A 41247-nucleotide genomic window follows, 5' to 3' on the forward strand; every position below is an offset into this window, starting at 1 on the left:
ACTCCATTGTGTTTTACGTTAGTTTTTCTACACAGCATTCAGTTTAGTATTTGACTTACTTTACCTTATGACAAAAACTCTAGCTATATGGTCAAACTTACTCATCCACTGCAGTCCGTCAAGTTGATAGCTATTCAATAACTAAGTGCCGGTTAATAGCTTTTTTACACTCAAGGGTAAAGCGCCCCCCCATGTCCCTATCTACTTCGAACCTTTTCTTTTCCGAATCGACAAACCTTACAGTTGTTTTTATGTTCTCACCTTCACCGCTCAGGATGAGGGTAAGAGTGTTCTCATCTACCTCTTTGTAACCGAGAGTTAGCTTCTTCTCTCCAGCTTGGTTGTATATGTCATATTTTGGATAGTTGTCATCAACCTCCACAGCGCCTATTTTATCGCTTTCGCCTAGTAGTGGTTCAAGAACAATATCTTGAATAACCTGACAAGCTAATAGGTATAAAGGAGAACCCTGCGCTTGTTTGATGATCGACCTTAGCTGGATGCTTCTATACAGGCCACCAAATGTAGCCCCTTCACTACTGGTCACTAAACTCTCCGCTATTTCATGGGCAGCAACAAACATGTTCAGTATATCCTCTTGTGAGTTGGATTTTTCAGTTGATGGGGTTTCAACCACTTGATTCACTATGGGGGATAACTCTCCACCTAAGAAGTTTGTTAGATGGAGTGTTTCGAAAAAAGCATCTCGGTAGGTATTTATATCTGAGCTATCCAAATTAATCACCCTCATCCCAATTTCATAATGCAGTGTTAGTGCACATTGATTTAAATACTGAATTAGCTGGATGATCAGACTTTCTTTGATGTGCCTGTTCGGCGTTTCTTTGGCTTCTTCGTTTTGCAATAGGTTTAGAGCTTCTTCTAGTAGCCTTTCGGTATTCCGAAAGTAGTAGTCAATGGCTCGTATCGCTTCATCACAGACACTTAGTTTACCACGTTTAATTAGACGGTCTTCCGCATACACCTTTGAGTGAATTGCTGGCAAGTCATCTGTTGAAATAAAAGTAAATGCACGGTCAGAGGATAATTTACCAAACTGCTTAATTAAAAGACGCTCACTAACATCATACTCATCTCTAAGGTGTCTATTTATTACTTGCTGCTCCTCTAATTCGGATGGCTTATTTGAGTTGTGAGCTATCAACCATTGAATTAATGTCGTAACACAAAAAACAACAGAAGCCAGCGGTATCCGATAGGTTTCTAATGTATGTTTTAGCCCCTCAGAGAAGCCAGAGACATTTTGAGCCATAGAGACCAATGTCAACACTACAATTAGAGTGAAAAATGGCAACACCCAAAACCAAATGGATTTGTATGGAGGTTGCCTTCTAGCTTTGCTCTTTATTGTGTCCATAAATATTTCTCAGTCAGTAGGTTATGTACTAGCTTACCCTATGAAACCCGTCATAACCAACAGAGTTTGCTTGCGTTGCACATCATCCACACTGCCAGAAAGTCCGCCGTGGCGAGCCGCTTATTCAATACATCACCTAATTCTAACTGAGTTAATTTAACAACCTATGTAACTCAAAATTGTCCAAGAACGAGCTTAAACGACCGTCCGCTTCTCGCTCTAGGTCGAACTTCATTACAGTCCCAAAACAGACGCTAATTGACAGTTTTTGGTTCGCTAGCTAATACATCCTTAATCCACTTACTATAATTGGAAATTCTCACTTGATATGCAGTTGTACCATATAACCCACCCTTAAAATCAGAAATATCGCCATGCGCTAATTGCCAACTTGAAAGCCCTACAAGAAAGGGTATACCACCCTGATAAATGACAGAGGCTCCACCACTATCACCTGAAGCGTGCATTCCCTCTAGAGGTAATCCATTAGGTGCCTTATCAAACCTGAATGTCAGCCAATTAGTTTCTGCATTTTCGATAATATTTTGGAAGTGATTCAGCTGTTTCAAAGATTTAGTCTCAGACTCTTCGCCAATAAGCCCATTACCTGTGGCACCTCTACCAAAAACTGTAACTGTTTTTCCTTGTTCTTTTGTGTTTGTGTAAAGAGTAATCGGTAATACATCGCTCACAGGCGAAGTTAATTTGATTAATGCAATATCACTTCTTGCTTTAAAAAAACTCATTAAAGGCGCTAAATTTCCTTTCAACAAACTTTCGCTAGGTTTTTCAAATTCAGGATGTATGTACACTTTTTCAATTTGATATGTATTTGATCCAATCCTTAAACTTTTACCAATATAATTATAAAAAATGGTATGCGCGACAGTTACAACCCACCTTGGGTTAATTAAAGCGCCATGCCCTTCATGAGGCATATCCACTAAGAAGTTAGGAGCTTCTTTCGACACATAATTCTCAGGGGGAATATCATGCCTTTTTACAACAGCGAGACAGCTAATAGAAAAGACAAATAGAAAAATGAAAAAGAAAGCTTTCATAGTGCGTCCATGTTTTTATGAATGCTTTACAGGCTACCTTGCAAGCTAGGAGAAGGCAACTAATTCGACCGTCTGCAATTCGCTCAAAGCAGCTTTTCAACAATTAAACCTCACCCCATAGTAGTTGTCAGTCGAAGTATTGCCGATGCTTTATGCAGCATTCTTTGAGACTATTTTATAAAAAGTTGACGTAAATTGTTCAAAACATTTCCCCTTTATTACGAATGTAGAATTTGAAATACGCCTCCTTCATTGACCAACGTTCGTTAAGCAACATCAATCCGAAAAAATTTTAATCTATAAGTAAAAATCTCATGTTATGCGTGGTGTGGGATTCTCACATCACTCATCGGAAGCTATAATATGGTCTTATTAGTGTGTAAGATTTTCATGCGATGTATATATGATCACCGGGGCCGGTAAAATGGTGCTAGCAGCAGAAGTTTCAGCTTATTTATTTGAGACGTGACTTTGTAATTTGCTTTTCCCCTTTAGTGAGATGACCAATGGTATTAGAAAGACCTTTGCTATCCGATTAAATTGTAATTTTGACGGTGTTATTTGCTCAGTAGGTTACTCGTATATTTATCAGGATATGCGCTTTTATAATTACAACTACAGGAAGCTATTAATAAAATCGCATGTTAATGGTGCTTAATGAAATTTCTTTTGTATTTTAAAAATAGCGCAAACGGTATTATTAAACTTGGAGATACAGTAAAGGACTTCAGATGAAAAATTTGGATTATACTTACTCGTAGTGATATTCACTTATAGTTTACAAAAGTTCTGTAAGCACGATTTTGTTCTAAAAAATGGTGTGATTACTTGATAAAAATCATTTAGTAATTTTATAACAATGTTGACGTAATCACACCCCTATTATTTTTGTAAAATCAGCAATCAACAAATCAACGAAGGTATAAATTCAAAAAGAATATTATTGGAACTCTAACATATTTAACATCAAGGTTTAGAATCATTGCTATTGCGCTTTAATATTTGTTTTAATTCTAGAATTTCTTTATGTAAATCCTCGATTGTCGGCTTATTTAGGGCTTCTTGTTTTTCTTGACGCATCTTAGCGTGCTCATCTTCCATAACATTAACTACGATACCAATAACCATGTTTAAAAATGCAAACGCTGTAAAAAATATAAATGATAAATAAAATACCCATGACATTGGGTAAACTTCCATAGTTTCATATTGAATGTCAGTCCAGTCCTCGAACGTCATTATTCGAAAAAGTGTCAGCATTGATATAGCGATATCTCCCCATAATACAGGATTGATTTCGTTAAATATAAAACTTCCAATAGCAGCATATATATAAAAAATAATAAACATTAATAAAATAACATAACCGAGTTGAGGCATTGCTTTAATTAGTGAGTTAATAAGCACCCGTAATTCAGGAACAACAGATACCATCCTTAAAACTCTAAATACACGAACTAATCTAGCCAAAAGTGCCATTTCACTGTCATCTATTGGGATCAAACTAATTGCTACCACGAGCGTATCGAAAATATTCCAACCTTTTTTGAAAAAGTTCTTTTTATCTTCGTCTGCAACAAAACGAACTGTAATTTCAAACAAAAAAAACAAAGTTATCAATATATCAAGTATATGTGTAGCTGAAATTGCGGTATCGGGAAGCGTAAAAGTTTTAGCGCCTATTTCCAAGGCTGAAATGATTATTACTGCTACAACCGTTAGCTCAAAAGCTTTATTGTTTTTAAGGTTGTTCAACTTAATTTTTAAATTTTCGTACATTTACATCTACTAAAAGGTTGGAGTAATTTAAATTACGTGGATTATATCCTAGTTATTTGTCAACAAAAATGCTTAATGTGGTGCTCTGAAGTTAGGGCTTAGATAATTTCTTTTGACTATATTTTTGAGTGTCAACGTTGACAATGGCAATTTGAAGAAAGATTTCTCATCTCCTTTTGTGATGCGTTGTAATATGGGGGTTTCACTCACTCACCCATTGATTGTCACAAAAGAATGGGTTCTTATAAAGTGGACATTATGTACGAAACCATGGCGGTGTACGAGCTAAGCTGGATTTACTACCTCACGTTTATCTTTTTAACTGCGTTTGTGTTTTTAAACATGATGGTAGGTGCCATTTTAGAAGTAATGAGCGAGGAGCATCGAAATGCCCGTGAGCTAAAAGCGGATAATAACTCACTTCCTGCAACGCAAGGACAAGTAGTTGAACTACAAGCGCAAATAGCTGAGCTAAAAACGTTATTAAGTAAAACCTCAGATAAAACCAACTCCAATAAATAGCTGATCTATTTTACTTGCTAAAACTTAAAAAGCCCTTTGTATTGAGTTAATACAAAGGGCTTTTAGTTACTCACCTTGTTGTTCTTGCGTGCTTTCAAACGAAATAACATTATCAACCTTCATTTTAAATGCTTCAAAAAACGCATTTTTTAATACCGAAACCACGGCTTCGAAAATAGATACATCAGCGTTATCTAACTGCCCGTCTATGGGCACCCGAGCAGCCACCAGCTTTGACTCGTCGTTTTCTAATAACGAGCTGAGTAAATCAATACTGCCTTCAAAAATAGCGGTAAATAGACCGTCATCATCTTTTTCTATATCTTCGCGCCACGAAAAAACACTTAAATCGTGCACACCCGCTTTTACATATCCATTTAAGTTATTATTGTTAGCGGCCAATTCCATTGCGCCATCTATTCCGCCGGCTTCAATGTCAAATGGGGTATAGACTTTAAAAACAGTTTCGAGATTTTTAACCGAAAAGCGCTGCACTTCAACATTAAAATCAAAATTAGCTTCATCACTAAAAGGGTCCAATTTACCATTTAAAGACAGCTTAGCTTCGCCCATTAGCTGCCCTTCTACTTTTAAACTCGTGACTAAGGTTTTAGAGAGGTTTTGTGCATTGGTAATATTGTTAATGTTAGCGTTTATATTTGATACGTAAGTAGGCTGCTCTCCTTCGCTGGTGGCGTTAACCAAGGTTACTTTACCATTGTCTATACGTAGCGTATCAATTGAAAAAGGCACGAGATCATTAGCAAGGCCTACCCAGGTGGTTTCATCTTTCACCTGTTGGTTTTGTTCAGCGGTAGTTGGGTCTTTATCGTAAATAACAATTTCTGGGCGGGTAAAAGCCATGTTGGTGACAAAATTACCGTTTAATAAAGCAGACCACGCAAGCGAAAAATCAAGTGTATCAATAGACAGTAACGGCTTAGGCACCTGCGTGGCATCTACCGCGTAAATTTCTACCTCATCAACAGCGTAAGCGCCTCGGTATAAGTACAAATCAACATCACCCACATGCCCTGTTATGCCTTGGGTTTGTTCAAGCTGCTGATTTACATAATATTGAACCGCATAAGGGGCTAAAGCTCTGAGTAAAATTAACCCCAAGGCTGTAACCACTAAAGCATAAAACCATTTTTTGCGTGTATTTTTAAAAGTAGAAGCCATTATCTATCCTTATGTGAAGGCTTAGCATCTCGGCATAAGTAAAAAATACCTGCATAAGTGAATTAAGTACCCACAAAGCAGCTAAAACCGAGCGAATAAAGCTGTAATAGATTATTACGAGCAAAAGCTATACCAAAAAATGCAATGAGCCGAGTTAAGCAAGCTTAGTGAGCCTTTCGTATACTCATTAATTTTATGACTGCTCCAACAGAGCATAGGGGATGGCAATATTAATATTTATTACGTTTTTCCTAGGTATTAATGAAGCACAAACTTATATGCTTTATATACAGCGCGATCATATAGTGCTTTTATATACAGCGCGTTGCAGCACCATAGATAAAGCGTTGTAAATAGCAAAAACGAAAGCAAAACACGAAGGAAAAAATAAAGTAGCGTATGTAGTGCCGCTTAACTAAAAAAGGGGTTAGCAATACGCTAACCCCTTTTTAATATACACTTTTAAATGCAGAAATTATTCACCGTCTACAATGATGCGAAGCATACGACGAAGTGGCTCTGCAGCGCCCCATAACAGCTGATCGCCCACGGTAAATGCGCTAATGTATTTAGGACCCATGGCTAATTTACGAATACGACCAACAGGAATACTTAAAGTACCTGTTACTTTAACTGGGGTTAAGTCAGTCGCACTAATTTCGCGCTCATTAGGGATAACTTTAACCCACTCGTTATGCGAAGCTAAAATTTCTTCAATTTTTTCTATGCTAATGTCTTCACGTAATTTAATGGTCATCGCTTGGCTATGACAACGCATTGCACCAATACGTACACATAAACCATCAATTGGCACAGGCTGTTTAGAAGAGCCTAAAATTTTGTTCGCTTCAACCTGAGCTTTCCACTCTTCTTTAGATTGGCCACTTGGCATTGGTACGTCAATCCAAGGAATTAAGCTACCGGCTAGCGGCACGCCAAATTGGTCTTGTGGTAAATCGCTTGAAGCCATTTTTTCGCTCACTATTTTATCAATTTCTAAAATAGCTGAACTTGGGTTATCTAGTTGCTCGGCAACGCTTGAATGAATAGCGCCCATTTGTGCTATAAGCTCTTTCATATTACGAGCGCCGGCACCAGAGGCCGCTTGGTAAGTCATTGGGCTTACCCACTCTATTAAGTCTTGCTCAAACAAACCACCTAAAGCAAGTAGCATTAACGATACGGTACAGTTACCGCCTACAAAAGTTTTTACGCCTTGCTCTAAACCTTGTTCAATGACATCTTTATTTACAGGGTCAAGTACAATAATGCTGTCATCAACCATACGAAGGGCAGAAGCTGCATCAATCCAGTAACCATCCCAACCCGATTCGCGTAATTTAGGGTAAACCGCTTTGGTATAATCACCACCTTGACAGGTAACAATAATATCCATTTTAGCAAGTTCATTTACATCACTTGCATCTAATAACGGTTTTGCGGCGCCAGCAATATCAGGGCCGAGTTGCCCAGCTTGTGAGGTGGTGAAAAAGGTGGTGTCGATATGTGCAAAATCACTTTGCTGTTGCATACGTTCTAATAACACAGAGCCAACCATGCCACGCCAACCGACCAATCCTACTTTTTTCATTGTTTTTTCCACTGTTTGATTCATAAAAGATGCCTTAATACATTAAAAATTAAAATTCATTGCGTGAGAATTAATTTTTATTAAAACCAATCATATTAAGTTATTAATCATTTATAGCGGCAAATTAATAGCGAGATAACAAGCCATAAATTTTTATATGTAGCTGTTCTGCATCAAAAATTTATTACGCCGTTCGCGCTTTATTTAGCACACTAGAATGACTAGTTATTTAAGTTGATTAGTATAAAGCTAACCTAACACCCCAAGCGCCCTAAAACTAGTGAATAAAGCGAAACTTAAATATTTTTCATAGTCATAAAAAAGCCCTGTATTAAATACAGGGCTAATCGGTAGTTAGGTTTTATTATATCCCCCTTCCTTGGGAAGAAAATTAAAACTCGTAGCTGTAACTTAAATCAAACGTTACACCTTGCTCTTTTGAGCGCACTATAATGTCTGATTGTGTTACCTCTTGATCTTCATCGAGTAAGTTTTTAACTTTAAACTTAATCTTAGAATTAAAATCAGGGTAATAAGTATAAACTAAATCAAGTGAGTGAAATGGTTGCTCATACGCGTCATCTCTATTAGCAACACCCGCTGCTAAAATTCGCTCACCAAATACGTTATAAACTAATGAACTGCTGTGCATGCCATCTAACGAATCGTAGTTTAATTGTAAATTAACTACATACTCAGAGTGGCCTGTCATACGTTTTTTAGGATTAGTTAATGTACCCGCCAGTGCTGGGTCAATAGACGCTTCAGAATCACTTAATGTGATATTACCGCTAGTAAATAGGCCTTCACTTACAAATGTTAAGTCTTGTAGCCATTCAGCTTCAATACCATAAACTTCTGCTGTTTCACCATTTATAAACGATGCTGAGTAATCTTCATCACCAATGTTTAAAACCGTTTCAATTGGCGCAGTAATATCTTTATAAAACGCCGCTACGCTAAATGAATTACCGGCTTGTCCGTAATATTCATAACGTAAGTCGTAGTTTTTAATTGGGCTACTTTTTATACCTGTACGACCAAACGTTCTAATGTCGGTCAAAGGGTCGTAATACGTAACAGGCACTACTTCACGAAAATCAGGACGAACTACTGTTTCACCATAACCTAAGCGCACTTGGTAATCATCGCCACCTACATAGGTAACAGACAGTGCCGGGTACCAATCATCGGTAATAACAGAGCCTGCTTGAATTTTATCTGGATCGTAAAAGGTATTTAAATCGTCTTCATCAAAAATAAGGCTCGATGTACCGATAGAAGATTGTTTAAATTCCTCATAACGAATACCACCGCTTATTCTTATCCATTGATCATAAAACACATCGAAAGACGCATAACCTGCATCCACCTTTTGCGCAGCAATGTAATCATCGGCATCAGGGGCTGTTGGCTCATTAAAGTCAACTAACACAGCGTTATTATCAATAAAGTCGTCAGTTAAAAAACCACTATTATTAAGCGCATCAGTGCTACCGTCGTTTATTGAAATACCTGAGCCGCCACTATTGTTTATAGCAAAGCTTGAGGTATTAAATATTCTGGCTCTGTCAGAAAAATCGTAACCCACTTTAAACTCAACTTCCATAGACTCAAAGCTAAGCGGCAGCGTTAAGTTACCACCGTACGATTTAACACGCTCTTCCATATTGGTGTATGACATAATTACACGGTTATCATCCCCTGTAATAGTTGAGCCGGCATAGCTGCCATCACTATTATAAGTGTCACGAAATTCAAAATCGGCACTGGTAGGTATATCAGTCGTTGCTTTAGCTTCGGTGTACTGCCAATCGGCACCAATACCAAAATAATCTAAAAAGGTATGTTGGCCCATAACTTGAGTAATGTTTAATTGGCGTTCTTCGTAATTAAATTCATGATTACGGTTTGCAATACCATCACCCGCAATACTAAACGTAGAACTACCCGCAGGGCTTTGCGAAATAGCAATTTCAGACTCATCTTCATTATCAATAATGTAAAGCTGTTGAGCAGAAATACTGTGCGTACCTAAACGGTATGACAAGCTTAATGAACCATTATAACTTTCGGTTTCAGTGGTCACTTGCGAATTTTTGACTGTGTTGTAACACGAGTTACTCACATCTTCACTGGTCGCTAACGACGTTGTACAATCAACATTGCCTTCTTCGTTTTCTAAATCTTGGGTGATAACTGAGCTAAAGCGTTCTTCAAAATTCCATTCGTTTTTGTAAGCACCTGCCAGTAAAAACCCAACCTTGCCGCCAAAATAGCTCTCTTCAAAGCTATCACCATAATGGGCTTTAATATTATAACGCGGGTCTAACGACTCTTCTTTTAACTCATAATCGCGAGGAAGCGACTTTAAAAGTGAGTTATTAACAGCGGTTGCTTGTTCTGCACGCGTTAAATCGCCATCTTCAAAGCCTTCACTACTAACAATATTACCAATACTAAAATCACCACGGTATGTTGAAATAGCCTGTGATAACTCACTTGGAATGCCATTTTCGTTACGATTGTAGGTAAAGCCATCACTTGATGCCGTATCGTAACCTGCACCCACTTCTATGCCTGCTGTAAATTCACTCGGTGCGGTTTTAGTTCTAATATCTATATTACCGCCACCAAACGCTGCTGGCATGTCTGGAGAGTAAGCTTTTTGAACAGCCATACTTTCAATTATACTTGCAGGGAAAATATCCAGCGGAATAACGTTACGGGTTAAATCTGGGCTTGGGATGTAAGCGCCATTTAAACGCGCACTAGAGTAACGCTCACCAAGGCCCCTAACGTAAATAAACTTACCATCAACAAGCGTTAGGCCTGTCACTCGACGAAGCGCAGATGCTGCGTCGCTGTCGCCCGTGCGTGATAATTGTTCAGAGCCTAAAATATCGGCAACAAAGGCTTGGTTTTTACGTTCTTCTACAACTGCCGCAGCGCTCCCTTGTAAACGCGTACCTACAGCAACAACTTCTTCTATTTCTTGTTCGTTTGTTAACTGTTCATCAGCTTGTGCAGCAATTAAGCTAGTCGAATGAGCGACTAAACCTAAACCAATTGCCCAGGTAATTTGATTGAGTCTATGCTTTTTAGACATGAGATAATCCTAATCAGGTTATACAAAAGAGGCGCCTGACGCTTAAATAACAAGCCACAAGGCGCCTTTAATCAGAGGTTATAATGGTGTGCTATTTAGTCAGCATTTGCTGCTGTAACAGCCGCTTCAACCCATTTATACCAGCTAGAGTCTGTATCCTGATCCGATACCGCACCAATGTAGTTTACGCTTTCAAAAAATGAATCGCTTGTGCTTAAATCTGTTGCAGTAACAGTTACTTCTGCAGCTGCTGTGTTCGTTGCAAAACCGTTATCTGCAAGTACTGCAACATCATCAGTTAAAATTTGGTTAGCACCGTCATTTTCAAACCACGCTGTTTTTGTTTGACCTTCTAATGGGCCGCTTGCAAACGTATCTGTATCAGTAAAGTTTGCAGAACACGCCATTACAGAGCTTGTGAATGAGATTTTATCTGCTTGTGCTTCACCGTCGCCTGAGAACTCAATACATTGCGTGTTAGTTGCGTTTTGCTTAACGATAACAGTGTTGTAAATGCTTGAATTAAATTGGTCATCAAACTTGTAAGCTTGTGAAGGGTCGTCATCACGTACCGAGTTACCATCTGTAGTTACAACCGTTACATTGGCAACCGTTGGGTTAGATGGAGACACTTGCTCGGTAGAAGAACCTTTAACACCATCAGACTCAAAGCCATTGTTACCCATGTTAACAACAGTGCCGTCATTTAGTGTCACAGTACCGTGTTGAATAAATAAGTACTGAGCTTTACCTTGCCAACCTGCGTCAAAGTCAAACGAATCATCTTGTGTATCTGTTACCGCTACGTGTTTAAGCGTTGTAGCACCACCAAAAATTTCAATACCGTCATCAAAACCTTGGTGAATGTGTAGGTAATCAAACTCAGAACCAGAGCCAACTGCATTTAGTGTTAGTGAATTCAAATCATCGCCTTCACCACCAACGCGAGGGCCTGAACCTGCGTACCAAATTTTAGCCCATTTAATATTACCGCTAGAGTCTGCATTATCGTTACCACCAAAGTAGCTTGTAATACCTTCAGAGGCTACGTTACACGTACCACCGTCACGCTCTGCATCAGTACATTGGTCAGTAATGCCGTTACCATTAATGATGATACCGCCCCAATCTGCGTAGCGTGCGCCTTCGCCTGCTGTATCAAAACGGTCAAACGCGTTTGCCGAAGTAAATACAACCGGCTTATCTTCAGTACCTACCGCTTGAATTTTTGCACCACGTGCAATACGTACAATTGCTTCACCTGAGCCAAATGCTAAAACGGCACCTGGTTCAACAGTCATTGTTGGACCATTTGCTGGTACTTCAAAGCCATCTACAGTGCTGCCGTCTTCGCCAATTTGTAATGCATCTTCAAAAACGTGAACACCGCCATCAGGTAGCTCAGCGAAAGTAATGTTGCTTGTGATAGAAATTGTTTTGCTTGCAAACGAGTCGTTGTATAAACAATCAATGCCACTTACTACGCCTGTTACCGTACCTGCATCTGATTCGTAGCTTGCACAAACAGCTTCTTCTTCAGTTGTTGAACCAGTTGTATTGTTTGAATTATTAACACTGTTATCTGTTGACGAGCTGTTATCGTTTACAGTAGGTGTAATTTCGATATCGCCGCCACAGCCAGCTAGTGTCATTGCAGTTGCTACTAGGCTGACCTTAAATAAATCAGATAATTTCATTGTTCACTCCGTTAAAGTATTTAATTATTTTGTTAGTGCATTAAGTAAAAACTTAAGTCACTTTAAGGCACGATACTCATGCATTAAGGTGACCTGAGTTATCGGATGCAAATAAGATACTGTAGAGATATGACAAAGCAGTTACAGTTTAGTAACCATAAGATGACAATAGTAATTAATTAAAATTCAACAACTTAAATTTTTTAGCAACGAAAAAAACCGCCCTAAGGCGGTTTTGGTGTTGCGATTATGAAATAGGTAAACGCTTTATTATTTGTAAAATAGCGTTAGGGTATAAAGTTAAAGTAACGCGGCTTTAAGTGTTTGCGCATGCACTTTTTCACGCTTAACATATTTAATCCACTGCTTTGCTAAACGTTGTGATTTATCATGCTTTTGGGCTTGTTCAAACGCTAAAATAGACGCATCAAAATTTTGCATATTGTACTGTGCCATACCTAGCGCAACGTAAGCGTTTGATTCAAAATCAAGACCGCCTTTGTCAAGCGCCTTACGCGCAGCATCAGCCGCTTCTTCGTATTGCTCAGTGTTAACAAACACTTCTGCTAGGCGTTGATCGTACTTACCATGCTCTGATAGGTCAGCCGCTTTTGCAAAGTAGCTAATCGATTTTTCATCTTCTTTAGCTTGAATCATGGCCTCTGCAATAAAGGCATAGTTTTTCGCTGATTTTTCTACAATGCCTTTTTCTATCGCATCACTCATTGTTTTAGCTGCTTTGTATGCCAGGCCGTTATAAAGGTAAGTTTGCGATAACTGTCGTAAATCAGACTTGGTTTTTAAAAAGCCTTGTTGATACGCCGCTTCGATTACTGCTAGTTGCTCTTTTTCTTTGCCGGTTTCTCCGTACATACCAGCTAGCTGAACCCAATACTCTGGTTTATTGTAAAGTTTAACCATGCGCTCAAGCACTGCCACTACTTTATCTGTTTGATTAAGTGAGTAATACATAGCGCGCTGAAGTACCAGCCAGTTTTCTTTAGGCGTTTTGCCTTCGCTGTCGCTAAGAGCAATAACTTGATTGATATACTCAAGCCCCTTTGGGTATTCTTTTAACTGGTAGTAAGTTTGCGCTCTAAGTAAGTAATACCCTTCTGTAATAGGTTTGGTATTTATTTCTTCCCACTTATCTAAAAACGCGATAACTTTTTTATACTCACCGTTTGCCATTGCAAGCTGCGCTAAGCTAAACGTGGTACTTAAACGTAATGACTCTGGAATAGCCTTTTCGGCTACCACTTTTTCAAACGAGGCAATGGCTTTTGGTAAATCATTTTCGTTGTAATAAATAAAGCCATAAAAGTTATGCATCATCGCAATTTCGTACGAGTTCATACTTGAAGCTCGCTCTTGAATGCTATCAAGTGCTTCAAGGCCGCCTTTTACATCGCCATCGTCAGCGAGCTTTTGCGCACGAGCAAGCTGGCTATAAACCTTTTCGCGCAGTGCAGGTACACGCTTTGTTTTTTGTTCTTGCTCTGCATGGGCAGTTGCTACGTTTAGCCCCGGCACAAGGCTTAGCGTACTTGGCACAACAATACTTGCACTGATCGCGGCAGTGCAAAATAATGCCAGTTTTAAATTTTTAGCTGTAGGTAGTAATTTCATAATCGCCTCGCTATTTCATCCAATTAAGATAAGTTAACCATTAATTTGGAAAGATATTTTGTTTTGAACACCCGCCACTTCAACGGCTTCACCATTTACTACGCGCGGTTTATATTTAAATTTAAGTGCGGCATCCATCGCTGCTCTATCAAACAGTGACTCAGGAACCGCTTTTACTACTTGCGGGTCACGAACAGTACCTTGCTTAGTTACTGTAAATTCAACAATTACATAGCCTTCAATACCACGCGACAAAGCACGACGCGGATAAACTGGAGCTACTTTTACAATAGGTAGGTATTCACCATCACTTGTTTCAAGCGCTAAGCCACCCGCTAGGTCAACGTCGCTGCCTACATCCGCGCCAAAATCAAAATTATTGCTGGCCGCGTTTGCATCATTATTTTGCATTTGCGGCGACTCCATCGGTGGTGGTGGCTCTTTTGGTGTAGGTGGCTTTTGCGGTTTACGCTCTTTCTTTTGTACCGTTTCTTCTTTTTTCAAACGTACAAAGTCTAAAACGTTTCCTTTTACTGGCTCCGACATGGCACCTTCACCACCGGTGATCAGTGCCTGCATGCCTAAAAACAGCATAAAGGTCACTACACCCGCTACTATTAATGCTACTAAATATCGCAACATGGCTAACCCTTAAGACGCATCTTGTGCAGCAATTGAAACATCAAACGCACCTGCAGCACGCGACGCATCCATTACTTTGATTAACATATCAGTGGTGGCTTTTTTATCAGCTTGAATAACCACGCTCCCTTGTGGGTTTTCTGCTTTTAAACGTTCGATATTGGCTTGCACTGCACGTACATCGATTTGACGTTTATTAATCCAAATCTCGCCTGTATCAGAAATAGCCACTAAAATATTAGCGCGTTCTTTTTTAACCGCTGTTGCGGCTTCTGGGCGGTTTACATCAATACCGGCTTCTTTAACAAACGAGGCGGTAACGATGAAGAAAATAAGCATGATAAATACAACGTCTAACATTGGGGTCATGTTAATTTCTTCAGCTTCGTCTTCTTGTAATAGGTTTCCTAACGGGGCTCTCATTTTTATTCTCCTAGGATGAGCGACTCTATAAGCCGCTTATCAAAATGTTACTTAATGGTCTAAAACCATGCTGTCTTCAAGTAGTTCAACTTCGCGCTTGGCTCTGCGCTGTAAAAACGTAGAGGCAAATACACCCGAAAGTGCACCAACCATACCTGCCATGGTGGGAATAGTTGCTTTAGAAACACCTGATGCCATAGAGCGCGCACTACCCGTACCGGTAATTGCCATTACATCAAATACTTCAATCATTCCCGTTACTGTGCCTAACAGGCCAAGTAGCGGACACAATGCAACCATTACATTTATCAGTGCTAAGTTGGTGTCTAAACGCATTGAAGCACGTGAAATCATCGCCTGACGTATTTGCTCAGCATTCCAGCTATTGCGCTCTGCACGGTTTTTCCACTGCGCTTTTACGTTTTGTTTGTAACTACGAAAACCTTTGAAAAAATAAATAAATCGCTCGAGTATCAATAACCACATCGCGAAGATTAACACCCCGATGACCAAGAGGACTTGGCCACCAGTGTCGAGAAAATCACGGATAGCATTGATTGAGTCAATCAATAGCACCATGGTTTATGCTCCCTTCTCGCTTCGCTGTGCGATAATACCTGCGCTTTGCTCTTGAATAGTAAGCAAAATATTTTTAGCGCGTGTATTAAGTAGGGTGTATAAAAATACCGTAGGAATTGCCACAACTAGGCCTAGCACCGTTGTTACCAATGCTTGCGAAATACCACCAGCCATTAGTTTAGGGTCACCTGTACCAAATAATGTGATTGCTTGGAAGGTGTTGATCATACCGGTTACTGTACCTAGTAAACCTAGCAGTGGCGCCACCACCGAGATGATTTTAATAAGCGTTAAATTACGCGTTACTTTTGGCATTTCACGTAAAATAGCTTCGCTTAATTTAAGCTCTAATGTGTCGTGGGCAACATCAGGGAATTGATCTTTAACTTTCATTACGCGGCCAAGTGGGTTGTCATCGCGTGCTACATCATCTTTAAGTTGACGACGAATTTTACCGCCCATAATCAGTAATGAGAAAAAACGTTCAAGTGAGATAAGTAAAGCAATAACACCTACACCTAAAATAACGTAACCGACTGTGCCACCTTGGTGTACGCGCTCTTCGGTATCTGGTGCTTGCACTAATAAACCTAAAATTGAGCCACCCGTTGGGTCAAGTGCAAACTGCACAATACCATTTTTTGCATTTTGTAACTCTTCTGCAGTTGCAGTAAAACGTGCTACAGGCTGGCGATTTAACTCGCTTAAGGTATTTGTTACTGGGTTAAATTCTAGGTATTTACCGTTAGAGATTAAGTTAAAAGCACCTACACGTACCACTTCTTGTTGTGCTTTTTCACCACCTTGTACAATTACATCGGTAGTAAAGCGGCTTACTTTACCTTGCTCTGTCATTTCGCGTTGTAGCTCAAACCATACTTTTTCAATATCTTCGATAGAGGCAAGCTTTGAAGTAGAGCCCATTTTTTGTGCTAGCTCATCCATAAATGTGCTACGACCCGCAATTTCAGCTGATACCACAGAGGTAGCGAACTTATTGCTAGAATCACCAGCAACTTGCTGAAGCACACCAAATAGCTCTTTTAAAGAACCCATTCGTTTAGACAGTGTATCTGTTAAGTTAGCAAGTTTAATTTCGTTTTCTTCAAACTGTGTTTCTAAGCGCTCAGACTCAGCAAGCATTTGATTACGTTTTGCTTGAGTGTTGTTAAGCATTTGCACTTGTTCGTTTTGGCGCGCCATAAATTCTTGTTCGCGTTGCTTGTTTTGCGCGCTTTGAGCCGATTTGCCTTCTTCAAGTGTTTTTAATAGTGAGTCTAAGTCCATAGGCTCAGCTGCCACACTTGCGCCTGCAAAGCTTAGGCTTGCAGCAAAAAGGGCCATTTTTGTCATTTGAGTAAACAGTTTCATCTTCAACCTCTTATTCTGCTGCGTGTACTGGCAGAGTTAACATATCTGGGGCAAGTTGCTTACGTGCGATACGTAAACCTTTATTGATTTGGCTAATTGTTGAGTCTGGTAAAGTAACAAACGATTTTGTTTCTTCATCCCAGCTACCAGCTTGCTTACCATCACGTGTTAAATAAATAAGCTCTAAGCGGCCAATGCGTAAAAAGTCTACTTCACGCTCTTTACCGTCTACCGTTAGCAGTGAGGTGTAGGCTTCAATAGTGCGTCCGTAATCAACTTCTACTTGGTATGCTTCTAATACGCGGCGGAATTTTTCGCTTGAGTTAATATCTGCACGGTCCATCATGGCATTTAAAGAGCTAATACGCTTAGTGCGCTCTTCTTGCAAAAATGGCACATCAAGTGCTACAAATTGCTCAAGCCCTTCAATCATGCGCAACATTAGTGGTGTGATCTGACGCTCAATAATAGAGACCTGATCCATTGAAAGGTTAAGTGACTCCATTTCTTCAATTTGGTTATTTAACTGTTTAGTTAATTGCGCGTTATAAACAGTTAAACCATCAATTTCTTTATTAAGGGTTTTAAACTGTTGAAGACGTCCTTGCATTGAATCAGCAATCTTGTCTATTTTTGTTTGTGATTGCGCAGCTGATTTATTTATTTCACTGCTTTTATCGATAACCTTTTCTAAATCATTGGCATGTACTGCAGCACTTGCTGCTACAATACCAGCTAAGATCAATGGTTTAACGCCTTTCATCGCATACACCTTTACTCGTTAATTAGCGGATTTGCTAGTTTGTTGTTTTAGCCTAAACTGACTTGTTTTAGGCTAAAGATTTTCAATGAGTGAAATTGTATAGATGAATAATGACAGGCATGTTGCGCAAAAAAGTCTATTTTGTTACAGCTGTAACATTTGCGTCTTATATCGGAGTGTTTACATGCAAAGCGTGTATTAAAGCAGCAAATACACGCATTTTGGCTAGTTGTTAAGCTAATAAAGCGTTAATTGTGTTTAGTGTTTGCTGGTGATCGGTGTAATTTATTTTAATTGCAATGGCTTTATTATCAGTTATTAATACTAACGAAGGAAAGCCTTGTATTGGCAAGCTTGCACTAAATGCTAACTCCTCATGTAATTTTTGATTCAAAGCCTCAGAGCAAAGTTCCTCGGTAAACTGTTGTTTATCTATGCCTATTTTTTCAGCTAAGGTAATTAGAGTACTTTCATCAGATGGGTTTTGAGCATGTAGATAATAAGCATGTTGAATTGCCTCTATCATTTGTGGCTCTTTATTATGCGCTCTGGCAATAATCGCCGCTCTGCAGGCTGGGTAAGTAGAGCGCCTTGGCTGACAAACCTGCCAAAAATCAAAATTAAACTGTGTGCCCAACATCGCACTAATTTTATGCCACGTGCTTTGGAGCATGGCGCGCATATTTTCTGGCATGGGCTCTTGGCTATCTGGAGCAAGCCCCCCTACTTTGTATTCTATAGTCAGCTGCGAAGCTAATGCGGCTTTTAGTTTTAACCACGTCGGTTTATATCCCCAGCACCAACTGCACATAGGGTCGTGTACATATATAAGTTTAGTTTGAGTCATAGTGTTCCTGTGTGATTTGATACAACTTTGTTACGCCCTTGCTCTTTAGCTAGGTACAGGTATTCGTCTGCTTGTTTAAGTGCACGGCTGTAATGATCCACATTATCAACCTGTGCCACACCAATACTACAGGTAATAAATACCCGTTTATTATCGCTGGTTAAAATAGCTTGTTTTGCGACACATTGTCTAAAATCATCGGCTAATTTTGTAGCCACTGGGGCTGTTTCTTTAGGTAAAATCACCACAAACTCTTCGCCTCCATAACGGGCTTTAACTGCGGAATTTGGAAATTGTGAATCTAGTAATTTGGTAAATTCTATCAACACTGTATCGCCAAAATCATGACCATAGGTGTCGTTTAGTCGTTTAAAATAATCTAAATCAAGTAATAAAATAGAAAACGGCAAGTAGTTTTCGGGCGTTTTAGCAGCTAATTTTAAAAAGTGAGCGGTGATGAAACGCCTGTTCGCGCCACCCGTTAACTGATCTGTATAGGCATCTTGCGTTTGCGCAAGGGTTATATCAGCAATTGCCAGGTGACTTTTATGCCTGAAATATTCACCTATAAACGAAAAAATAAACACCAGTGTAAAAGAGGCTAAAAACCGAGACTTTTCAATACCGCCATAGTTAACTTGCCCAAAATCAGGCCCGTATAAAATAACACTGCAGCACAGTAATAAGCCTAAGCCAAGCCTGCAGCCATGCTTTACACCTAAAGAGGCAAAACACACTACAGGGTAAAACATTAGCCAATAAAGCGCGGTATTTTCTTTTCCGCCGGTATACGTAAGGGCCACACACATAATAAACACTATACACATACTTATAAGTGCAACCATTTCCAGCTTGGCTGTTTTTATAAAATAAAAAGTGCCGCTAATAAGGGTAATATCAACCGCGATTAACGAAGCGGTAAGAATAGGCGAATACACCTTGTAGTTAAACACCACCAACATAGAGATAACAATAATAGCAATGGCTATCATGGTGAATAGTGAAAATGCTTGGCGCTGTTTATCCGAGCTATACACCTTATCTATGTTAATAAGGCTTAACCAACTTTGTCCTGTAATCGATTTTTTTGGCATATTTTAAACTCTAAACTTTTGAACCATTTGCTCTAAATCACTAAATTGTTGTTTAAGTTTAGTACATTCATTGAGGGTGTTTTTTAAATTTTCTTGGCTTTGTACCGATAACTCACTCATGCTTGTAATGTCTGCGTCGAGCACTTTAACAAGGTCGTTTTGCTCAACAGTGGCATTGGCAACACTATGATTAGCATTGCTAATTTGTTTTATTGACTCTATTATTTGACCCATTAACACGTTCACACCTTCAGCGTGCTCTACGCTTTTTTCACTGTCTTGAATGCTTGTTTTCATCAGCTCTACCGCTTGGTTTGAGCCTCTTTGTAGTTGCCCTACGGTATCTTCAATCTCTTGGGTTGATTGCTGAGTACGATGGGCTAATTGGCGTACCTCATCAGCCACAACGGCAAAACCGCGCCCAGCTTCGCCTGCTCTTGCAGCTTCAATTGCCGCATTTAATGCAAGTAAGTTGGTTTGCTCGCTCACACCTTTAATCACCTCAAGCACTTGCCCAATACTAATAGTATGCGCGTTAAGGCTATTAATAGTGTGTTGCGCTTGTTCCATATTGGCTGATAACTGATGAATACTATTAACGCTGTGCAATAAGGTTTGCTGGTTTTGTGTTGAATGCTCATCTGCATTTTTAGCAATTACAGAAGCGTCACTGGCGTTATTAGCAATAGCCATAGCCGATTGCGAAAAATTATTAACCGCCATGGCAACACTATCAGTACGTTTTGTTTGGTCATGGTGCATGGCTAGTGAAGAATGTGTCTGCGACACCACGCTGGCTATTACGCTATCGAGTTGTTCAGTCGTTAATTTAACGTGTTCTATAGAGTGCTGAATTTTTTCAATAAAAATGTTAAACGAGTGACTAATTTGGCCAAACTCATCATTGTTTTCAACCTTTAAACGTTTGGTTAAATCACCTTCGCCTTTTGCAATATCTTCTAGTGCATCATTCAGGCGCGCCATAGGTTGCATTAAGTAACGCAGTAAAAATTGCATAAACACAATAATGGCCACAATTCCCACTAACATGTAAATAAGCGCGTTAACACCAAAGCGAGACACCTCTGCATAGGCTTGGTTTTTATTAATAACGACACCTAAATACCAGTCAACATTGTCTATGCCACGTATTTTAGTAAACGATATCAACTGCGGCTCCCCCGCTATATCATATTGTGTAAATTCGCTATTAAGCTCAGTAGATTGGCCAAATAATTCGGCGGTGTTTTTTAAATTAAGTTCGCTATTAGGATGGCTTAGCACTTGGCCATTTTTATCTACTAAAAAAGCATACCCTAACCCTAAAAAATCAATATCGTTAATTATTTCAGTCACTGCGTGCATGTCTATATCTGCACCCGCTACGCCACTAAAGCGGCCATTGCTTTGAATGGGCACAACGGCAGATATAGTCAGCTCGTTGGTGGTTACATCAATATACGGGGTGGTAAATGCGGTATAGCTTTTATTTTCAACTAACTTATACCAAGGGCGCGAGGTGGCATCAAAATCAGAGGGCAATACAATGCTTTGATCGTTAAGTATAAATAAACCACTTGGTTTACCTATATACGTATTTTTAAAGCCACCAGCGTATTTAGCAGTATTAAGCTGGGCAAGGGTTAACTGTTTTGGATCACTATTTTTGTGAGTTTGCGCAATCGATTTTACTATGGTGAGTTTAGCGTTAAGCCAGCTTGCAATGTTTTGTGAGGTAGATTCTGAATTTTGCTTAAGGACTAAATCGAGCTGCTGTTGCGTTTGGTTTCGCATGGCGATGTAATTATTTATAGCAAATAAACCCAGAACAATAACCAGTACCATAGATGCTGCAATAGTCACTTTTGAGGTGAATTTAAGTGAGTTAAGCATGACTGCCCTTTTTTATTTTTTGTTATTAATTATATTTTTAGCAAAAATTTAAAGGTATGTCGTCGTTAATGAGGTAGATAAGCAGGTTATGTACTTAAAATAAGAATAAAGAACCACCTCTATTCACTATACAGTTGTAACACCACTGCTTTTTAAAAAACAAACCCGCATTTGGAACGTTCCTATAAAATAATGATAAAAAAGCGACTGAATACGTATTCAGTCGCTCTTTCATCGGGGAGTATTTACCACTTTTTAGCTAAACGAACCACGTTTAAGCCATACCAAGCAATAAATACATAACACACTAGCGGAACAAAAAAGCTTTGCTGAATATTAACAACATCAGCAATGTAACCTTGTAATAACGGCACCAAGGCACCCCCTACTATTGCCAAACACAACCAGCCAGAGCCTTTACTGGTTAATGAGCCTAAGCGCTCTATCGCTACAGAAAATATAGTCGGGAACATAATTGAGTTAAATAAACCAATGGCCAGTACCGCGTACAGGGCTACATTGCCCTGCGTAAATATAGTCACAAGTAACAAGGCAATTACCATGCAGGCATTAAATGCCAATGCTTTAGATGGCGCTATTTTTTGTAGTGCAGCAGAGCCAATAAAGCGGCCAATCATTGCTCCGCCCCAATAGTAACTGATCAGTGCAGCAGCAGCGTGCTCTTCAAGCCCAGCTATATGTGCTTCACCAAAAAAGTTAACTAAAAAACTACCTATAGCTACTTCACCACCGACATAACAAAATATAGCAAATACGCCCATTGTTAAATGAGGTGCCTGTGTTAATGAGCGAGTTTCATTAACCGGGTTATTTTCTTCTTTATGGCCCTCTATTTCAGGAAGCTTAATAAAGGCAAATACGATAGCAATAATAAGTAAGGCCGCTGCTAACATTAAATAAGGTACTTTTACAGATTCAGCAGTAGCAGCACTTGCTGCTAATGTACCTGCGGTACCAAAAAACAGGATACCTCCAACATACGGGCCTACGGTTGTCCCTAAGGCATTAAGTGCTTGCGCTAAATTTAGCCTAGATGAGGCAGTTTTTTCCGGCCCTAAAGCAGCTACATACGGGTTCGCAGAAACCTGCAAAACAGTTACACCAGCAGCCAGTACAAATAAAGCACCTAAAAACAACCAGTATTCATGCACCACTACCGCAGGGTAGAACAACATACAGCCAATTGAGGCAACTACTAGGCCGGTTAGTATGCCTTTTTTATAACCTAATTGTTTAACCAAAATTCCAGCGGGAATAGAGACAATAAAATAGGCGCCAAAAAAGCAAAACTGTACGAGCATTGCTTCAAAGTAAGTTAGGTCAAAAACGCCTTTCAGACGAGGGATTAGTACGTCGTTTAAAACGGTAATAAAACCCCATAAAAAAAACAGTGTGGTCATTGCAGTCAGCGGTAACAGGTAATTTTTATTTTGTTGCTCTTTGACCGCAAATGATTGATTGGTATTTATTTCACTCACGTCATTTTCACTCCATTAACAAGTTGAAAATGATTTTACACGTTTGCGACACATTATAAGTACAAAATAATTGGAACGTTACAATTAATCACATTCATTTAATAAGGACTGTTTCATCCTTTGGGTTTCGCCGCTATTTTTAAATTTGTATAAAGCAGTATTAATATCTTCTAATACAGTGAGCCAGTGTGGTGTTTTTTTACTTATCGCAAAATATAAAGGGTTATATTGAATTGCCTTGCTTTCTGGTTCAATAGCACTAAGTAGGGTCTGTTTTTCGCTATCGGGTAAAGCGGCATATTTTACCGAGTAAAGTAACACAGCGGGGTCGCCTATAATTAAATCTACACGCTTTGCCGCAAGTAACTTTACCAGCTGTAAATCATCAACGGCATTAATGATGATAAATTCGTTGTTATCCATCATGGCATCAAACTCAGGGGTATTTTGATACCCTCTTACAACACCAATACGCGAGCCTTTAAGCGACTTTAAATTGCCATTAAACCTGTCGGGCTCGCCTTTGCGTTTTAAAAAACCTATGTTACCGCCTTCAAACGAATTAGAAAGCCCTAAAAGCTTACGGCGTGTTTTACCTTCTATGTAATCAGATGGCGCGGTGTCTTCAATATAATACTCTGGCATTAACACATCGGCTTTACCTAGCTCTACAGAACGAACAGCTCTCGCCCAAGGAACAAACTCTATATAAGCACTATAACCAGCGCTATGTAGAATCGCCGTACTAAATTGATATACCCAGCCTTTGTTACACAGCTTATTACCTATGTAAGGCGGCCAGTCTAATGTAACCACATGAATTGTTTGATTGCTGTTTGGCGTGCTAAATAGGTAACCCGATTTATAGCGCTCACCTATTACAGTGTGACGAGTATCATCTTGCATGTAGGTCACAGGAACCTCAGCAAAACAATAAGATGAAAAGAGTATGAGGATTAAAAATAAACGCATAATTAAATTTCATTTACAATATGTTCCTAAAGTGTAGAACTTAGTACATAAAGTAAAAGAAATTTTAATTAAAATTACAGCAGTGGGGGCTTAAGCTTTTACCCACTTCATTTTATTATTGGTATCGCGAGAATTAATAATAGTTGAGTCGCTGCTCTCTACCCCACCAAGTTTGGCTAAACGGTCGTAAAGTACCACATTGCAGGTGGCCGCAAGGTTCATACAACCAATTGTAGGCACGTAAACCACTTCATCGCACCATTTTAAAATCTCTTTTGGTACTGAGCCGTCTTCTGGCCCAAATACATAAAATGCGTTTTCAGGGTGTTTAAAATCAGGTAACGCCGTGGCGCCTTCAATCAGCTCAATAACCACAACCTTTGCGCCTTCAGGTTTTACACTGAGTAAGTTATCAGTGCCGGTAAGTGCAATACGCTCAACAACATTTTTAGTATCGGTATGAAACTTTTTAGCATTTAAGTAGCGACTACCGGTAAAGAATACTTGTTTAGCGTCATAGCAACCCGCGGCACGTAAAACGCCGCCAACATTTGTAGGGCTTTTAGGATTAATTAAACCTATTACAGCCTTAAACTCGCTCATTAGTCGCAATCCTTTGTTGGCCACTCAGCAATGTATAAATCAAAGTCATCGAGCTTTACGTCACAGTCTTTTACGGTTTTATCTTTAACAGAAATACCAAGCGTATGCATTTGGGTTTTGTCACCCTGATTTAATAGCGGATGCCAAGAGGCTAAACCTCGGCCCTCGTGAAGGCGGCGATAACTACAGCTTTGCGGCATAAAAAAGATATCTTTAAGGTTGGCTTTGGTCAGTTTAACGCAAGAAGGGACAAGCGTTTGGCGGTTTTCGTATTCGCTACAACCACAGGTATTGTTATCAAGGTATTGACAAACAATGTTGGTGAAAATAAGCTCTTCACCTTCACGTAGTTGGTCGGTGGCGGTAAATTCGTCTTCATCTTCACTGTCAATAAAGGTATTTAAACAGCATTTTCCGCAACCATCACAAATCGCTTCCCATTCGTTTTGGCTCATATCGGCTAAGCTTTTTTTAAGCCAAAACTGTGTATTTGCTAACTCTTGATCAAACATAATTTACTCGCGCCCCTAAAGAGCGCGCATTCTAACGTATTGCTACAGCGTGCGCAAAGCCCGTGCCTTTATTTGTACGGGCTTTGCGCATTTTGCTATTTACTGGCAGCAACCCAACGTTTAATTTTTTCCTCTAAAATAGGCATCGGCAAGGCGCCATCAATCAATATTTGCGTATGAAACGCTTTAATATCAAACTTATCACCTAACTCTTTTTTAGAGTAGTCACGTAATTGTTGAATTTTAAATTGCCCCAATTTGTACGACAGTGCTTGGCCAGGCCATGCAATATAACGCTCAACTTCTGCTATCACATCGCTTTTAGCCATTGACGAATTTGCCAGCATGTAATCGATACCTTGCTGTCGAGTCCAGCCTTTTGCATGAAAGCCAGTATCAAGCACTAAGCGCATTGCTCTAAGTTGCTCATCGGCCAAACGCCCATACCACATATAAGGGTCGGTAAATAAGCCCAGCTCTTTTCCTAGGCTTTCTGCGTACAACGCCCAGCCCTCTGCAAATACCGTGTAGCCGCCAAACTTTCTAAAATCTGGAAGGCCATCTATTTCTTGCTGTAAAGCAATTTGAAAGTGGTGACCTGGCGCGGCTTCGTGAATAGAGAGCGTTTCTAATAAAAATTTTGGCTGCGCTTTTAAGTTATAAGTATTGATGTAAAAAATACCTGGGCGAGAGCCATCAGGTGCCGGCGCTGCATAAGATGCACCCGCTGCAGATTGCGCTCGGTAAGGTTCAACCGCTTTTACAACATAAGGGGCTTTAGGCGCAACATCGAACAGTAAAGGGACGCGCGCATCTATTTTTTGTTTTATATCTTCATACGCTGCAATTAATGCCTCTGGCGTATCGTAATAAAATTGGTCCGAATCACGTAAGTGCTGAAAAAATTCATCCAAAGTGCCGTTAAAACCTACCTCGTGTTTTACTTTTTTCATCTGACTTAAAATACGCGAAACTTCACTTAAACCAATCTCATGTATTTCATCTGCAGAAAGGCTCAACGTGGTATTTTTTTTAATTTGATATTCATACCAAGCTTTACCATTAGGCAAGTCACTATAACCTACCGTTTCTCGGCTTTGAGGAATGTATTGATTGGCTAAAAAGTCGCTCATACTTTTATATGCAGGCACTAATTGCTGCATAATAAGTGCTTTATATTGCGCCGTTATTTGCTGCTTTTGCTGTGCAGTAAATGAGGCTGGTAAGTTTTTAATTGGCCCCCAAAATAACGAATCCTCTGCATTTTTAACCACATGCGCAGCAAATTGTGGCTGAAGCTTTTTAGCTAATGGTTTTGGTAAGGTAATGCCCGCTTTAGTCCCCTTCGCCATCGCGCGCTCTACACTGCTGAGCCAGGAAATAAAGCCTTTGCTTCGTTTTATAAAATTATTGTAATCTTCTACGGTGTTAAATGGCTGCGCACTTTGTCCCGAGCCAAAACCGGCAAAGGTATTATGCGCTCCCGCCATTTGGTTAATAGGCAGCATATAGCTTGGAAATTGCATTCCCTCTAAATTAAGTGCTAGGTCTCTTTGTAATATTTCATAGCTGAGTAACGCTTGCCCTGTTAACTGCGACTTATCAATAAGTGTTAAACGTTGTTGATACTTTTTGTAAAACGCGGCTTTTTTTGCCCTATTTTTTTGGGTAATAGCGGGGGTAAACTTATCATTAAATTCACTGCGACCACTATAAGTTGCATTAATAGGTTTAAAGCTGAGTAACTCGTTGTAGTACTGTGCTACAAGTACATCTAATTGCTGCTCATAAGAGAGCTCAGAAACAATAGCTGCAGGTGCGTTTGACGTGTTTAGCTGTGCACTATTGCCAGTGTTATTACTGGTTTGTGTGTTCATACAGCCACTTAAAGCAAACATAACGCCACTGGCAACTAAGGCTAATTTAATTGATTTCATGGTAATCCTTTTTAGTATCGTCACCCGATTATGCGCACTTAACCTGCGTTAATAAAGAAATTACGATAAGTGGCGATTAACCTATTATATTTACACTTTTATATTAGGTTGTTACATTTCAATTAATTAAACCGCCACCAGAAGAAAAAACAATGAAAAAAAAGCTACTCAGCGCCTCCGTTGCACTTATGTGTTTAGGAAGCTTTAACGCGCAAGCCCTTACTTATATATCAGCTAAAGCCATGGTAGATGTACAAACTGGCGAGGTTATTCAATCGCCGCTGATCACCATTGATAATGGGGTGATCACTGATGTTGCACAAAACAAAAAGCCGAGCATGAGCAAAAATGATCAGCATATTGATTTACCTGAGCTCACTTTAATGCCGGGCCTTATGGATATGCATGTACATTTGACCAGCGACCCTACGGTATCTCGAAGTGAGCGTTTAAGTCAGTCGGTACCGCGCATGGCCATTAAAGCCGCGCACTTTGCTAAAAAAACATTACTTGCTGGTTTTACAACCCTCAGAAATGTAGGGGCCGAGGGCTATAGCGTGATTGCAGTGCGTGATGGTATTAACGCCGGAGATATTGTAGGCCCGCGTATTTGGGCAGCTGGCCCTTCGCTTGGGATCACAGGCGGACATTGCGATAATAACCGTTTACCACCGGAGCTAAAATACACTTCAACAGGGGTAGCCGATGGCCCATGGGCTGCACGTGTAAAAGTACGAGAAAACATAAAGTATGGCGCTAATGCCATTAAGTTTTGCGCCACGGGGGGCGTTTTTTCTAAAGGTACAAAAGTGGGTGTACAGCAGTATTCATTTGAAGAAATGAAAGCCATTGTAGATGAAGCCCATATGCGTGATTTACCTGTAGCCGCTCACGCACATGGCACAAGTGGTATTAAAACAGCTATAAAAGCCGGCGTAGATAGTATTGAACATGCCAGCTTTTTAGATGATGAAGCCATCGCACTTGCTAAAAAACATGGCACGTGGTTATCAATGGACATTTATAATACAGAATACACACTGAGCTATGGTGAGCAAAATGGGGTAGATGAAGAAAACCTCAATAAAGAACGTCAAGTGTCTAAAAAGCAACGCGACAGCTTTAACCGCGCAGTAAAAGCCGGTGTAAATATGGTATTTGGTACCGATGCTGCTATTTACCCTCATGGCGATAACGCCAAACAATTTAGCCGTATGGTTAAATTTGGCATGAGCGAACTACAAGCAATACAGGCTGCCACCATTAACAGTGCAAAGCTATTAAAAATGGATAGTAAACTGGGTCAGCTAAAAACAGGTTTTGCAGCCGACATTATTGCTGTAAAAGGTAATCCACTTAAAAATATCTCTGTGCTTGAGCGCATTCCTTTTGTTATGAAAGCAGGCGTTGTTTATAAAAAATAGTCATTAATTAATGTATTATTTTACAAAAGCATGAAAGCTTACACTTTCATGCTTTTTTATTTACCGCATTAATTTAACCTTAAATTTACTTTTTAGAACAACAACTCACCTACTACGCAATTAATTTCACTTTTTTAGAATTTTTTATTCACTTAACGAATAATAACTATTACCATTCGCACACTTTATGGAATGCGAATAATTATCAATATGAAAAAGTTCAAATACTCTCTTGTTACACTTGCGTGTTTAAACGCATCATTAGCGGTTGCTGCAACAACGGCTGAAAAAGACATTGAGCGCATCAGCGTTTACGAAAAACAAAACCAAGTTGTAATGAGCTCAGGCCTTGCAACTAAATCAGACATGTCGTTAATGGAAACACCGGCACCGGTTGTTATTATTGACCGTGAACTTATAGAGTCACAAGGTGTAGATAGCCTACAAGAACTTGTACGTAATGTAAGTGGTTTAACTCAAGCCGGTAATAACTACGGTATAGGCGACAATTTAGTCATTCGTGGTCTTGATGCTAATTACACTTACGATGGTATGTATGGCGGTGCAGGCTTAGGTAATACATTTAACCCAACTCGTTCACTCACTAATGTTGAGTCGGTTGAAGTACTTAAAGGACCTGCTACCGGTTTATATGGTATAGGCAGTGCTGGTGGTGTTATAAATCTGATTGAAAAAAAGCCAGAGTTTGAAGAAAAACATAAAATATCTGCCGAACTTGGCCAGTGGGATAGTTATTCACTTGCCTTTGATAGCACCAATGCGATTACCGATGACCTAGCGTATCGCGTAATGGCTAAAACGGCCTCAAGCGATGGCTTTCGTGATTTAAAAGAAGACCGCGACGAAATTTATACCTCGCTTAAATACATACTAAGTGACAAGCAAGATATCATGCTCTCTGCTGCCTATATTAAAGACTCAATTGCAGTAGATTCTATTGGCCACCCTATTCGAATTTATAATGCAGAAACCGCCAATGGTTTAACTGCAGGTGAAGTAACTGGCGCAGATTTAGTAAATGACCCATCTGGTAATGGTGTTCAATTAACTGCGGCTCAACAAACACAATTGGCAGATTCGCTTTCATCAACCGATGGCCTTACCCCGTACGATTTTGGTACTAACGGTATTATCTCTCCTATGGCGGATGATAATGAAGGTGAAGAGCTTCGCTTTAAGCTAACCCATAATTACTTTATTACAGATGATTTATTTTTAAATCAGCAGTTACAGTACCGTAACTACACATCAAGCTTTGCTCGTCAAACTGGCGCGTTTAATTACGTGTATTCAACACGCGATGGCATTATAAATAACGACCCGCGTGCCCCGTTAGTTGAAGACGGTGTGCTTTACCCGTTTGCAGCGCGACGCCAAGAATACCGCCAAGTCGAAGCTGATGAAAAGTCATGGCAGTATTTCTTAGATTTACGCTATGACTTTATGTTAGGCGACGTGGATAACGAATTACTGATTAATGCAAACTACGAAGACAGAGACATTCGCTTTAAACAGTACTCTATTTACGATGCAGACAAAGTTATTTACGACAGCGAAGGAAATGTACTTTACCAAGGCACGCTGCCATATATTTATGATATGCGCTCGCCAAATTGGCCAACAGGTAGTTTTGATGACTACGACCCGCTAAAAACCAGTGACTACAATAAAAAAGTACAAGCGTGGGGCTTAGGTATTCAGCACGTAGGCTATATTACTGAGCAGCTTACAACTCGAGTTGGTGTTGCTTATAATCGCATTAAGCAAACATATGAGCACTATGGTGTAGATGAGCGTTATAGCTCAAGCCGCGCTGAGCCAACGCCTGAAGCAAACACATCAGACAGTGGCTTAACTTATAACTTAGGCGCAACGTATCAGCCTACTGAAAACTTTTCCGTGTTTATTAACCACGCTAAAGGCCGTACTGCCTACAGTGTATTAGGCTCAGTAGCAGGTACAGAGGCCGACCGTGAAGACTCTGAGTCTATCAGTAACGATTTAGGCTTTAGATTTAAAGCATTTGATGATCAGCTTTTAGCATCACTGGTGGTATTTGAAAGCGCGCGTACAAACCTTGAATACACAAACCCACTGTATGAAGCCGGTGTGTCTGGACCTGATGTAGTAGAGAGCTACTACGATGGTGAAGAGCAAACCAAAGGCGTTGAACTCGATTTAAATGCGCACTTAAACGAGCAATGGAAAGTAAATGTAAACGGCGTATACCAAGATGCCCGCGATAAATCTAATCCAAATAGCAGCAGTTACGATACGCGCCAAAAAGGCGTACCGTATGTAACGGCAAGTACGTGGGTTACCTACTACGCCGATATGTTTAACCTACCTGAGGCTGTTAACATAAGTGGCGGTATTACTTTTGTAGATAACAGAAGCACAAACTCTAGCTCGTTTAGTATTCCTGATGGCTATGTACCAAGCTACACGGTGTACGACGCAGCAGTTTCGTACACCACTGATAAGTGGCACATGCAGCTTAATTTAAACAATTTATTTAATAAAAAGTACTACTCTAAAGCCATGTTTTTAGGTGGTATGCCAGGCGAAGAGCGTAATGCAAAACTAAGTTTTAGCTACACACTTTAATAGTTTAGATGTTTAAAAAGCACGGTTTTGTTTTTTCCAAACCGTGCTTTTTTGCTGTAGCTATTTAATTAAATAGTAACAACAATTCGGCCGTTAATTTCACCTTTAAGCATATCATCAAAAATTTCGTTAATATCCTCTAACCGTTTTTCTTCAATAATGGCTTTTATTTTACCTTGAGCTGCAAACTCTAAACATTCTTGTAAATCCTTACGTGTACCAACAATGGAACCGACTACCGAGACGCCATTAAGTACGGTATCAAAAATAGGTAGCGGCATATCCTCTGGAGGTAAACCGACTAATACACACTTACCACCACGGCGTACACTTTTATAAGCTTGTTCAAAACCTGGTTTAGATACAGCGGTACACACAACCGCGTGTGCACCACCTACTTGCTCAAATATTGCTTCACTCGGTATAACATGTTTAAAATCAAGTGTTATATCGGCTCCCAACTCTTTTGCTAGAGCCAATTTAGACTCTCCCGTATCAACAGCTATAACATTAAAGCCCATAGCTTTTGCGTATTGCACGGCTAAATGACCAAGCCCACCTACACCCACAATAGCGACCCAATTGCCCGGTTTTGCGCCTGAAACTTTTAATGCTTTATACGTAGTAACACCTGCACAAAATAATGGTGCAGCCTCAGCAAAACCTAAACCATCAGGAATTTTTATAACGTAATCGCCATGAGCTAAACAATACTCTGCATAACCACCGTCAATTGAGTAGCCTGTATTATGTTGAGATAAACAGAGGGTTTCTTTACCTTCTAAACAAAATTCACAATGTCCGCAGGCACTATAAAGCCATGGTACACCTACTCTATCACCAACTGATAAATGCTTTATGTTACTGCCGACTTCTTCAATAATACCCACACCTTCGTGCCCGGGTACTAACGGCATTTTGGGTTTTACAGGCCAGTCGCCATGACATGCGTGTAAATCGGTGTGGCAAACACCACAAGCCGCTATTTTAACTAACACATCATTAATACCCACCTGTGGTTTAGGAAGGTCTGTTATTTGTAATTTACCTTTATACTGAGTATTTATTGCAGCTTTCATAGTCATTCCATCGCAATTGAAAAAAATAAAAAAAGGATTTATTTATGTATTGTTGTGTGTACAACATACCCCAATATAGATGTGCAAATATTAATCTAAATCATACTTTAGTCTTTAAAATCGATTTATAAAGTAGCTAAAATCTTGCTATCCAAAATCAGCGTGCTAGCATTACTTTCTGAATTTACTGAAACTTAAAAAGCTATGAGTCTATCTGAAAAAAACTTAGCCTTTGTTATGCACTGTGGTGAAATGGGCAGCCGTTGGGGTTTCAATCGTACGATTGGCCAAATGTGCGGTTTACTGATCATCACCAAAGAGCCCATGACCGCAAATGAGATTGCCGATGCGCTAAGTATCTCGCGTGGCAATGTAAGCATGGGAATTAAAGAGCTCCAGTCATGGCAATTAATTAAAGTGCATCATATCCCTGGTGATCGTAAAGAATATTACGCCCCAGCGGGTGAAATTTGGGATATGGCTAATCGCGTATTTGAAGAGCGTAAAAAGCGTGAAATAGACCCTACCCTAAGTTTGCTGCGTGATAACCTTTTAGACGAAGCAAACAACGAAGAAGAGCGCTATGCACAAAAGCAAATGGGCGAAATCCACAACCTACTCGAAACGGTTACTAAGTGGTCTTCAGAGTTACAACGCTTAAGCCCAGAGCAGCTTAATAAGCTAATGAAGCTTGGTTCAGGAATTGGCAAGGTTATCGATTTAAAAGATAAAATATTTAAAAAAGAACATGATTAAACAAATAAAAAAAGCCGCTTAGCGGCTTTTTTTATCTCACAACAGCGTATAAATTATATTTTTGGATAACCAATTCTATCTGATAGATAGCCCACGCTGGTGGCAAAGTAATATGAGCGGTTCCAGTGCATAAACACTTTGTAGTTATCATACGCTAAGTACATACGCCCATTAATGTCATCAGGCATTACCAGTGCAGCGCGTACATCAACATTAGGTAAGTCAGACCCGTCAGCTTTGCGTACACCCAGTGCTTGCCAGTCTGCAAGCGAGCGCTCTGAGTCGTTCCAATATTCTAACCATTGCTTACGTGTTTTAGTGCCACGTTTTAGCACGTATTTACTGTCAAAATTTTCAGGTAATTTTACCTGGCGACCCCAAGTTAGTGAGTCATTCCAACCTTCTTGTTTTAAATAATTGGCAATCGATGCAAATGCATCCTCTTTGGTGGTCCAAATATCTTTACGGCCGTCGTTATTGTAATCAACAGCGTAGGCGTTAAAAGAGGTAGGCATAAACTGAGTTTGCCCCATTGCTCCAGCCCAAGAGCCTTTAAATTTATCAAGCGTAATATGGCCTGACTTTAAAATATCTAATGCTGCCCAAAGCTGGCGCTTATAAAGTGCTTCACGACGACCATCAAAGGCAAGCGTCACTAGCGATGAAATAACATTATGGCCACCTTGTATTGTGCCAAAGTTACTTTCAAGGCCCCATAATGCCACTATAAAGCGTGCTTGTACGCCAAACTCTTTTGCAACTTGTTCAAGTACATCTTTATTTTCTGCGTAGAGTTTACGTGCACGATCTATTTTCCATTGCGGTACACGTTTTGGTAAGTAGGTTTCGAGGGTTTCTTTAACCTCTGGCTGGTTTTTATCAGCCGATACAACTTTTTCTTTGTATGAGGCAGTCGCAAATGCATCGTCTATTAACTTGCTATCGTACCCTTTTGCAATGGCCTCTTGTTTTAAGTCACTTAAATAAGTTTGAAATTCGGCCTGCGTTTTAGCAACTACAGAGCCACTTAAACACACTGAGCATAAAATTACGGCTAACTTTTTAATCACTATCAACTCCGTTTTCTTTTCGTAATTGGCTAAGTAAATTTTCTTCCGGCGGTGGAATTTGCAAATAGTAACCCTTGTCTGGGTCAGCTAACGCTGCTTTTACTGTATCAAGGTCGGCACCGCCTAAATGATCACGCTTTGCTAAATTGATAATCATTACATAAATAGGTTGACCAAACATAGCCAGTAAAGGTTCAGGCACTTTACTAAAATCATCTCTTTTTTCAACAAATAAGAAGGTATCCGCTTTTTTCTTACTTTTATATACCGCAGTGAGCATAATGGCCCTATTTAATCTTGCTTAACATTGCCGCACACTATAACATGAGAGTAATAATAAGTTAGAAAAATTAGATTAGAAATTTCATTAAAGGCCTTATTCAGCCTACGTTTATCTAAAATTAATTTCTAATCAGACAAATCAATTGAGCGTGTATGTCGGAACAAATTTTTGAGCTAAAAGGGAACCTTTTCACGTTGTCAGTATTGCATCTTTATAGCACTGATATCGCCCTTCTAGCAGAACAGTTGTATGTAAAAATAGCACAAGCTCCTCGTTTTTTTGAAGGAGCGCCTATTGTTGTTAATTTAGAAGAAATTAAAAACAGCTCACTTGATTTTGTACATTTAAAATCTCTCATTGAGCGTATGAGCTTTAATGCTGTGGGTGTTTGTAATGGCTCAGATGAGCAACACACACAAGCTAAAGCCGCTGGCCTTTCTGTACTAAATTACTCGCAAGATGCTAAAAGTGCACCCGTTAAACAAGAGGCGCCAAATACCTCTATTGTTGAAAAAAACGTGTACCTACCTGCGCAAGTAATTAATGGCACGGTACGCTCAGGGCAGCAAGTTTATGCAAAAGACAGAGACTTAATTGTACTTGGTGCAGTTAGCCATGGTGCAGAAGTAATAGCCGATGGTAATGTGCATATTTATGGCACCTTACGCGGGCGTGCTATTGCAGGTGCAAAAGGGATTAAAGACGCCTGCATTTATTGCCAAAAGCTCGAAGCCGAATTGGTTTCAATTGATGGCAATTACTGGATCAGCGACTCATTACAAGGTGAGCACTGGGGCAATGCAGTACAAATACAACAAAAAAACGAATCATTAGAAATTTCAGCTTTGGTTAAAGGATAAATCTCATGGCAAAAGTAATTGTCGTTACCTCTGGTAAAGGCGGTGTTGGTAAAACAACATCAAGTGCTGCAATAGGCACCGGTTTAGCTTTAAAAGGCTATAAAACAGTTATTATCGATTTTGATATTGGCTTACGTAATCTAGATTTAATTATGGGGTGTGAGCGCCGCGTAGTATACGATTTTGTAAACGTAATAAACGGCGAAGCCAACCTAAATCAAGCGCTTATTAAAGATAAACGCGTTGAAAAATTATTTTTACTACCCGCATCACAAACACGTGATAAAGATGCCCTTACCCGCGAAGGCGTAGAGCGCGTTTTAAACGAACTAAAAGAAGACTTTGACTACATTGTGTGTGATTCACCTGCAGGTATTGAAGCCGGCGCAATGATGGCGATGTACTTTGCTGATGAAGCAATTGTGACAACAAACCCTGAAGTATCTTCGGTTCGAGATTCAGACAGAATTTTAGGTATTTTACACAGCAAATCAAAACGTGCTGAAGAAGGCCTAGAAAATATTAAAGAACACCTATTATTAACACGCTACAACCCTGAGCGAGTTGAAAAAGGCGAAATGTTATCGGTAGAAGATGTTAAAGATATTCTGTCGATTCCTTTACTTGGTGTTATTCCTGAGTCGCAAGCGGTATTGAGTGCGTCTAATTCAGGCCAACCAGTAATACTTGATGGTGATTCAGATGCAGGGCAAGCATACGCTGATGCAATCAATCGCTTACTCGGTGAAACAGTCGATTTTCGCTTCTTAGATGTTGAGAAAAAAGGCTTATTTAAACGGATTTTTGGAGGTTAATGTGTCTTTACTTGACTACTTCCGCTCAGAAAAGAAAAATAGCGCGTCATTAGCAAAAGAGCGATTGCAGATCATTGTCGCGCACGAGCGTTCGCAACGCGGAACACCGGATTACTTACCACAATTAAAACAAGATATTTTAGATGTGATCCGTAAGTACGTAAATGTAAACACTGATGCAGTGCAGGTACAGTTTGATCAAAACGAAGATGATTTAGCGGTACTTGAGCTCAACGTGACATTACCTGACGAAGAGAAAAAGTAGCACAACTAAAAGCGGCATTTTAAATGCCGCTTTTTGCTTTACACACTCACTACACGTATGTGGTGCATTGTGTTGTGTTTTAAATTTAAAAGTTTACACGTAAACCAAGTAAAAACTCATGGCTTGCTGCACTGTCAATTTTAAAGCCATCGGTAAATGCATCTTGCCCCGTTTGCACGTCACCAAATTCAATGTATTGATACTCAGTGTATAACGACATAGTTTTAGTTATTTGATAGTTAACCCCTGCACCAATATTCCATGTAAATTCAGTTGAATCGTCATCAGCATACGCATCGTAATAGCCATCAACATTTCCATCGAATGCGTCAAAGGCGCTAATGCCTGCACCACCTAATTTTGCAGAATAGCTGTTATCGGCAACCCCTAACCCTGCTTTAATATAAGGCGTAAACGCGGTACTGTTATCAAAATCGTAAAAGCCTTCAATTGTATAAGTGGTAGTTTTTAAATCCCCCTTTAATACATACTGCTCACCTTCGCGTGCACCCACGCCAACTTTTGTATCGCTATAGTCAGTATCATGATAGCTAATACGCGCCTCTACTCTAAATTGAGGATTGAACTGATAACCTAAACCAATACTGCCTACACTGCCCTCACCGGCATCAAATTCAGATGGAAAATCGGCATCTACGGCAATATTGTTACCAATGGCTTGAGAGTCATTTGCTTGCGAACTATAGCCTACATGTGCAGTTCCATAAAACCCCTCTGCACTAGCTAAAGTAGGCGCGGTACACGCTAAAGCAATTGCTGCAACTATAGTTTTTTGTAATGTGTTCATTGTTATTCCTGATTTTTTTAACAGCCAAATTATTGGGCTGTAAGGCTAATGTTGAATTCGCAGTTAATATAACTTTTAGATACACAAGCGAATAGATACAATAACGGCACAATACAATTCCGACTTTCAGAACAATGATTAACTATTTACGACACATGGCTATTTTTGCCAAAGTGGTTGCTGGCGGTTCATTTCGTATTGCAGCTAAGGAGCTTGGCATAGCACCTTCACGTGTTAGCCATAGTGTTTCTGACTTAGAACAGTTTTTAGGCGTCACTTTATTACATAGAACAACCCGTAAATTGTCGCTTACCCCTGAAGGTGAAAAATTTTACGCCCACGTAGAAAACATAACAAAACACGCAGAGGCAGGTTTGAACGAAATTAACTCTGTGGGTGATGAGCCTATAGGGTCTTTAAAAATATCGCTGCCCGCCTTTTTAGCAAGCTCCGAAATTTCGGCCGCGATAGCAGAATTTGTGCAAACATACCCAAAAGTGAACTTGTCTCTTAATTACACAGACCAAGTAATAAATATAATGGATGAAGGGCTTGATTTAAGTATTCGAGTTGGCTGGCTTGAAGACAGCTCACTCATGGCGCGTAAAATTGGAGAGAGTAAACGCTTTTTAGTTGCTTCAAGTAAGTACGCGAGTAAGCATCAACCCCCTACGCACCCAAACGATTTAAAACAGTGGGATTGGTTTCATTTTAGTATGCGCGGCAGCACTGTAGATTTTACCTCTCCAAATGGCGAAGTGGTGTGTATTTGTGAAAAGTCGCGCGTAAATGTAAATAGTGTCCCGTCCTGAAATAGGTTGACGGTTTTAATGAAAGACTTGGTGCGAAAGCGCCAGGTCTTTTTTATGCACTTGATTTGGTGTTTTCATATCCAAACTTAAGTGCGGTCGCATTTCATTGTATATAAATATCGATTCTTCAACGAGCTGTTTTAACTCTGCCATATTGCGACATTTATACAGTAAAACTCTTGCTTTAATATCCCGTTAATACGCTCTGCTAATGCGTTTTGATAACAGTCATACCCATCGGTCATCGATGGTCTAATGCCCTCTTTTAATAGCGCATTTTGATATACTTCAGAGCAATATTGTAAACCTCTATCTGAATGATGAATGGCATCACGTTTATATACGCGTTGCTTAATTGTCATTTCTAATGCTCTGACTACATCAGTTGCTTTCATTTCATCACTCAGCTCATAACCCATTATTTTTCGACTGTAAGCATCAGTGACTAACGATAGGTAATGCACGCCTTGCGCTGACTTTACGTATGTAATGTCACTAACGAAGACTTCCTCGGCCGCAGTAGGCATGTATTCCTTTAGTAAATTAGGATGCTTGCGCATCCAATGGTTACTGTTTGTTGTTTTAGTGTAATTTTTCTTTGGTTTTACAAGAAAGTCATGCTCTCTCAAATAATCAAAAAAACAATCACGACCTAGTTTAATGCCACGCTCTTGCAGGTCTGGCTTTATCATCAGATAAAGTTTCTTCCCACCAATACGAGGCATGAATTGCCGCCAGTACATCACTAATTCTTTGACTGGCTCCAATTCTTTATTCCGAGCATCTACTCTGCGCATAGCTTGATAGTAACCTTGTCGCGTTATGCCATATGCACGGCATAACGGAGTAAGCTTTATTTGATGGTTTTCTTTTGCGCGCGTGATAGCTCCGATATGTACTTTTTTCGCAAGCCCGCTCCATATTCTTCATCCATAATATTAATCATTTCATCTTTGATTAAATCCTTTAGGCGTAACTCTTCTATCTCGCGCTCTAAACGTTTAATTTTTTGTGCTGGGGTTTCTTTCGATTTAGGCATGTTGGCTATATAAGTTGGTTTAGACCAATCTAATTTACCATGTTTTCGCAGCCATACCAGAACGGTACTGCGGCCTTGAATGCCGTAATGACTTTGCGCTTGTTTATAGGTGAAGTCGCCTTTTTCTACTTGCTCAACAATAGATAATTTAAAGCCTAATGTATAATCTCGCTGAGTACGCTTAACGTCTTTAGTTTTAGTGGTTTTCATAAAATAAGTCCTAAATGTGTAAACACATTTCAGGACAAGACATAGTGCACTTGCAATAAGTCACTTTGTATCTGAAAACTTGGGTCTTGGCATATTGCCCGAAAACCTAGTAAAAAAACAATTAGCACGAGAAGAGCTCATTCACATTTTACCTAACTGGCAACTTAAGCCGCTTGGTTATTACGCGGTATGGCCAAATAATGCACGCAGAGAAAACCTAACACTATTATTAGTACGCTTTTTAGCTAAGCGCGGTTTAGTAACCGCAGAGGATTAAGCAAGTACCCCTTAAGTGAATATGTTATTATTGGCCCATTACTTTGCTTTATGCCTGCTATTACTTTGCTATGTTAAATCACGCTTCTTGTTTTACTTTATTTGATTGCTCTGTAGATTCTATACCGCTTCCAGATAAATTTACGTTTCCGTTTTACTACCAGCCTCATCCGTTATCTGTTTTAGCCGCAACACAATTGCAGCAGCAACTTGAAACGCATTTACCGTATAACGAAAATGACAACAGCAATACAGCAACGAATGATGGCAAAATGTTTGGTGTACTGGTTGTACAAAACCAGCAACAACAACTTGGCTTTTTAGCGGCGTATTCAGGCCAGCTTGAAAATTTAAATACCGATATAAAATGCGTGCCTAATGTATCTACAATGGCACTGGAAGATGTGAGTTATTTAAAAGAAAGTAAAATAATTAACGACATAAATGCGCAAATACATGCCCTAGAGAATGCAAGTACATTGAATAAATTAACAGCGTCATTAAATGCCGATAAAGCCGCGTTTGATCAGCAGTTACACTCTCAACAAAGCGTAATGCAAGCCAATAGAAAAGCACGTAAAAAAGCGCGCAGTGCACTTGTAATTGAGCACAGCCAAGCAATAACGCCTGAGCAACAAGCAAGCTTGAATGAACTGGCCAAACAAAGCATAGAAGATAAAAAACACTATCAAAGCATAAAAGATCACTGGCATGATAAAATAACTCAGCAACAGCAGGCGCTTAATGCCCTACACGACGAAATAAAACAGTTAAAAAAGCGCCGTAAAGTTTTATCTAAAAACCTACAAAAGCGAGTGTTTGCTCAGTACCAGTTTTTAAATGCAGAGCATGAAGTTAAAGATCTCAATGCCATATTTGCAGCATTGCCAGAGCATACTCCGCCATCAGGTGCTGGAGATTGCGCTGCGCCCAAGCTATTACAATACGCTTATCTTAATAATTTAAAGCCAGTGGCTATGGCTGAGTTTTGGTGGGGGCCCGCACCTAAATCGGCAATACGCCAACATAAAAACTATTACCCTTCTTGCTACAGTAAGTGCCAACCTATTTTATCGCACATGTTAAAAGGCCTCAGCATAGAAGATAACCCGCTACTCGTTAACCCTGCTGAAGGTAAAACGCTGCCGATTGTCTATCAAGACGATGATATTGTTATTGTAAACAAACCCAGCGAGTTTTTATCTGTACCAGGTGTCAATATTGAAGATTCTGTGTATTTACGTATTCAAACGCAATTTCCACACGCTACAGGCCCGTTAATTGTGCACAGACTAGATATGTCTACATCAGGTTTATTAGTGGTGGCGCTCAATAAACGAGCCCACAAAGCACTACAAAAGCAATTTATTGCCCGAACTATTGATAAACGTTACATTGCGCTGGTTGATGGTATTGTGCCTAAGGACAGTGGCAAGATAGAGCTGCCATTGCGACTTGATTTTGACGATAAGCCACGCCAGCTTGTTTGTTATAAAAACGGCAAACCCGCACTTACTACATGGCAGGTGCTTGAACGTAAAGACAATATTACACGCCTACAGCTCTACCCTAAAACGGGCCGCACTCACCAATTAAGGGTACACTGTGCTCATCACTTAGGGCTGAATATGCCTATTATTGGTGACACACATTACGGTAAAAAAGCCAACAGGTTACACTTACATGCCGAGTATTTGGCGCTAGATCACCCTATTACACATAAGCGTTTAACGTTCTGCGTAGCGCCCGATTTTTAATACCAATTCGCATAATTAAGTGATCTATTTTGAGGATGGAAAAACGTGTTGATAGCAAGGCAAAAAAATCGCTATTTAGTTG

Annotated in this window: 34 protein-coding genes and 2 pseudogenes; 10 read left to right on the forward strand and 26 right to left on the reverse strand. The window is 39.8% G+C overall.

Features of this window, described 5'->3' with window-relative positions; all coding sequences use genetic code 11:
• Positions 1–130: 130 nt before the first annotated feature.
• The 3 genes from PAT01_RS14315 to PAT01_RS14325 form a co-directional block, all read right to left on the reverse strand.
• A complete protein-coding gene (locus PAT01_RS14315) occupies positions 131–1378 on the reverse strand; it encodes a hypothetical protein (protein ID WP_064386707.1) in 1248 nt (415 codons plus the stop codon).
• Between the two features lie 254 nt (positions 1379–1632).
• On the reverse strand, positions 1633–2439 hold the full coding sequence (locus PAT01_RS14320) for a S1 family peptidase (RefSeq protein WP_055018908.1): 807 nt from the start codon (positions 2437–2439) through the stop codon (positions 1633–1635).
• Between the two features lie 966 nt (positions 2440–3405).
• Positions 3406–4218 (reverse strand): ion transporter, encoded by an 813-nt coding sequence (locus PAT01_RS14325; RefSeq protein WP_154945679.1) that lies wholly within the window; start codon positions 4216–4218, stop codon positions 3406–3408.
• Positions 4219–4470: 252 nt separating this feature from the next.
• On the opposite strand from PAT01_RS14325, the pseudogene PAT01_RS14330 reads away from it, so the two are divergent.
• Positions 4471–4740, forward strand: a pseudogene (locus PAT01_RS14330) (ion transporter); the annotation flags it as partial.
• Positions 4741–4806: 66 nt separating this feature from the next.
• Here the strand turns inward: PAT01_RS14330 and PAT01_RS14335 are convergent.
• From PAT01_RS14335 to PAT01_RS14420, 18 genes are all read right to left on the reverse strand, one after another.
• The gene (locus PAT01_RS14335) at positions 4807–5922 is read right to left on the reverse strand and encodes a DUF748 domain-containing protein (protein ID WP_154945680.1); all 1116 of its coding nucleotides are present in this window, start codon (positions 5920–5922) and stop codon (positions 4807–4809) included.
• 475 nt (positions 5923–6397) lie between these two features.
• Positions 6398–7537: an aspartate-semialdehyde dehydrogenase gene (gene asd / locus PAT01_RS14340; RefSeq protein ID WP_154945681.1), complete on the reverse strand. Its 1140-nt coding sequence runs from the start codon at positions 7535–7537 to the stop codon at positions 6398–6400.
• Positions 7538–7904: 367 nt separating this feature from the next.
• The gene (locus PAT01_RS14345; RefSeq protein ID WP_186807287.1) at positions 7905–10622 is read right to left on the reverse strand and encodes a TonB-dependent receptor plug domain-containing protein; all 2718 of its coding nucleotides are present in this window, start codon (positions 10620–10622) and stop codon (positions 7905–7907) included.
• Positions 10623–10717: 95 nt separating this feature from the next.
• Positions 10718–12319, reverse strand: coding sequence for a hypothetical protein (locus tag PAT01_RS14350; RefSeq protein ID WP_154945682.1), 1602 nt, complete (start codon positions 12317–12319; stop codon positions 10718–10720).
• Positions 12320–12619: 300 nt separating this feature from the next.
• Complete coding sequence (locus tag PAT01_RS14355) at positions 12620–13948, reverse strand: CDC27 family protein (protein ID WP_154945683.1); 1329 nt, start codon at positions 13946–13948, stop codon at positions 12620–12622.
• A gap of 33 nt (positions 13949–13981) precedes the next feature.
• Positions 13982–14587 (reverse strand): energy transducer TonB, encoded by a 606-nt coding sequence (locus PAT01_RS14360; RefSeq protein WP_029772986.1) that lies wholly within the window; start codon positions 14585–14587, stop codon positions 13982–13984.
• A 12-nt stretch (positions 14588–14599) separates the two neighbouring features.
• Complete coding sequence (locus PAT01_RS14365; RefSeq protein WP_004586342.1) at positions 14600–15013, reverse strand: ExbD/TolR family protein; 414 nt, start codon at positions 15011–15013, stop codon at positions 14600–14602.
• A gap of 51 nt (positions 15014–15064) precedes the next feature.
• On the reverse strand, positions 15065–15592 hold the full coding sequence (locus PAT01_RS14370; RefSeq protein ID WP_029772985.1) for a MotA/TolQ/ExbB proton channel family protein: 528 nt from the start codon (positions 15590–15592) through the stop codon (positions 15065–15067).
• A gap of 3 nt (positions 15593–15595) precedes the next feature.
• On the reverse strand, positions 15596–16963 hold the full coding sequence (locus PAT01_RS14375; protein WP_024031703.1) for a MotA/TolQ/ExbB proton channel family protein: 1368 nt from the start codon (positions 16961–16963) through the stop codon (positions 15596–15598).
• A 10-nt stretch (positions 16964–16973) separates the two neighbouring features.
• Positions 16974–17726 (reverse strand): DUF3450 domain-containing protein, encoded by a 753-nt coding sequence (locus PAT01_RS14380; protein ID WP_004586345.1) that lies wholly within the window; start codon positions 17724–17726, stop codon positions 16974–16976.
• 232 nt (positions 17727–17958) lie between these two features.
• Positions 17959–18573, reverse strand: a complete 615-nt coding sequence (locus PAT01_RS14385; RefSeq protein ID WP_154945684.1) for a DsbA family protein — start codon at positions 18571–18573, stop codon at positions 17959–17961.
• Entirely contained in the window at positions 18570–19667 is a 1098-nt protein-coding gene (locus PAT01_RS14390; RefSeq protein ID WP_154945685.1) for a GGDEF domain-containing protein, read from the reverse strand. Before PAT01_RS14390 ends, PAT01_RS14385 begins: the two co-directional genes overlap by 4 nt.
• A 3-nt stretch (positions 19668–19670) precedes the next feature.
• On the reverse strand, positions 19671–21560 hold the full coding sequence (locus PAT01_RS14395; RefSeq protein ID WP_154945686.1) for a methyl-accepting chemotaxis protein: 1890 nt from the start codon (positions 21558–21560) through the stop codon (positions 19671–19673).
• Between the two features lie 245 nt (positions 21561–21805).
• Positions 21806–23059, reverse strand: coding sequence for a sugar MFS transporter (locus PAT01_RS14400; RefSeq protein WP_154945687.1), 1254 nt, complete (start codon positions 23057–23059; stop codon positions 21806–21808).
• Between the two features lie 84 nt (positions 23060–23143).
• Positions 23144–24031 carry a substrate-binding periplasmic protein gene (locus PAT01_RS14405; RefSeq protein WP_031289408.1) on the reverse strand — a complete coding sequence of 296 codons (888 nt, stop codon included), beginning with the start codon at positions 24029–24031 and terminating at the stop codon, positions 23144–23146.
• Between the two features lie 90 nt (positions 24032–24121).
• Positions 24122–24634 carry an RNA methyltransferase gene (locus PAT01_RS14410; protein WP_154945688.1) on the reverse strand — a complete coding sequence of 171 codons (513 nt, stop codon included), beginning with the start codon at positions 24632–24634 and terminating at the stop codon, positions 24122–24124.
• Positions 24634–25146, reverse strand: a complete 513-nt coding sequence (locus tag PAT01_RS14415; RefSeq protein WP_154945689.1) for a YcgN family cysteine cluster protein — start codon at positions 25144–25146, stop codon at positions 24634–24636. Before PAT01_RS14415 ends, PAT01_RS14410 begins: the two co-directional genes overlap by 1 nt.
• A 95-nt stretch (positions 25147–25241) precedes the next feature.
• Positions 25242–27083, reverse strand: a complete 1842-nt coding sequence (locus tag PAT01_RS14420) for a DUF885 domain-containing protein (RefSeq protein ID WP_154945690.1) — start codon at positions 27081–27083, stop codon at positions 25242–25244.
• A 152-nt stretch (positions 27084–27235) separates the two neighbouring features.
• Between PAT01_RS14420 and PAT01_RS14425 the strand changes: the two genes are divergently transcribed.
• Both PAT01_RS14425 and PAT01_RS14430 read left to right on the forward strand, forming a co-directional pair.
• Entirely contained in the window at positions 27236–28507 is a 1272-nt protein-coding gene (locus tag PAT01_RS14425; protein ID WP_154945691.1) for a Xaa-Pro dipeptidase, read from the forward strand.
• 210 nt (positions 28508–28717) lie between these two features.
• Positions 28718–31135: a TonB-dependent receptor gene (locus PAT01_RS14430; protein ID WP_138577165.1), complete on the forward strand. Its 2418-nt coding sequence runs from the start codon at positions 28718–28720 to the stop codon at positions 31133–31135.
• Between the two features lie 68 nt (positions 31136–31203).
• Here PAT01_RS14430 and adhP read toward each other — a convergent pair whose 3' ends face one another.
• The gene (gene adhP, locus PAT01_RS14435) at positions 31204–32214 is read right to left on the reverse strand and encodes an alcohol dehydrogenase AdhP (protein ID WP_138577167.1); all 1011 of its coding nucleotides are present in this window, start codon (positions 32212–32214) and stop codon (positions 31204–31206) included.
• Between the two features lie 204 nt (positions 32215–32418).
• On the opposite strand from adhP, the gene PAT01_RS14440 reads away from it, so the two are divergent.
• Positions 32419–32970, forward strand: a complete 552-nt coding sequence (locus tag PAT01_RS14440; RefSeq protein WP_004586357.1) for a GbsR/MarR family transcriptional regulator — start codon at positions 32419–32421, stop codon at positions 32968–32970.
• A gap of 53 nt (positions 32971–33023) precedes the next feature.
• Here PAT01_RS14440 and PAT01_RS14445 read toward each other — a convergent pair whose 3' ends face one another.
• Both PAT01_RS14445 and PAT01_RS14450 read right to left on the reverse strand, forming a co-directional pair.
• Complete coding sequence (locus PAT01_RS14445; RefSeq protein WP_004586358.1) at positions 33024–34040, reverse strand: lytic murein transglycosylase; 1017 nt, start codon at positions 34038–34040, stop codon at positions 33024–33026.
• Positions 34033–34320 carry a YcgL domain-containing protein gene (locus tag PAT01_RS14450; RefSeq protein WP_064387256.1) on the reverse strand — a complete coding sequence of 96 codons (288 nt, stop codon included), beginning with the start codon at positions 34318–34320 and terminating at the stop codon, positions 34033–34035. Before PAT01_RS14450 ends, PAT01_RS14445 begins: the two co-directional genes overlap by 8 nt.
• A 155-nt stretch (positions 34321–34475) precedes the next feature.
• Between PAT01_RS14450 and minC the strand changes: the two genes are divergently transcribed.
• From minC to minE, 3 genes are read left to right on the forward strand one after another with little or no spacing between them, the layout of a single operon-like run.
• Positions 34476–35183: a septum site-determining protein MinC gene (gene minC, locus PAT01_RS14455; protein ID WP_004586360.1), complete on the forward strand. Its 708-nt coding sequence runs from the start codon at positions 34476–34478 to the stop codon at positions 35181–35183.
• Positions 35184–35188: 5 nt separating this feature from the next.
• Entirely contained in the window at positions 35189–35998 is an 810-nt protein-coding gene (gene minD, locus PAT01_RS14460; RefSeq protein WP_024031716.1) for a septum site-determining protein MinD, read from the forward strand.
• Between the two features lies 1 nt (position 35999).
• On the forward strand, positions 36000–36263 hold the full coding sequence (gene minE / locus PAT01_RS14465; RefSeq protein WP_004586362.1) for a cell division topological specificity factor MinE: 264 nt from the start codon (positions 36000–36002) through the stop codon (positions 36261–36263).
• An 85-nt stretch (positions 36264–36348) separates the two neighbouring features.
• Here minE and PAT01_RS14470 read toward each other — a convergent pair whose 3' ends face one another.
• Positions 36349–37071 (reverse strand): outer membrane protein, encoded by a 723-nt coding sequence (locus tag PAT01_RS14470; protein ID WP_154945692.1) that lies wholly within the window; start codon positions 37069–37071, stop codon positions 36349–36351.
• Between the two features lie 134 nt (positions 37072–37205).
• On the opposite strand from PAT01_RS14470, the gene PAT01_RS14475 reads away from it, so the two are divergent.
• Positions 37206–37883 carry a LysR family transcriptional regulator gene (locus tag PAT01_RS14475; protein WP_154945693.1) on the forward strand — a complete coding sequence of 226 codons (678 nt, stop codon included), beginning with the start codon at positions 37206–37208 and terminating at the stop codon, positions 37881–37883.
• Between the two features lie 15 nt (positions 37884–37898).
• On the opposite strand, the pseudogene PAT01_RS14480 reads toward PAT01_RS14475, so the two are convergent.
• A pseudogene (locus tag PAT01_RS14480) lies at positions 37899–39132 on the reverse strand (IS3 family transposase).
• Between the two features lie 55 nt (positions 39133–39187).
• On the opposite strand from PAT01_RS14480, the gene PAT01_RS14485 reads away from it, so the two are divergent.
• Together PAT01_RS14485 and PAT01_RS14490 are read left to right on the forward strand one after the other, a co-directional pair.
• A complete protein-coding gene (locus tag PAT01_RS14485; RefSeq protein WP_318299758.1) occupies positions 39188–39409 on the forward strand; it encodes a LysR substrate-binding domain-containing protein in 222 nt (73 codons plus the stop codon).
• A 70-nt stretch (positions 39410–39479) separates the two neighbouring features.
• Positions 39480–41165: an RluA family pseudouridine synthase gene (locus PAT01_RS14490; RefSeq protein ID WP_154945694.1), complete on the forward strand. Its 1686-nt coding sequence runs from the start codon at positions 39480–39482 to the stop codon at positions 41163–41165.
• Positions 41166–41247 lie beyond the last annotated feature (82 nt).

It is taken from the genome of Pseudoalteromonas atlantica (assembly GCA_007988745.1).
Taxonomy (GTDB): domain Bacteria; phylum Pseudomonadota; class Gammaproteobacteria; order Enterobacterales; family Alteromonadaceae; genus Pseudoalteromonas; species Pseudoalteromonas atlantica.

Bases quoted from the DNA above. Each gene is read 5' to 3' on its own strand.
- PAT01_RS14315 (WP_064386707.1), bottom strand. From the start codon at position 1,378: ATGGACACAATAAAGAGCAAAGCTAGAAGGCAACCTCCATACAAATCC.
- PAT01_RS14320 (WP_055018908.1), bottom strand. From the start codon at position 2,439: ATGAAAGCTTTCTTTTTCATTTTTCTATTTGTCTTTTCTATTAGCTGT.
- PAT01_RS14325 (WP_154945679.1), bottom strand. From the start codon at position 4,218: ATGTACGAAAATTTAAAAATTAAGTTGAACAACCTTAAAAACAATAAA.
- PAT01_RS14335 (WP_154945680.1), bottom strand. From the start codon at position 5,922: ATGGCTTCTACTTTTAAAAATACACGCAAAAAATGGTTTTATGCTTTA.
- asd (WP_154945681.1), bottom strand. From the start codon at position 7,537: ATGAATCAAACAGTGGAAAAAACAATGAAAAAAGTAGGATTGGTCGGT.
- PAT01_RS14345 (WP_186807287.1), bottom strand. From the start codon at position 10,622: ATGTCTAAAAAGCATAGACTCAATCAAATTACCTGGGCAATTGGTTTA.
- PAT01_RS14350 (WP_154945682.1), bottom strand. From the start codon at position 12,319: ATGAAATTATCTGATTTATTTAAGGTCAGCCTAGTAGCAACTGCAATG.
- PAT01_RS14355 (WP_154945683.1), bottom strand. From the start codon at position 13,948: ATGAAATTACTACCTACAGCTAAAAATTTAAAACTGGCATTATTTTGC.
- PAT01_RS14365 (WP_004586342.1), bottom strand. From the start codon at position 15,013: ATGAGAGCCCCGTTAGGAAACCTATTACAAGAAGACGAAGCTGAAGAA.
- PAT01_RS14370 (WP_029772985.1), bottom strand. From the start codon at position 15,592: ATGGTGCTATTGATTGACTCAATCAATGCTATCCGTGATTTTCTCGAC.
- PAT01_RS14375 (WP_024031703.1), bottom strand. From the start codon at position 16,963: ATGAAACTGTTTACTCAAATGACAAAAATGGCCCTTTTTGCTGCAAGC.
- PAT01_RS14380 (WP_004586345.1), bottom strand. From the start codon at position 17,726: ATGAAAGGCGTTAAACCATTGATCTTAGCTGGTATTGTAGCAGCAAGT.
- PAT01_RS14385 (WP_154945684.1), bottom strand. From the start codon at position 18,573: ATGACTCAAACTAAACTTATATATGTACACGACCCTATGTGCAGTTGG.
- PAT01_RS14390 (WP_154945685.1), bottom strand. From the start codon at position 19,667: ATGCCAAAAAAATCGATTACAGGACAAAGTTGGTTAAGCCTTATTAAC.
- PAT01_RS14395 (WP_154945686.1), bottom strand. From the start codon at position 21,560: ATGCTTAACTCACTTAAATTCACCTCAAAAGTGACTATTGCAGCATCT.
- PAT01_RS14405 (WP_031289408.1), bottom strand. From the start codon at position 24,031: ATGCGTTTATTTTTAATCCTCATACTCTTTTCATCTTATTGTTTTGCT.
- PAT01_RS14410 (WP_154945688.1), bottom strand. From the start codon at position 24,634: ATGAGCGAGTTTAAGGCTGTAATAGGTTTAATTAATCCTAAAAGCCCT.
- PAT01_RS14415 (WP_154945689.1), bottom strand. From the start codon at position 25,146: ATGTTTGATCAAGAGTTAGCAAATACACAGTTTTGGCTTAAAAAAAGC.
- PAT01_RS14420 (WP_154945690.1), bottom strand. From the start codon at position 27,083: ATGAAATCAATTAAATTAGCCTTAGTTGCCAGTGGCGTTATGTTTGCT.
- PAT01_RS14425 (WP_154945691.1), top strand. From the start codon at position 27,236: ATGAAAAAAAAGCTACTCAGCGCCTCCGTTGCACTTATGTGTTTAGGA.
- PAT01_RS14430 (WP_138577165.1), top strand. From the start codon at position 28,718: ATGAAAAAGTTCAAATACTCTCTTGTTACACTTGCGTGTTTAAACGCA.
- adhP (WP_138577167.1), bottom strand. From the start codon at position 32,214: ATGAAAGCTGCAATAAATACTCAGTATAAAGGTAAATTACAAATAACA.
- PAT01_RS14440 (WP_004586357.1), top strand. From the start codon at position 32,419: ATGAGTCTATCTGAAAAAAACTTAGCCTTTGTTATGCACTGTGGTGAA.
- PAT01_RS14450 (WP_064387256.1), bottom strand. From the start codon at position 34,320: ATGCTCACTGCGGTATATAAAAGTAAGAAAAAAGCGGATACCTTCTTA.
- minC (WP_004586360.1), top strand. From the start codon at position 34,476: ATGTCGGAACAAATTTTTGAGCTAAAAGGGAACCTTTTCACGTTGTCA.
- minD (WP_024031716.1), top strand. From the start codon at position 35,189: ATGGCAAAAGTAATTGTCGTTACCTCTGGTAAAGGCGGTGTTGGTAAA.
- PAT01_RS14470 (WP_154945692.1), bottom strand. From the start codon at position 37,071: ATGAACACATTACAAAAAACTATAGTTGCAGCAATTGCTTTAGCGTGT.
- PAT01_RS14475 (WP_154945693.1), top strand. From the start codon at position 37,206: ATGATTAACTATTTACGACACATGGCTATTTTTGCCAAAGTGGTTGCT.
- PAT01_RS14490 (WP_154945694.1), top strand. From the start codon at position 39,480: ATGTTAAATCACGCTTCTTGTTTTACTTTATTTGATTGCTCTGTAGAT.